Origin of the sequence: Streptomyces beihaiensis (genome assembly GCF_026274175.1) — a bacterium.
In the GTDB taxonomy this organism is placed as follows: Bacteria; Actinomycetota; Actinomycetes; order Streptomycetales; family Streptomycetaceae; genus Streptomyces; species Streptomyces beihaiensis.
Genome location: NZ_JAPHNL010000222.1, coordinates 57,672 through 112,666, shown reverse-complemented (window position 1 = coordinate 112,666; position 54,995 = coordinate 57,672). Strand labels below are relative to the sequence as shown.

The window sequence follows — 54,995 nt, the reverse complement described above, 5'->3', positions numbered from 1 at the left end:
AAGAGCTTGTACGGCTTGTCCTCGACCAGGCCGAGCGCGATCAGCTCCTTGAGCCCCTTGTCGATCTTCGTGAACTGCGAGCCGGACGCGATCGGGATGACCAGCTGGTCGGGCAGCCGCCAGCCCAGCTGCTCGCAGATCTCGTACGCGAGCGTCTTGGAACCCTCGCCGTAGTACGGGCGCAGGTTCACGTTGACGAAGCCCCAGCCCTCGCCCAGCGGGTCGCCGATGAGCTCGGAGCAGAAGCGGTTGACGTCGTCGTAGTTGCCCTCGATGGCGACGAGGTCACCGCCGTAGACACCGGCCATGACGACCTTGCCCTGCTCCAGGTCGTGCGGGATGAACACGCACGAGCGGAAACCGGCACGGGCGGCCGCGGCGCCCACCGCGCCCGCCAGGTTGCCGGTCGAGGAGCAGGACAGGGTGGTGAAGCCGAAGGCGCGCGCGGCCTCGATGGCCTGGGCGACGACGCGGTCCTTGAAGGAGTGGGTCGGGTTGCCGGAGTCGTCCTTGACGAACAGCTTTCCTTCGGCGACACCGAGTGCGCGGGCCAGGTTGTCGGCCTTGACCAGCGGCGTCCAGCCGGGGTTCAGGTTCGGCTTCTCGGCGACGTCGGCCGGGACGGGCAGCAGCGGGGCGTACCGCCAGATGGTGGCGGGACCGGCCTCGATCCGCTTGCGCAGCTCCTCCGGGTCGCCGGACGGCAGGTCGTAGGCGACCTCCAGAGGCCCGAAACACTCGACGCAGGCGAAGATCGGGCCGAGCGGGAACTGTGCGCCGCACTCACGACAGGAGAGGCCCGAGGCGGGACCGAGGTCGACGGCGGCGGAGGTGCCGTTGGCGGTACCGGCGGCGGCTTCGGTGGATACAGTCTGTACAGCCATGAGAGGCGAGGCCCTTTCTCCTCATCTTCCTCACGACGCATCTCGCCGTGAGACGGATTTGGCACCTTCCCTAGCCGGGAGCCTCGCGGTGGACGGTGCGGTGTCCTACGAGACCGGCTGGAGGGTTGCCGGGGCTTCAACGGGCCGTATCCCTCTGCCCCTCTGGATGAGCGGTATTCGGTTGTGTGTCACGCGCCGTGTGTCATGCGGTCAGGCGCGGCGGCGACCCCGACATGCGATGGTCACCGGCGTTGCTCAAGACTGTAACCGAAGGGCCGGACCCTTGAGATAGTCGTCCGAACCGCGAGATGGATCACAGACCCGGAGGGTGCGCAGACCGTGCTGGAAGAAGTCGAGCGCTGGCTGAGCAGGCGCTCCTGGTCCGTGGCCGACCGACCGCTGTCGCGGCTGGTCGCCGCCAAGCACGCGTCCGGCCAGAAGGTGAGCGTGGTGCTGCCCGCGCTCAACGAGGAGGAGACGGTCGGCGCGATCGTCTCGGTGATCCGGCGCGAACTGATGACTCCCGCCGTGCCGCTCGTCGACGAGCTGGTGGTGATCGACTCGGGCTCGGCCGACCGCACCTCCGAGGTGGCCGCGGCCGCCGGGGCGCGCGTGGTGCACCGGGACTCGATCCTGCCGCGCATCCCCGCGCGGCCCGGCAAGGGCGAGGTGCTGTGGCGCTCGCTGCTCGCCACCGGCGGAGACATCGTGTGTTTCGTGGACGCGGATCTCAGGGAGTTCTCGGCGGACTTCGTCTCGGGGATCGTCGGGCCGCTGCTCACCGACCCGGACGTGGCGTTCGTGAAGGCGATGTACGACCGTCCGCTGGGCGAGACGGCGGGGCAGGGCGGCCGGGTGACGGAGCTGATGGCGCGGCCCGTCCTCAATCTGCACTGGCCGCTGCTGGCCGGGTTCGTACAGCCGCTGGGCGGCGAGTACGCGGCCCGCAGGTCACTGCTCGAACGGCTGCCGTTCCCGGTCGGCTACGGCGTGGAGCTCGGGCTGCTCGTGGACGCGCTGCACACGGTGGGCCTGGACGCGCTGGCCCAGGTCGACGTGGGAGTGCGCAAGCACCGGCACCAGGACGGGCAGGCGCTGGGCCGGATGGCGGCGGCGATCTACCGCACGGCCCAGCTGCGGCTCGCGCGCGGGCATCTGGTGCGGCCGCACCTGACGCAGTTCGAGCGCGGCGCGGACGGCTTCGAGCCGCGCACGTACGCGGTGGACACGGAGGAGCGCCCGCCGATGACCGAGATCAGTGAGTACGCGGAGCGTCGCGTGGCGTGAGGCCGTACACGGCCGCGGGGCATGAAGCCGCACCCGGCCGCCGCACACGGCGACCGGGTCCCGCCACGGGGCGCGCCCGCACGTTTGAGCGCTCGCGGGCCGGGCTACGTTCGCCCTATGGCTTCCACGCATGGCACGCACGGTGCTGCTGAGGTTCTCGTCGCGTCCAACCGCGGCCCGGTCTCGTACGTCGCCGCACAGGACGGCGGCCTCGACGCGCGGCGCGGCGGGGGCGGGCTCGTCTCCGCGCTCAGCGTCGTCGAGGACAAGCTGTGGGTGTGCGCGGCGCTGGGCGACGGCGACCGGGAGGCGGTACGGCGCGGGATCACCGAGCCGGGGGTGAGGATGCTGGACATCGACGCCGACGTGCACGCGGACGCGTACAACGGCATCGCCAACTCCGTGCTCTGGTTCGTCCACCACATGCTGTACCAGACGCCGTTCGAGCCGTCCTTCGGCCCGGAGTTCCGGCGGCGCTGGGCGGCGTACGAGACGTACAACAGGGCCTTCGCGCGGGCGCTCGCCGAGGAGGCGGCCGACGGCGCCACGGTCGTCGTGCAGGACTATCACCTGGCGCTGGTGCCGGGCATGCTGCGCGAACTCCGCGCTGACCTGAGGATCGGCCACTTCACGCACACCCCGTGGGCGCCGGTCGACTACTTCCGGATGCTGCCGGACGACATCGCCGAGCAGTTGCTGCGCGGCATGCTCGGCGCGGACCGGCTCGCCTTCCTGACGCGCCGCTGGGCCGACGCGTTCACGGAGTGCTGCACGCGGATCATCGGCGGCACCTCCGGCACCCGGATCGGCGTGCACGGGCTCGGCGCCGACGCGGACTTCCTGCGCGAGCGCGCGCACCGCCCGGACGTGGAGGAGCGGCTCGGGGCGCTGCGCGACCAGGTGGGCGAGGGCCGCAAGGTCGTGGTCCGGGTGGACCGCACCGAACTGTCGAAGAACATCGTGCGCGGACTGCGGGCGTACGAGCTGCTGCTCGAGACCCGGCCCCGGTGGCGCGAGAAGGTCGTGCACGTGGCCTTCGCCTACCCGTCGCGGCAGGACCTCGCCGTCTACCGCGACTACACGGCGGAGGTGGCCCGAGTCGCCGAGTCCATCAACTCCCGTTTCGGCACGCCAGGTTGGACGCCGGTCGTGCTGCACGTCAAGGACGACTTCGCGCGCTCGCTGGCCGCCTACCGGCTCGCGGACGTGGCCCTGGTCAACCCGATCCGCGACGGGATGAACCTCGTGGCCAAGGAGGTCCCGGTGGTCTCGGACCGCGGGTGCGCGCTCGTCCTGTCCCGGGAGGCCGGGGCGTACGAGGAGCTGGCGGACGACGCGCTGGTCGTCAACCCGTACGACGCGACCGGGACGTGCGAGGCGCTGGGCGCCGCGCTGGACATGGCGGAGGACGAGCGGGCGGAGCGTACGAAGCGGCTGGCCGCCGCCGGGACCGCGCTGCCGCCGGGGCGGTGGTTCCTGGAGCAGTTGGAGGCACTGCGCGGCTGAGACCGGGGCCCGTGGCGCTTCGGGCCGCCTTACAGCATTTTGGCCAGATCCCTCAGCAGCGCCACCACGCCCTCCGGCCCCGGCACCACCAGGTCGGCCCGGCCCGCCAGTTCCTCGACCTCCGCGCTGCCGCTGCACACCAGCAGGCCCGGCGTGCCGGCCGCGCGGAGCTTCTCCACCGCCGCGTACGCCGCGAGGTCGCCGAGGTCGTCGCCCGCGTACAGGACGGACTCCGCGCCCACCTCCCGTACGTAGGCGGTGAGCGCCACGCCCTTGTCGACGCCCGGCGGGCGCAGCTCAAGGACCATCCGGCCCGGTTCGACGACCAGGCCGTGGCGCCCGGCGAGCGCGGTGAGCGGCCCGCGCAGCACCTCGAACGCGGTCTGCGGGTCGGGCGCGCGCCGGGTGTGCACGGCGACCGCTCGCCCCTTCTCCTCGATGTACGTGTCGTGGCTGAGGCCCGACTCGGCGAGCACGCGCGGCAGTTCGGCGCGGGCGGCCGCGACGCCGGGGTCGGGGTCGGGCGCCTTGACGGTGCCGGTGGCGGCGTCCCAGCGCTCGGCCCCGTAGTGCCCGAGGACGACGAGGCGGTCGAGGCCCGGCGCCCCGGCGAACCCGCCGTACCGCACCGCGACCGCGGCGGGCCGCCCGGTGATCACGGCGACGGAGGCGACTTTCGGCGCGAGCGCGGCGAGTGCCGGTACGGCTCCCGGGTGCGCGCGGGCCTGCTCGGGGTCGTCGACGATGGGCGCGAGGGTGCCGTCGAAGTCGAGGGCGATGACGCTGCGGGAGGGCCGGGCGACGACAGCCGCCAGCCCTTCTCGCCCGGAACCGGTCCGTGGGACGTCCATACGGACGACCTTAACGAACATCAACGCTCGCGGCGCCGCTCCTCCCGCACCCGGCGCAGCCGGTTGACGGTGACGGGCGCGGCCGCAAGGGCCCGCGCGTCGTCGATCAGCGCGTTCAACACCTGGTAGTAGCGAACGGGCGCGAGGTCCAGCTCCTCCCGGATCGCCCGCTCCTTCACGCCGGGCGAGGCCCAGTTGCGCCCCTCGAACGCGAGCACCGAAAGCTCCCGCTCCCTCAGTTCCGGTCCCGGTTTCGGCTCCCGCTCCCGCCGCTCGTCCATGCCGACCAGGCTACTCGCGCTACTCCGCCGACTCCGCCGCGGACGCCGCGACCTGCAGCCGCCCGAGGACGGCGGCCGGGTTGCCCCTGGAGGACACCGCCGAGCCGATCTGCTGCTTGACGTCGGCGCTGACCGACGCCCAGGACGTCTTGCCGCCGGGGTAGAGCTCCGCGTCGGGCAGGGTCTTGAGGAACGGCCAGAGTTTGGCGTCGCTCCTGGTGGCCGCCATCGTCGCGGACGCGCTGGTGGTGACGGGGAGCAGGTTGTACTCGCGGGAGAAGTCGAGGACGTTCTTCTCGTCGTACACGTAGTTGAGGAAGTCGCCGATCTGCTTGCGGTGGCCGTTCTGCTTGAACGCCATCATCCAGTCCGCGACGCCCATCGTGGACTTGGCGGGCCCGTCGGGTCCTGGCAGCTCCACGGTGCCGTAGTCGACGCCCTTCTTCGCGGCCGTCTTCATGAGGGTGGGGTGGCCGTTGAGCATGCCCACCTCGCCCTTGGCGAACGCGGCGAACGCGGCGGCGCGGTTGAGCTTGCCGGGCGCGGTGGGACCGGTGAGGCCCTTGCCGACGAGGTCGTCCTTGAGGAAGTCGAACGTCTTGATGTTCTGCTTGGAGTCGATGGCGTACGAGCCGACGTCGTCGGTGTAGGAGCCGCCGCCGCTGAGCATCCAGATCATGGTCTCGGCCTGCGCCTCCTCCGGGCCGAGCGGCAGCGCGTAGGGGATCTCGACACCGTCCCGCTTGAGGGCCCTGGCGTCGGCGGCCAGCTGGCTCCAGTTCGTCGGCGGTTCGATGCCGGCGGCCTTGAAGAGCTTCTTGTTGTAGAAGAGCAGGCGCGTGGAGGCGGCGAACGGCATGCCGTACTGGGTCTGGCCGACCTCGCCCGCGTCGGAGAGCTGGGAGAGGAAGTCGGCCTGGGTGGGCACGTTGAGGAGGTCGGAGACCGGGTAGAGCTTGCCCGCGGCGGCGTAGTCGGCGTACGCGCCGATCTGTGCCATGTCGGGGGCGTGCCCGGAGTCGACCATCTTCTTGACCTTGGCGTCGACGCTGGTCCAGGGGTAGACGGTGACGTCGATCTTGATGCCGGGGTGGTCCTTCTCGTACGCGGCGGTCAGTCCGTCCCAGTACTTCTGGGAGGTGTTGGCCGCGGAGTCGCCGTAGTCGGCCGCGACGAGCTTGAGCGTGACATCGTTGCCTTCGCCGCCTCCGCAGGCGGTGAGCGTCGCCGCCATGCCCAGTGCGGCCGCCGCCGCGATCAGTCCGGTGATGTGCCGCTGCACCGCTGTTCCCACCCTTGACGTCATTGCCGTGCTGTTCTTCGTTCGCCGTGTCGTGCTCAGTGACCCGTCAGTATCTCAGGGTCGAACGCGCGGTCTACACCACCCCCGTTCGACGCGGACGACGGAGCCGGTGACAAAAGGGGCCGGATCAGGCCGGTTCACGGCAGTGCCGCGAGTGGACTAGACCTTTCGCGGGTTCACGCGCGACACTGTCCCGCGTGAGACATGTCATCGCCCTGGACGTGGGCGGCACCGGGATGAAGGCCGCCCTGGTCGGGGCGGACGGCACGCTGCTGCATCGGGCGCGCCGGGCGACGGAGCGCGAGCGCGGCGCCGAAGCGGTCGTCGAGGCCGTCCTCGGCTTCGCCGCCGAACTGCGCGCGTACGGGCGGGAGCACCTCGGCGAGAGCGCGGCGGCCGCCGGGGTCGCCGTGCCCGGCGTGGTCGACGAGCGCGAGGGCGTCGCACTGTTCGCCGCCAACCTCGGCTGGCGCGACGTGCCGATGCGGACGCTGCTGAGCGAGCGGCTCGGCGGCATCCCCGTCGCCCTCGGCCACGACGTGCGCACCGGCGGGCTCGGCGAGGGGCGGCTCGGCGCCGGCAAGGACGCCGACCGGTTCCTGTTCCTGCCGCTCGGCACCGGCATCGCGGGCGCCATCGGCATCGACGGGCGCATCGAGCCGGGCGCGCACGGCTCGGCGGGCGAGATCGGTCACGTGGTCGTCAGACCGGGCGGCGTGCCGTGCGGCTGCGGGCAGCGCGGCTGTCTGGAGCGGTACGCGTCCGCCTCCGCCGTCACCCTCGCCTGGCAGGCGGCGAGCGGCGACGAGAAGGCCACGGCGGCGGACTGCGCGCGCGCCGTCGACCTGGGCGACCCGGCGGCCGCCCAGGTGTGGCAGGAGGCCGTGGACGCGCTCGCCGACGGGCTCGTCATGGCGCTCACTCTGCTGGACCCGCGCACCCTGATCATCGGTGGCGGGCTCGCCGAGGCCGGGGAAACCTTGTTCACACCGCTGCGGGCGGCGGTCGCCGAACGCGTCACGTTCCAGTCGCTCCCGTCCATCGTCCCCGCCGCCCTCGGGGACAGCGCCGGATGCCTGGGCGCGGGCCTGCTCGCCTGGGACCTTCTCGCCACGTCCGGTCCCACTCGGACCGACCCCACAGAAACCGCGGAGGTAACCGCCTGATGGCCACAGCAAAGGTGCTCGCCGGTGCCCGGGTGGTACTGCCCACCGGGACCCTCACCGACGGCCGCGTCATCGTCGACGGCACCCGGATCGGCGGCATCGCGCCCGCCGACGCCGAGATCGTCGACGTCTCGGGACACTGGGTGGTCCCCGGCTTCGTCGACATGCACAACCACGGCGGCGGCGGCGCGTCCTTCACCTCCGGCACGGTCGACGAGGTCCTCACGGGCGTGCACACGCACCGCCTGCACGGCACGACGACCGTGGCGGCGTCGCTGGTCACCTCCGACATGGACTTCCTGGTGCGCCGGGCGGGCGTGCTCTCCGAGCTGACCGAGCAGGGCGAGATCGCCGGTATCCACTACGAGGGTCCGTTCATCTCACCGTGCCGCAAGGGCGCCCACGAGGAGGCGCTCCTTCGCGACCCCGACCCGGCGGACGTCCGCAAGCTGATCGACGCGGCCCGCGGCGCCGCCCGCATGGTGACGCTCGCCACCGAACTGCCCGGCGGCCTGGACTCCGTACGGCTGCTCGCCGAGCACGGCGTGATCGCCGCGATCGGCCACACCGACGCCACGTACGAGCAGACGGTGGCGGCCATCGACGCGGGCGCCACGGTCGCCACGCACCTCTACAACGCGATGCCGGGCCTCGGCCACCGCGCGCCCGGCCCGATCGCCGCGCTCCTGGAGGACGAGCGGATCACGGTCGAGCTGATCAACGACGGGACGCACCTGCACCCGGCCGCCCTTGAGCTGGCGTTCCATCACAAGCGCGCGGGCAAGGTCGCGTTCATCACCGACGCGATGGACGCCGCCGGGTTCGGTGACGGCCGCTATCTGCTCGGCCAGCTGGAGGTCGAGGTGAAGGACGGTGTGGCGCGGCTCGTGGAGGGCGGCTCCATCGCCGGGTCGACGCTGACGCTGGACCGGGCGTTCAAGCGCGCCGCCACCATCGACCGGCTGCCCGTCGAGGACGTCGTCCGCGCCATCTCGGCCAACCCGGCGCGGCTGCTCGGCCTCTACGACAAGGTGGGCTCCCTGGAACCCGGCAAGGACGCCGACCTGGTGGTCCTCGACGAGGAGTTCGAGCTCAAGGGCGTCATGCGCAAGGGCGAATGGCTCGTGGAGCCGAAAGCGGGGCGCAAGGCGGAACAGAGGGCGGAACGGAAGACGGCGCCGAAGGCCGACCGGCTGTCCTGAAATCGGTGGTGCGTGCACCGCAGGCCGTACAGGCGGCTCGCCCCGGGACTGGGCGGGCCGCCTCGTCTTTGGCATGATCAGCGCCGCCCGTCCGACGAGCCCGCAGGGGGTGAGGTCCCGTGATCCTCACGGTCACGCTGAACACGGCACTCGACATCACGTACCGCGTGCCGAGGCTGCGCCCGCACGCCTCGCACCGCGTCACCGAGGTCACCGAACGCCCCGGCGGCAAGGGGCTCAACGTGGCGCGGGTGCTCGCCGCGCTCGGCCACGAGGCGACCGTGACGGGCTTCGTGGGCGGCGGGACGGGCCGGGCGCTGCGGGATCGCCTTGCGGCCGTGGACGGCGTCTCGGACGCGCTCGTGCCGGTCTCCGGGCCGACGCGGCGCACCGTCGCCGTCGTCGACGAGTCGACCGGTGACACGACACAGCTCAACGAGCCGGGCCCGCACGTCTCCCCGGCCGAGTGGGCGGCCTTCCAGGAGGCGTACGCCGGGCTGCTCGGCTCGGCGTCCGCGGTGGCGCTGTGCGGGAGCCTGCCGCCGGGCGTGCCGGTGGGGGCGTACGCGACGCTGGTGCGGGCGGCCCGCGCCGCCTCGGTCCCCGTCCTCCTCGACACGAGCGGTGAGCCGCTGCGCCGGGGCGTCGCCGCCCGCCCCGACCTGGTCAAGCCGAACGCCGGGGAGCTGGCCGAACTCACCGGCTCCCACGAGCCGTTGCAGGCGGTGCGGGACACCCGCAGGCGCGGCGCGCACGCCGTCGTGGCCTCGCTGGGCGCGCGGGGCCTGTACGCGCTCACCCCGGACGGCGAGTGGCGCGCCCCGGCCCCGGACCGGCTGGCGGGCAATCCGACAGGCGCGGGCGACTCGGCGGTGGCCGGGCTGTTGTCCGGGCTGCTCGACGGGGAGGACTGGCCGCGGCGCCTGGCCCGTGCGGTCGCGCTGTCGGCGGCGACCGTGGTGGCGCCCGCGGCGGGCGAGTTCGACGCGGGAACGTACGAGAAGCTGCTGGCTCGGGTCTCGGTGGACCGGGTCACTTCCTGACCCGGCCGGGTGCTACTTCCTGACCCAGCCGTCCTTCAGCCAGAGCTGGTCGAGGTTGGCGTTGCACTGGTCACCCTGCTCGCACGAGATCTTGATGGTGTTCGTGCCCTTGTTGAGCTGGATGAAGTTGAACGTCTGCGTCCAGCCCTTCTCCCAGTCGCCCTGCTGGGCGCCCGCCCAGTTCTTCAGCTTCACGGGCGTGCTGGAGGCGATGTCGTTGACGGTCAGCGTGACGCTCTGGTCCTCGCCCGGCACGCCGTACCCGACGAACAGCGTGTACTTGCCGGACTTCGGGATGTCGTTGATCGTCCAGGTGACCGCCGCGCCGACCTGGTTGAAGCCGCCCACGTAGACGCCGCCCGCGGCCTGCGCGCCCTGCACGTCGGACGCGGTGGTCGCGCCGCCGTCGAGCTTGAGGGACTTCGCGTCCGTCTTGGGCAGGTCGACCGGCGCCTGCGCCGTCTGCGACGACGTCTGGCTGGGCGGTGCGCTCTGCGTGGCGCCGGAGGGCTTGTCACTCGCGTCGGCGCCCTTGTCGTCGCCGTTGCCGAGCATGGCCACGCCGATGCCGATGACGACGGCCGCGACCACGGCGACCGCGCCGATCAGCAGTGCCTTGGTGTTGGGGCCGCGTCCGCCGCCACGCTGAGGCGGGACCGGGCCGCCCTGCTGCGGGCCGTAGGAGCCGGGCGGGCCCTGCGGTGCGCCGCCGGGCAGCGTCTCCGGGGCGGAGTAGTAGGCGTCGGGGCCACCGGCCTGCTGCGGGCCGGCCTGCTGCGGGTAGCCCGGCTGGGGGTAGCCCGCCTGCGGATATGCCTGCTGCGGATGGGCCTGCTGCTGGCCGGGCACCTGCTGCCCGTACTGGCGCTCACCGACCGTGCGGACCTGGTTGGCCCTGACCGGGTTGTGGGAGGAGCGGGTCTGGGGGTAGCCGTAGCCACCGCCCCCGCTGGGCGGTGTCGCCCCGGCCGCCTGCCCGTCGGCGTACAGATAGCCGAACGGATCGTCGTCCTCGGGCGTGGTGCTCGCGCCGTTGTTGCCGGGCGCCATCCCTGATCACTCCCTACGCGTCGCTTACCCGGCGAGCGTACCGGGTGCCGGGACCCCCTCGGAGCGGAGCGCACCGCGTCAGGGGCGCCCGCGAGCGCGTCAGGCGCGCTCCGGGCCCGCGCACCCGGCCTCAGCCGGCCCTGCGGGTCTGCTTGGCGCGGGACCGCTTCTCGACGTACATCCGCTGGTCCGCGGATTGCAGCACCTCTTCCGCGGTCATCCCGCAGTGCGCCCAGCCGATGCCGAAGCTGGCTCCGACGCGCACCGCGCGCCCGTCCACGCGGATCGGCGGAATGATGGCATTCCGCAACCTGACCGCAAGGTCCTCGGCGTCCGCGACGCCGAGCCCGTCGGCGAGCACCACGAACTCGTCGCCGCCGAGCCTGGCCACCGTGTCCCCGTCCCGTACGCCGCTGGTGAGCCGCCTGGCGACCTCGATGAGGACGGCGTCGCCCGCGTTGTGCCCGAACCGGTCGTTGATCGACTTGAAGCCGTCGAGGTCGCAGAAGAGCACGGCCAGGCCCTTGGCGCCGTCGTCCGCGCCGGGCGTGACCACGTGCGTGTGGTGATCGAACCCGTCGAAGTCGCTGTACCCGGCGTGGCCGACGTGACCGGTGTGGCCGACGTGACCGGTGTACGTGGTCGGCGCGCCGAAGTCGAGGCCGTGGCCGTGGCCGCTCCCGTGGCCCGCCCCGTGGTGGTCCCCGTAGGCCGCGTCCAGCGACTCGACGGCGCCGACGCCCGGCTCCTGCGGGCGACGGCACAGCCGCGCGGAGAGGCGGGCGCGCAGTTCGGCCGAGTTCGGCAGGCCGGTCAGGGAGTCGTGCGAGGCGCGGTGCGCGAGGTGCAGCTCGCGGCGCTTGCGGTCCTCGATGTCCTCGACGTGGGTGAGCAGGAACCGCGGCCCGTCCGTGGCGTCCGCGACCACGGAGTTGCGCAGGCTGGCCCACACGTACGTGCCGTCGCGCCGCCCGAGCCGCAGTTCGGCGCGGCCCCCCTCGGCGGAGGTGCGCAGCAGGGTGCCGATGTCCTCGGGGTGGACGAGGTCGGAGAACGAGTAGCGCCGCATCGCGGACGCGGGCCGCCCGAGCAGCCGGCACAGCGCGTCGTTGACCCGCAGGATGCGGCCGTGCTGGTCGCCGCCCATCTCGGCGATCGCCATGCCGGACGGCGCGTACTCGAATGCCTGTCGAAACGACTCCTCGCTGGCGCGCAGCGCCTGCTGCTCGCGTTCGAGGCGTACGAGGGCGCGCTGCATGTTGGCGCGCAGCCGGGCGTTGCTGATGGCGATGGCGGCCTGGAAGGCGTACATCTGCAGGGCCTCGCGCCCCCAGGCGCCGGGCCTGCGCCCGTTGCGCGGCCGGTCGACGGATATGACGCCGAGCAGCTCCCCCGCGGCCGTCCCGGTCGCGTACATGGGCGCGAAGAGCCGGTCGGCGGGGTGCCACTCGTCCTCGAACCGGGGCGGCGGACCGTCGGTGAACCACTGCGGTACGTCGTCCTCGTCGAGTATCCAGCCCTCGGTGTACGGGATGAAGCGCAGCTGTCCCCATGCCTCGCCCATGGCGAGGCGCCGGTCCCAGGAGGTGCGGGAGCCGACGCGGCCGGTGATCAGTGACTCGGCGGCGGCGTCACCGGCGAAGGCGGCGACGACGAGGTCTCCGTCGGGGCGCACCAGATTCACGGCCGCCAGCTGGTAGCCGAGCCCCTCGACGACGCCGTCGGCGACGGTCTGCAGGGTGTCGGCCAGGCTCCGGGCCGTGTTCATGTCCGCCATGACCTGGTGCAGCTGACGCAGGGTCGCAAGACGGACGTACGGCTCCGACTCGGTCTCCATGCTCAGCTCTCCCCGAGACCTCGACAGCACTCCAGAATTCTGATCGGCTCTCTACGCGCACGTGCAGCGGCACGTTCATTTCGCAGTGTCGACCGCCACTGAATCACAGCGAGCTGTTCACTCGGTACACAGGGTCAACAAAATATGGCTCCTGTGACTCAAGTCACAAGGTCGCGGGGGGTTTTGGCCGGGTTGCCGGTCGCTGGTCCTAGGACCCGGCTCGGCCCGGGGCCCGATGCGTCGGCCCGAGCCACGCGGTTAGCGTCACTGGCGTGTCGAACGTACTGAAGACCCTCCCCTCCACCGGACCCGCCGCCCCTGCCGCTGCCGCCGCCCCGGCGCCCTCCGCCAGGCATGCTGAGGGGGTGAGCAACGACGAATTCCGCGCAGCCCTGTCCCGCCTCTCCGCGGGTGTCGTCCTGCTGACGGCACGCGAGGCCCCCCTCGCCCCGGACGGTCCGGCGGGCGAGGACGCGGGCATGACGGCGACGGCGTTCATGTCGGTCTCCCTGGACCCGCCGCTGGTCCTGGTGTCGCTGCGCAACGGCTCACGCATGGACGACCTGCTGGACGAGCAGCCCCTGTGGGCGATCTCGATCCTCGCCGAGTCGCAGAGCCACATCGCCGGCCGTTTCGCCATGAAGGGCCGCATCAGCGACCGGCTCCTGTTCGAGGACATCCCGTACGTGCGCGGCGAGCGGACGGACGCCCCGCTGGTCGGCGGCGCGCTGGCCACGCTGGAGTGCCGCACGGAACGACGAGTCCCGGCGGGCGACCACACCCTGGTGATCGGCCGGGTCCTGACGGCGGACCTGCCGAGCGCGGAGGGCGGCCCGCTGATGTACTTCAAGGGCAGGTACCGGACGCTGGGCTAAAGGTGTGTCGCCCTGAGAGACTCGGCGGGCGGCTACCAGTCCCTGGACGACCGCAGCTTCTTCGTCCGGGCGCGCGCCTTCTTCTCCCGCAGCCGCTTCTCGTTGAGACCACGGGGCACCTTCGTGGCCTTACGGGGTTTCGGCGGTGGCGCCGATGCCTGCGCGAGCAGCGCCGCGAGCCGCACCGCCGCGGTCTCCCGGTTGCGCCACTGCGAGCGGTGCTCGGAGGCGCGTACGGAGACCACGCCGTCGACGAGGCGGGAGGCGAGCCGCTCCAGGGCGCGCGCCTTCCACGCCTCGGGCAGAGCCTTCGTGGCGCCCAGGTCGAAGCGCAACTCGACCTGCGAGTCGCTCGTGTTCACGTGCTGCCCGCCCGGCCCCGACGACCGTGAGAAACGCCAGACGAGCTCGGCCTCGGGCAGGACGACCGAACCGCGGATGGGATAGGGACCGGACATGCGTCCATGGTCGCGCGGGAGTACGGGAGACGTCACCCCGTTTTCCACCTCGGTAAAGAAAGTAAAGAAGGTGGGAGGGAACTGGAACCCGGGGCGCCTGTCCCGGCGTTCCTAGGTACGAGTAGCTTCGGCTGCGCCGTACGCAAACGCGACACAACGATGAAAGGGACTCCCCATGGCTGTAAGCCTGTCCAAGGGTGGCAACGTCTCGCTCACCAAGGAGGCTCCGGGCCTGACCGCTGTCACCGTGGGACTCGGCTGGGACGTCCGCACCACCACGGGCACCGACTTCGACCTGGACGCCTCGGCCATCGCGGTCAACGGCCAGGGGAAGGTCTACTCGGACGCCCACTTCGTCTTCTTCAACAACAAGCAGACGCCCGACCAGACGATCGTGCACACCGGCGACAACCGCACGGGCGAGGGCGCGGGCGACGACGAGGCGATCAACGTGAACCTGGCGGCGCTCCCCGCCGACATCGACAAGGTCGTCTTCCCGGTCTCCATCTACGACGCGGAGACCCGCTCGCAGAACTTCGGCCAGGTGCGCAACGCGTACATCCGCATCGTCAACCAGGCCGGCGGCAGCGAGATCGCCCGCTACGACCTGTCGGAGGACGCGGCGACGGAGACGGCGATGGTCTTCGGCGAGCTGTACCGCAACGGGGCGGAGTGGAAGTTCCGCGCCGTGGGCCAGGGCTACGCCTCGGGCCTGGTCGGCATCGCGCAGGACTTCGGCGTCAACGTCTGACGTCTGTCCGGAGCACCCCCGGCCGCCGCGTCGCCGCGCGCGCCGGGGCCTCCGGAGTCGCCGGGTCTCCAGGTCTCCAGGTCTCCAGGTCTCCAGGTCTCCAGGTCTCCAGGGTCACCGCACCATCCGCACCGCGAGCGCGGCGATCAGCGTGCTGGACGCGAGCGCTGTCGCGAGCCCCGTCCGCGGCCCGGTCAGCGCCCGCCCGAGCAACGCACCGCCGCCCGCGAGCAGCAACTGCCAGCTGGCGGACGCGGCGAAGGCGGCGATGACGAAGACGGCGCGTAGGGCGACGCCGTGATCCGGGCCCCCGCCGCCGACGACGAGCGCGGTGAAGTAGATGACGGTCAGGGGGTTGAGGACCGTGATACCGAGCAGCCCGAAGTAGGCCCGGCGCGGCGCGAGTTGCCCGTGCGCCGCACCGCCCTCCACCGCACCGGCGCCCGCCACCCGGCTGGTCGCGCGGCCCGTCGTGCGCGGCGCCCGATGACGGCGCACCGCCTGCCACGCCCCGTGCGCGGCGAGCGCGAGCAGCACCACGGCCGAGACCCAGCGCAGCGGCCCCCGCACCGACCGGACGGCCGGGGCGAGCGCGCCGCCCCGTGGCCCCCGTGACACCATCACCTACGTGCTCGACATCGGTTACGCCCTCTCCCGCCGCTTCCCGGACCCGCCGCAGACGGACTACCGGCGCGCGGACGTGCACGCGCTGCGCCACGACCTGTTCAGCGGCGACGTGTACCTGGCCGACACGAAGGCGGACCGGGAGCTGTCCACAGCCTGGGGATGGGTGCCGGTGCTCGACTTCGCGTGGGCGCTGTGCGACATCGTCGAGCGCCTCGACCGCGACCCGCGCGGCAGCCGCTCGGCGACCACCCAGTACGCGGAGCTGGACTTCACCGAGTCCACCGACCGCATGCTCTTCGAGCGCCGCTTCGGCTGGGTCGACATCGAGGCCGACTGGATGCCGGGCGACGAACCCCCGCTCACTTTCTCCTACGCCGAACTGCGCCGCGAGGCACGGGACTTCCTCCACGACCTCATCGCCGACCTGACCGACATGCACGAGGACCTGGCCGACAACCCGGCGATCTGGGACCTGCAGAGCCGCTTTCCCCGGGTGGACTGACCCGCGGAGGGGCCCGGCGGGGGGACGTGTGCGGGGCCGCAGCGCCGCCAGGCCGCAGCGCCGCAGAGCTCAACCCTCCACCCGCACCCCCATCTGCGCCGCGAACACCGGTGCCAGGTCCAGCAACTGGGCCGTCGAGATGACTGCCCCGCCCAGCCGGTCCACGCCTCGCGCGATCTCCAGGCGCGCCGCGTCACGGAGGTCGACGTCGGTCAGCGTCGCTCCGGTCAGATCCACTCCTCGCAGCACGCACCCGGGGAACTCCACCCGCTCAAGACGCGCGCCCGCGAAGTCCGGCTCGACCAGCACGCACCCGTCGAAGACGACGTCCCGCAGCCGGGCCTTGCGCAGGTTCAGGTAGTCGATCTTGCCGCCGCGGACCACGACCCGCTCCAGCATGCCGCCGTGCAGTTGCACCCCGCCGAGCCGCGCGTCCACCACCTCCACGTCCCGCAGCGTCGCCTCCGCCAGGTCCGTGCCCACGCCCCGCATCCCGGTGAGCACGCAGTCCAGGACCCGGGCGCGGCCCAGCGACGCCTCGTCGACCCGGCACGCCCGGAGTCCGCAGTCCATGAACCGGGCCCCGGTGCCCTCCTGCCCGGTGAGGTCCGCGCCGCTGAACTCAAGGCCGTCGTAGTCCCCGCCCGGCTCCAGCTCACCCCCCGTCCACGGCACCAGCGGCGGCAGCCGCACCTGTGCCCGCCGCGCCTTCTTCACCTTGCCCGGGCCGCCCGCGCCACCACGTTTGTCCGCCATGCCGCCATAGTGCCCGCGACCACTGACAATCCCGGCCCGCGACTCAGGCCGCCATGCCCTCAAGACCCTTCACGTACTCCGGCAGAGCCCCGAAGAACGCGGCCATCGCCCCGTGGTGGTGGTAGTCGCGGGTCTCGACGAGCCGCCCGTCGGAGAGGCGGCCGCGGGCGATGATCACGTTGGGCAGACGGAACGTACGGCCGGTGGCGTGGACGTGGCCCTCGATGGTGAACTCGGCGATCGCGACCTCGGGGTCGTCCGTGCTCCAGACCCTCAGGTCGTGCACGGTGCGGGAGAAACGGTCGAGGGGCGAGCGGTCGAAGAACTCCGCGACCTCGTCAAGCCCCTCCCAGCGGGTGTGCTCGCCGACGCCGAAGGCGTGCGTGACGACGACGTCGTCGGCGTAGATGCGGGTGATCGGGGCGAAGTCGCCGCTCTCGACCATCTCGACGAGCGCGCGCAGCGAGTCGGCCACGGATCGCGGCGCGGAAGCAGACGTGTTTTCGGACATGGGTGTACCCCTTCGGAGAGACGGAACATAGAATCGGAGCCAAACCGGAGTCGCCACTCCCCTTACGGCTCCGGACGATACGGACTGGCCACTCCGGTTGTCAACGGACGGCACGGCCGGACGCCATGGAAGGTGATTGCCCGATGCGCGCGGACGCCCGCAGAAACCGCGAACGGCTGCTCGACGCCGCGGAGAAGGTGTTCGCCGCGCGCGGCCCGGCCGCCGCCACGGAGGAGGTCGCCAAGGAGGCCGGGGTCGGCGTCGGCACGCTCTTCCGGCACTTCCCCACGAAGGAAGCGCTCCTGGAGGCCGTCTTCCAGGCCCGCATGGACGCCGGGGCGGCCCGCATGGAGGAACTGGCGGACGCCGCCGACCCGGGCGCCGCGTTCCGCGAGATGTTCCTGCGGAACGTGGAGGAGTCGCGCAGCAAGATCGCCTACATCAACGCGCTCGCGACGGCGGGCGTCGACGTCGACGGGAGCTTCGAGGACACGAAGAAGCGACTGCGCGCCGCGTTGGGGGTGGTGCTCGAACGCGCCCAGGAGACGGGCGACGTACGGCCCGACGTGACCGCGGCCGACGTGATCGCCCTGATGGTCGGCGCGGCCCGCGCGGCGGAGCACACGGACGCCGACGCGGCGGCCGACGTGGCGACCGAAAGAGACGGTACGGCTCCAGGCACGGCCGCCCGCGCCCACGCGGCGGAGGTCGTCCTGGACGGCCTGACGCGGCGCCGGTGACCGGCCCCCGTCCGGTCGGTCGGCTCACCAGGTGCTGATGTCACCCTCGTCCACGCCGCCGCCCCAGGCCACGGTCCGGCCAGTCGGCGGTGCCACGCCCTGTTCGACCCAGACCTCGAGCGCGCCGAGCACCGTGCGGTAGACGGGCAGCATGGGGCGCAGCCTGCCGGGGAACCGGTCGCAGAAGCCCTCGACGTGCGTGCCGCCCTCGATGCGGTACTGGCGGTGCAGCCCGCCGCGACCGGCCGCCGCGACGAGTTCGGCGTAGCGGTCGGAGTGGATGCCGATGGGCAGCAGCGTGTCGAGGGTGCCGTGGAAGGAGAGCAGCGGTTTCCCGATGGCGCCGGTCAGGGCGACACGGGCCACGGCCTCGTGCACGGCGGCCGGGCGGCGGTCGTAGTCGTAGTCCGCGTCGCTGCCCGGGTAGGCGGGATCGAAGACGGCACGGTACGTGCGCTGGGTGAAGTCCCAGTAGATCCGGTGGTGCGCCTCCCACAGGAACTCCGACCCGGCCGGGAGCCCCGCCGCGACGAGCCGCGCGTGCGCGTCGGCGCATCCGGTGTCCCGGTAGCGGGGGTAGTGCGCGACGAACGCCGGGAGGTGAGTGAACAGGTTCGGCCCCTCGGCCCGCCACAACGGTCCCTCCCAGTCGACGCCCCCGTCGTACAGGTCGGGGTGGCGCTCCAGTTGGAGCCGGGTCGCGTAACCGCCGTTGGAGACGCCGACGACGTAACAGCGCACCGGCTCGGTGCCGTAGTGGCGCCGGACCGTCGCCCGCGCCGCGACCGTCAGCTCGCGCAGCCGCAGCTCCCACTCGGCGAGCGCGTCCCCGGGACGGCTCCCCGCCATGTGGAACTCGGGGCCCGAGTTGCCCTTGTCCGTGGCGGCGTAGGCGTACCCGGCGGCCACCGCCGCGTCGCCGATCAGCCGGTCGGTGGCGTACTGGCGGCGCACGCCGGGGGCTGCGGTGACGAGCAGCTTGCCGTTCCAGCGGTGCGGCAGACGCAGCACGAACTGGGCGTCGTGGTGCCAGCCGTGGTGCGCGTTGAGCGTCGTGGGCGAGGGAAAGCAGCCGTCGATCTGCACGCCGGGCACGGGCGGATGCGCCGCCCCCGCCGAGGCGTGCAGCCCCTCCCAGTCGGCGGGGACGGTGTGACCGCTCGCGAGGGTGCCGGTGGTCGTGAGGTCGTCCAGCGCCGCCGACCGCTGCCGCTCGGCACCGGGCACGCGCGTGGCGCGACGGATGTCGCGGGCGGGGGCACCGGAGCCACTGCCGCAGCCGGGGTCGCACTCAGCGCCGGAGGCGGTGTCGGCGCCGGAGCGGGAGCCGGGGCCACACCCGGCACCGGAGCCGGAGCCGCCGCCGGGGTCGCCCTCGGGGCCGGTACCGGAGCCGCCGCCGCTGCCGGGGTCGCATTCGGGGCCGCAGCCACAGCCGCAGCCGGGGCCACACCCGGCACCACAGCCACAGCCACTGCCGCTGCCGGGGTCGCACTCCGTGCCGGAGGCGGTGTCGGGGTCGGTGTCTGGCATCGCGGGGTCCTTCCGAACGAGACGCCCGGCGACCGTACCCACCACGCGCGGAACCGGCCATGTCCCGGTCCCACACGCACCGGCCCACCACCGTGGGAGCCCGCACCATGGCAGTCAACCCGCGCCTCTCACGCCTCCTCGGCCCCAGCGACACCCCGAAGGCCCGGCAAAGCCCCGACCAGACCTGACGGTGGCTCATTTCAGCGGTCCGGCATGGCTGACTCCCACACCGTACGAGCCCGCGATGCGTCGCCCCCACACATGTCGCCACCCGTTCCGGCGGCCCTACGGTCCCCAAAACCCCGCCCGTCACCCTCAGGAGCCGACCATGACGTCCCGATCCGTACGGATACACCGGCAGTTGGCCACCCTCGCGGCCTGCGCGCTGCTCGCCGTCGGCTGCAGCAAGGCCGGAACCGCCGGCACGGCGAGCGACGGCTCCGGGGCCGGAGCCGGGGCCCCGGTGAAGGTGGGGCTCGTCTACTCCAAGACCGGCCCCCTCGCCGCGTACGGCAAGCAGTACGCCCAGGGCTTCCGGGCGGGCCTCGACTACGCGACCAAGGGCACCGGCGAGGTCGACGGGCACCGCGTGGAACTCTCCGTGCGGGACGACGCGGGCGATCCCGCGAAGGCCGTCTCCGAGGCCAAGGAACTCATCGGCAAGGGCTGCACGATCCTGGCCGGTTCGACGTCGTCCGGCGTCGCCCTTCAGGTGGCGCCGGTCGCCGCCCAGAACAAGGTGTTGTTCATCAGCGGCCCCGCCGCGGCCGACAAGATCACCGGCCTGAACAAGTACACCTTCCGCTCCGGCCGCCAGTCCTACCAGGACATCCGTACCGCCGCCGCGTTCCTCGGCAAGGACGGCAAGAGCGTCAAGGGCGGCAAGGTCACCGTGCTCGCCCAGGACAGCGCCTTCGGGCAGGCGAACGTGGCGGCGGTCAAGGAGGTCCTGGGCAAGGAGGGCGCCACCGTCAAGGCGGTGCTCGCCCCGCCGAGCGCGACCGACCTCACGCCGTTCGCCCGGCAGGCCAAGTCCTCCCGGCCCGACCTGCTGTTCGTCGCGTGGGCCGGGGACACGGCCTCGTCCCTGTGGACCTCGCTCACCCAGCAGGACGTGTTCGCCTCCACCAAGGTCGTCACCGGCCTCGACCTGGCCGCCTCGTACCCGCTGTTCGGGCCCGCGGCGACGAAGATCTCCTTCCTGAGCCACTACTTCGACGGGGCCGCGGGTACCGCCGTCGAGCGCGCCATGTCCGACGCCGTGACGAAGGCCGGCGCCAAGCCGGACATCTTCACCCCGGACGGCTTCACCGCCGCGCAGATGATCGTGCACGCCGTGCGGGCCACCAAGGGTTCGGCGGGCGACACCTCCGCTCTCGTCAAGTCCCTCGAGGGCTGGAGCTTCGACGGGGTCAAGGGCCGCCTCACCGTGCGCGCCGAGGACCACGCGCTGCTCCAGCCGATGTTCCAGGCGAAGCTCACCGGCGCCGCCGCGGGCACCGGCACGCCGAAGCCCTCCGTCGTACGGACCCTCCCCGCCGACCAGGTGGCCCCGCCGGTCGCCCCGATGGCGGGCTGACCGATGACGGCAGCAGCGGCGACAACGGCGGCCGCCACCCCCGTCCTCCGCCTCGACGACCTCGGCTGGTCGGTCCGGGGCGTACCGATCGTGCACGGCGTGTCGTGCGGCGTGCGCGAGGGCGAGTTCGTCGCCTTCATCGGCCCCAACGGGGCGGGGAAGACCTCCCTGTTCAACCTGATCTCCGGCATCCGTCCGGCCACCACCGGCACCGTCACGCTCGACGGCACCGACCTCACCCGCGCCGGCGTCCACGCGCGCGCCCGGCGCGGGCTCGGCCGCACCTTCCAGACGTCGTCGCTGTGGCCGGGGATGACCGTGGCCGAGCACGTGCGCCTCGCCGCCCAGGCCGCGGCCGGGCCCCGCGCCTCCTACCGGCTCTGGCGCCGCGCCGCGCCCTACCGCCAGGAGGTCGCCGACGTCCTGGAGCGCACCGAACTGGCCCACCGCGCCGACACGCCGGCCGCCGCGCTCTCCCACGGCGAGAAACGCAAGCTGGAGCTGGCCGTGCTGCTCGTCGGCGATCCCCGGATCATCCTGCTCGACGAGCCGATGGCCGGGGTCAGCGCCGAGGAGGTCCCGGCGCTGACCGCGCTCGTCCGCTCGGTCCACCGCGACCTGGGCCGCACCGTCCTGATGGTCGAGCACCACATGGACGTCCTGCTCGGCCTCGCCGACCGCGTCGCGGTGATGCACCACGGCACGCTCCTGGCCCTGGACACACCGGACGCGGTGATGGCCGACCCGACCGTCCAAGATGCCTACCTGGGAGAGGAGTTGTGACCGCCATGGGCGCACCGCACGATCCCCTGCTCACCGTCCGCGGCCTGCGCGTCGTCATCGACGGCCTGCACATCCTCCACGGCGTGGACCTCGACGTGGCGCCGTCCGGCGTGACCGCGCTGCTCGGCCGCAACGGCGCGGGCAAGACCACGACGGTCAAGGCCGTGCTCGGGCTCGTCCCGCGCACCGGCGGCATCCGGCTCGCGGGCGAGGACCTGACCCGTCTTCCCACCCACCTCGTCGTGCGGCGCGGCATCGGTTACGTGCCCGAGGACCGGGGCGTCTTCGGCGGCCTCACCGTCGCCGAGAACCTGCGCCTCGCGGAACGGGACGCCGAGCCCGCCTACCCCCTCGTACACGAGATCTTCCCCGAACTGAAGCGCCGCGAGCGGCAGGTGGCGGGCACGCTCTCCGGCGGCCAGCAGCAGATGGTGGCCATCGCCCGGACCCTGCTCAACGCCAACCGCCTGATCATCGCCGACGAGCCGACCAAGGGCCTGGCCCCCCGGATCGTCACGGAGGTCGCCGACGCACTGGAACGCGTCGCATCCCGCGTCCCCGTCCTGCTGGTCGAGCAGAACCTCGCTCTCGTCCGGCGCACGGCCGCGACCTGCGCCGTACTGGCCGACGGCCACACCGTCCACCAGGGCGCCACGGCCGAGCTGCTCGCCGACGAGGAGGCGGCGCGGCGGCTGCTGGGCGTGGGCAGCAGCCGCCGGCCGTCCCCCGGACCATCCCCGGGTGCCGCACCGGCACCACCGACCGGTACGGAGGTCAACCGCTGATGGACACCGTCATCCTGCTGCTGTGCACCGGCCTCGGCCTCGGCGCGCTGTACTTCCTCGTCGCCTCCGGCCTGTCACTGATCTTCGGCCTGATGGACGTGCTCAACTTCGCCCACGGCGCGCTGCTCTCGGTCGGCGCCTACGCCGCCTGGTGGGCGACCGCACAGGCGGGCATGGACTTCTACGCGGCGGTGGCGTTCGGCACGGCCGTCGGCACCCTCGCCGCCGTCCTCCTCGAACTCGCGCTGATCCGGCCGCTGTACAGCCGCCCGCGCGACCAGATCCTGGCCACCGTCGGCGTCGGCCTCGCCGTGCCCGCCCTGCTGATGGGCGTCTGGGGCGCCGACGCCCGCCCGTTCCCGCAGCCGTCCGGGCTCTCCGGCACGGTGCGCGTGCTCGGCGCGGTCGTCCCGGTCAACCGTTTCGTGCTGATGGCCGCGGCCCTGCTGGTCCTGCTCGCGCTGCGCCTGTTCCTGGCCCGTACCCGCTACGGGCTGATCGTGCGGGCCGGCGTCGAGGACCGGGCGATGGTCACGGCCCTCGGCATCGACGTACGCAGGGCCTTCACGCTCGTCTTCGCGATCGGCGGCGCCGCGGCGGCGCTCGGCGGCGCGCTCGCCGGGCTCTATTTCGGCTCGGTCGCCCCGGGCCAGGGCACCGGCCTGCTGATCTTCGCGTTCGTCGTGGTCGTCATGGGCGGCATGGGCTCGGTCACGGGGGCGGCCGTCGCCTCGGCCGGGGTCGGCCTGGTCCAGCAGTTCGCCAACTACTACACCGCCGCCGGGCTCGGCGACCTCTCGGTCGTCGTGCTGCTGGCCGTACTGCTCCTCGTACGGCCCGGCGGACTGACCGGGAGGCTCGCGTGACGTTCCTCGGACACCGGGCGACAACCGCGCGGGAACGGCGCGGGTGGCGGGACCGGCGGCGCTGGTGGCCGCCGGCCCTGCTCGCCGTCCTCCTCCTCGCCCCGTTCAGCGCCCTGCCCGTCCCCGGCCTGCTCAGCGGCCCCCTCGGCAGCCCCGGCAGCCTGCAACTGCTCGCTCTGTGCCTGCTCTACGGGGGCCTCGCCACCGGCTACGACCTGCTGCTCGGCCGCACCGGACTGCTCTCCTTCGGCCACGCGCTGTACTTCGCCACCGGCCTGTACGTCACGGACCTGGCCATGCTGGAGTGGCGGCTGCCGTTCGCGGCCGCGGCGGCGGTGGGCGTCGGCTGCGCGCTGCTGCTCGCCGTGGTCCTCGGCGCGGTCGGCCTGCGGGTGTCCGGGATCGGGTTCTCGATGGTGACGCTGGCCTTCGCACAGGCCGGATCGATCCTCGTGACCCGCGACCCCGGCGGCCTCACCGGCGGCGAGGAGGGCCGCGCGGTCCCGGCCGACCTGCTGCCGGACGGTGTCGTCGGCATCCAGAACACGGCCACCTTGTACTGGATCGCCCTCGCGTACCTGGTACTCACCCTCGCCGTGGTCCACTGGACGGTCTCCTCGCCCATCGGACGGGTGTGGGCGGGCATCCGGGAGAACGAGCGCCGCGTGGAGGTGCTCGGCCTGCGCCCGTACGGGTTCAAGCTGGTCGCCTTCGTGGTGGCGGGCGGCCTGGCCGGTGCGGGCGGGGTGGTCTACCTGCTGCTCACCGGCGGGGCGACGCCCCAGGCCGCCTCGTCCGACGCGACGCTGGCGCTGCTCGTGATGGTAATCCTGGGCGGCTCCGGCAGCCGCTGGGGCCCGCTGCTCGGCGGCGTCCTGTACACGTGGGCGGACCACCGCCTGGGCGACCTGGCCAACTCGGGCACGGTCGCCGGACTCCCGGCGGTGCTGCGGGTCCCGCTCTCCCAGCCTCTCTTCCTCCTCGGCACGCTCTTCGTCGCCGTGGTCCTCCTGCTGCCGGGCGGTCTCGCGGCGCTGCCCGCGCGCGTCCGGGCGAGACGCTCGGCCCGCGGCCCGCGGCCCGCGGGTCTTGGCACGGCTCCGGAGGGCAGCGCGGTCTGAGGAACGGCCCGGCTCCGACGGCCCCGGCAGCGTGCGCGACGGCTGCCGGGGCCCGGCCGTATCCGGGTGGCGCGGGCCGAACTCCCCCTGCGGCGGGCCCATATGGCAGCCCCACATGACGTGGACACGCACGATGGATTTCCCACCCATTAACCCCGTGTCGCCACAGCCTCATGATGCACGTCACAGCCCGAGCCCACCCCACGGGCGCCCCGCACACCCCCCTTCCCTCAGGAGCCGCACATGGCACGCACGGACCACCACACCCCGCCGCCCGGCCGCCTCCGCCGCCTGCTGTCGGCCGCGGCCGGAGCGATCGCACTGGCCGCGAGCCTGCTCACGGTCGCCGCGCAGCCCGCGGCCGCCGCCACCCTCACCCAGGTGACGAGCTTCGGCTCGAACCCGGGCAACCTCGCGATGTACGAGTACGCGCCCGACAACCTGCCCACGGGCCGCCCCCTGGTCGTCGCCCTGCACGGCTGCACGCAGAGCGCGGCCGGCTACCACAGCCACTCGGGCTGGGCGCGGTTCGCCGACCAGTGGGGCTTCGCCGTGGTCTACCCACAGACCGACTCCTCGAACAACTCGGCGTCCTGCTTCCGCTGGTGGGACACGGCTCAGGACACCCGCGGCCACGGCGAGGCACTCTCCGTCAAGCAGATGGTCGACAAGGCGGTGTCCCAGTACGGCAGCGACACGACCCGCATCTACGTGACCGGTCTCTCGGCGGGCGGCGGCCAGGCGGCCAACCTGCTGGCCGACTACCCGGACGTGTTCGCGGGCGGCGCGATCGACTCCGGCCTGCCCGCCCAGTGCGCCACGTCCTCCTCGGGCACCAACGCCTGCCAGTACAACACCTCGGGCCTGGGCCTGACTCCGCGGCAGTGGGGCGACAAGGTCCGCGACTCCGACCCCGGCTACAACGGCCCGTGGCCGCGCGTGGCGATCTGGCAGGGCACGGCCGACTACACCGTCTCACCGGTCAACGGCGACGAACTGCGCGACCAGTGGACCGACGTCTGGGGCATCGGCCAGACCGCCTCCGGCACGAAGAGCCTGACCGGCGGCACCACGGAGAGCTACTACGACGCCCCCGACGGCACCCCGGCCGTCGAGCTGTACTCCATTTCCGGCATGGGCCACGGCCTGGCGGTCGACCCGGGATCAGGTTCCACACAGTGCGGCTCGACGGGCGCCTACTACCTCGGCTACATCTGCTCGACGTACTACACGGCCACGTTCTGGGGCCTGGACGGCAGCGGCGGAGGCGGCGGAGGCGGCGGCACCTCGCCCCTCCCCGCGCCCACGAACCTGACGGTCACGGGCACCACGGACACGTCCGCCGCCCTCAGCTGGTCGGCGGTGTCGGGCGCGGCCTCGTACGACCTCTACCGCGACGGCACCAAGGTCGGCTCCACCACCTCCACCGGCTACACGGACACCGGCCTGACGAGCGGCACCTCGTACACCTACAAGGTGGCGGCCGTCGACTCGGCGGGCGCGGAGGGCACCCTCTCCCCGGCGGTGACGGCGACGACCACGGGCTACGTCGCCCAGTGCTACACCGCCAACAACTACCAACAGGTCGTGGACGGCCGCGCCCACACGAGCGGCGGCTACACCTACGCCAACGGCTCCGACCAGAACATGGGGCTGTACAACACGTACGTCACCCACACCCTGAAGGAGACTTCCGCCGGCTACTACGTCATCGCCGACAGCGGCTGCTGACCGCCGCGCGGGACCGGCGACGGCCGAGTGAGGTCGGCGGTGCCCCGGCGAAGGGGTTAGCACCGGGGCACCGCCTGTCGCCAAGATCATTCGTGAGGACGGAGCACCAACTCGACGATCAGCCCCCACAGCACCTTCACAGCCGCTGCGACGGCGAACTTCGAAGCCAGCTCCCTACGCCACTCCTTCTTGTTCTCGGCCACCTCTCCACCTCCCGAATCAGATACAGCTCCTTCGCGGACGACGGGCGAACCCGTCCGGATCAAGTGCAGGGGATGCCCTCGATCCGCCTGTGAGGGGCGACGCCCGGCCTCGGACCAACCCCTTGGACCCGAGGCCGGGCGTTTCCCCTAATTCCGCGCCTGGAGCTGTAATTCAGGCGATGGAACCTCCAACGGTAGCGTGGAACAAGCCGGTTGGACATCCTGTACGCGAAGTCCGCTGGTTCCGGGGCGACATCGGCGGCGCACGCCGGTCCTGTCGTGTCAGGCCGAACCCAGGGCGCTGAGCGCCCCGTCCGTCAGCCGGTACACACTCCACTCGTCCTGCGGGCGCGCGCCCAGTGAGCGGTAGAAGTCGATGGACGGCTGGTTCCAGTTCAGGACGGACCATTCGAGGCGCTCGTAGCCGCGCTCCACGCAGATGCGGGCCAGGCTCGTCAAAAGTGCCTTGCCGTGGCCCGCGCCGCGCGCCTCGGGGCGTACGTACAGGTCCTCCAGGTAGATGCCGTGCACGCCGCGCCACGTGGAGAAGTTGAGGAACCACAGGGCGAAGCCCACGGGTTCACCGGTCGCATCGTCCTGCGCGATGTGCGCGTACGCCGCCGGGTGCGCGCCGAACAGGGCCTCGTGGAGCCGGCCCCGCGTCGCGCGTGCCTCGTGCGACGCCTTCTCGTACTCGGCGAGTTCGCGGATCATGGCGTGGATGACGGGGATGTCGGCGGGGGTCGCGGGGCGAATCATGGGGGCAGGGTAGTCGCCGGGGCGAGGCGGGAGTCGGGGCGAGGTAGTCGCCGGGGCAAGGCGGGCGCCAGGACAGGGCGGGCGCCGCTCCGTGTCCGCGATCCTCGGCAATGCCCCCGGCGCCCCGGCGAGCATCCGCGCCGCGACGTCCGACAGGCGCCGCACGCCGGGCGGCGCGGGCTCCGCCGTCAGCCGGGCCAGCAGGCCGCCGATCACGAGCACCGCCTCCCGGGTGTCCGGCACCGTGCTCAGCATCCGGCCCGCGTCGAGCCGTTCGAGCAGCATCGTGCCCGTCGCCTCGTCGTGGTCGAGCAGGCGCACCGCTCCCCGGCCACCCCACCGGCGCAGCGCGACCGGCTCGCCCTCGGTCTCCTCGTCACGGTGCTGGAACTTCGCCACGGCCCGCACCCCGTCGCGGCGCCGCACCACCGGCAGCACCAGCGCCGCCATGCCGTGCATCGGGGGACCGTCGACGTCCAGTTCCCAGCGGTCGGCGAACTCCGCCACCCGTCCCGGCAGCGCCGCTACGAACGCGCGTCCGGGCTCGCCCGCGTACGCGTACTGGGACTCGATCAGCCCCGCCGGAATGTCGATCACGGCCCCGACCCTACCGACGTGCCTCAATCGAGCATGCGTCATTTTCTCCACCGCGTGCGTACGTCCGTCGCGACGTCCGTGGGGGCACCTGTGTGGGGGTACGTCCGCAGCGCGCCCGGCACGTATCTGTGGCTCGCCGCGCTCTTCGTGACGACCGTCGCCGTGCACCACATGGACCCGCGCTTCGAGGAGCAGTTCCTGCGCCAGCGCTCCACCAACCTGCACGAGCTGTCGCGCAACCCGGTCCGGGTGCTCGTCTCCTCCGCGTTCTGGATCGACGGCAGCACCTGGTGGCCGTACGCCCTGCTCTACACCGTCTTCCACGCGCAGGCCGAACGCTGGCTCGGCACCCTGCGCTGGTTCACCGTCGCCGCCGCCTCGCACGTCCTGGCCACGCTCATCAGCCAGGGCGCCCTGCTGTGGGCGATCCAGCACGGGCACGCGCCCGCGTCCGCCGTCAACACCCTCGACGTGGGGGTCAGTTACGCCCTCGCGGGTGTCGTGGCCGTGCTGACGTACCGGATCGCGACGCCCTGGCGGTACGCGTACCTCGCCGTCGTCCTCGCCCTGTACGCCGCCCCGCTCGTCACCGGCCGCACCTTCACCGACCTCGGCCACTTCACCTCGGTCCTCATCGGCCTCGCCTGCTACCCGCTCGTACGCGGCCGGGGAAAGCCCTGGGACCCCCTGCACCGCACCTCGGTCTCCGCGGGCGGGCGGGGTGGGATTCAATGATCCGGTGGATTACCAAGGGCTTCTGTACGACGTGCGGGACAGCGCCCGCCGGGCGCCCGCCCGGGGGCGGGCCGCCGACTACATCCCCGCGCTCGCCGCGGCCGACCCGGACGCCTTCGGCATGGCGCTGGCGACCGTGGACGGGCAGGTGTTCGGGGTCGGCGACTGGGAGCGGCCGTTCTCCATCCAGTCCGTCTCGAAGCTCTTCACCCTCGCGCTCGCCCTCGCCGAGGGCGGGGACGAGCTGTGGCGCGGGGTGGGCCGGGAGCCGTCCGGCAACCCGTTCAACTCGCTGGTGCAGCTGGAGTCCGAGCACGGCATCCCGCGCAACCCGTTCATCAACGCGGGCGCCGTAGTCGTCACCGACCGGCTCCTCGAACTGACCGGCGACGCGGCGGGCGCCGTACGGGACTTCCTGCGCGCCGAGTCCGGAAACCCGGACGTGGCGACCGACGCCGCCGTGGCCGCCTCCGAGGCCGACCACGGCCACCGCAACGCGGCGCTCGCCCACTTCATCGCCGGTTACGGCAACCTGCGCAACCCCGTCGACGACGTCCTCGCCCACTACTACGCCCACTGCGCCATCGCCGCCGGCTGCCGCGACCTCGCCCTGGCGGGCCTCTTCCTGGCCCGGCACGGCACCCGCGCCGACGGCTCCCGCCTGCTCACCCGCAGCGAGGCCAAGCGGATCAACGCCGTGCTGCTGACCTGCGGCACGTACGACGCGGCGGGCGACTTCGCCTACCGCGTCGGGCTGCCCGGCAAGAGCGGCGTGGGCGGCGGCGTCCTCGCGGTGCTGCCGGGGCGCGGCACGGTGTGCGTGTGGAGCCCGGGGCTCGACACCGCGGGCAACTCCGTCCTGGGCGTGGCCGCGCTCGACGCGCTGACCACGCTCACGGGATGGTCGGTCTTCTAGGCCGACGCGGGGCCGGACCCAGATTTGGGCACAGGTCTGAGGCAGGTCCGGGCACAGGTCTGACGCAGGTCCGGGCACAGGTCTGACACAGGTCCGGGCACAGGTTCGGACGCAGGTCCGTACGTGCTCAACGGCCATGACGACCTCGGCACCGTCGGCCCCGCGTCGGCCCCGCGCGGCCCACGCGCCTCGACCGGGCAATTGACGCCCCATATGGTAAGCGCTTACCCTCCGGCCACCTCTCCTCTTTTCATCCATTCGGATCATCCATTCGGACGTCTATGGCAAGGAGGCCATATGAACGCCGCTGGACACCACAGAGGGCACGGCCAGGAGCACAGCCCCTCGCCCCGCCCGTTGAGCAGACGCCGCCTGCTGCAACTGGGCGCCTCCGGAACCGCGTTGGCCGCCGCCGCACCCTGGTTGCTGCCGTCCGCCGAAGCCTGGGCGGCGGACACCTATGACGGCATGCGCGCCACCTGGCTGCGACTGCTCACCGGTTCCGGGTTCGACGCCGCGTCGGCGCCGTTCTCGACCGCGCTCGCCACCCTGGGCTCCGAGGCGAGCACTTACCAGAACTCGATGTCGGCGAGCGGCACCTCCTCGCTCTGGTCCGATCTGCCCATCGGCAGCGTCTCGGCCCACATGACCGCCAGCTACACGCGGCTGAGGACGATGGCGCTCGCCTACGTCCAGCCCGGCACCGGCCTCACCGGCGACTCCACCCTCCGCTCCGACATCGTCACCGGCCTCGACTGGATGTCCGCCAACGCCTACCGGCCCGCGGGCACCACCTACGACAACTGGTGGGACTGGCAGATCGGCTCCCCCGAGGCCCTCCTCGACCTGTGCACGCTGGTGTACTCACAGCTCACCTCCAGCCAGATCGGCACCTGCACCGCGGCGATCGACACCTATGTCCCCGACTCGGCCGTCTCCTCGTACGACGGCACCAGCACCGGCGCCAACCGCGTCGACCTGTGCCGTGTACTCGCCCTGCGCGGTGTGATCGGCAAGGACTCGGCCAAGATCGCCACCGCCAGGACCGCGCTCTCGCCGGTCTTCCCGTACGTCATCACCGGCGACGGCCTGTACGCCGACGGCAGTTTCGTCCAGCACACCTACGTCCCCTACACGGGCGGATACGGCGTGGTGCTGATCGACGGGCTCAGCAAGCTGCTCACCCTGCTCGCCGGGACCACCTGGGCGATCACCGACCCCGCCGTGCAGAACCTGTTCAGCGCCGTCACCGACTCGTACGCGCCGTTCCTGTACAACGGCCTGGTGATGGACGGTGTCTCCGGCCGAGGCATCAGCCGGGGCTACTGGCGCACCACGAACGCCTACCTGGAGAGCGACCAGACCCGCGGCCACGGGCTCGTCGCCGCCGTCCTGCGGCTCGCGGAGAGCGGCGCGCCGTCGTCGGCCCAGGCCGGCACCTGGAAGTCGATGGTCAAGGGCTGGATCCAGCGCGACTACTACCTGTCGTACCTGGACGACGTGTCCCTGGGCATACCGGAACTGGCCCGCGCACAGGCGGTACTCGACGACTCGACGGTCTCCGCCGCGCCCGAGCCCGTGGGCAGCCAGGTCTTCGGCATGGACCGGGCCGTGCACCGCCGCCCCGGCTGGGCCGCGCAGATCAGCATGTGCTCGTCACGGACCACGTTCTACGAGCACGGCAACGGCGAGAACCTCAAGGGCTGGCACCAGAACAGCGGCATGCTCTACTGGTACGGCGACACCTACGGCAACGGCCAGTACTCCGACCACTTCTGGCCGACCGTCGACCCCTACCGCCTGCCCGGCACCACCGTCTCCACCCTCGCCCTCGCCGACGCCGCCGGCGGCGCCTGGGGAGGCTCGCACCCGGACGCCACCTGGGCGGGCGGCGCGACCGACGGCACGTACTCCGCAGTCGGCCAGGACGTGCGCGGCCTGAACTCCACGCTGGCGGGCAAGAAGTCCTGGTTCTGCCTGGACGACTCCATCATGTGCCTCGGCGCCGGCATCACCAGCTCCGACGGGACCACCGTGCAGACCACCGTCGACAACCGCAATCTGGGCGCCAACAACCATCAGGACTTCACCGTCGACGGCACCGTCCAGCCCAGCACCCTCGGCTGGAGCCACACCTTCACCGGGTGCGGGTACATGGCGATCAACGGGATGGGCGCCTGGGTCTTCCCGGGCGGGGCGACGGTCGACGTCAAACGGGAGGCCCGTACCGCCGCCTGGTCGGACATCAACACCAACAGCTCGACCACCCCCTACACCCGCAACTACGTCACCATGTGGTTCGACCACGGAACCGACCCGGCCGACGCCGACTACAGCTACCTTCTGATGCCGGGCGCGACCCCCGCCCAGGCCGCCGCGCGCGCCGCCTCCCCCACCGCCACCGTGCTGTCCAACACCGCCACCGTCCAGGCCGTCACCGACTCCTCGGCCGGCCTGACCATGGCCAACTTCTTCGCCGCGGGGACCGCCGGGCCCATCACCGTCTCCGCGCCCTGCTCGGTACTGGTGAAGGAGAGCGGCGGCACGATGACGGTCGCCGTCGCCGACCCCTCGCGCGCCTCGTCCACCGTCGAGGTCACCGTCGCGCGCTCCGGCTACGCCGCGGTGACCGACACCTCGGGAGTCACCGTGCTGTCCACCTCGGGCGCCGTCAGGCTGCTCGCGGAGGTGGGCGGCACACGGGGCGCCAGCCGGACGGCCACCCTCACCACGTCAGGATCGGCCGTCTCCCGCACCGCGAGCCTACTCCCCGCGACCGCCGCCGCCTACGTGCGCGACGGCTCGTACGCGACGGACAACTACGGCGACCTGGCCACCCTGGTCGTCAAGAACGTCAACTCCAGCGGCAGCGGCTACGACCGGCAGTCCCTGCTGAAGTTCGACGTCTCCGGCCTGACCGGAACCGTCTCCCGAGCGATCCTGTGGGCGTACGGCAACGTCGAGGACTCCGGCGGCGACCAGACCACCGTGCAGGCGTTCGCCCTCACCTCCGACGGCTGGTCGGAGACCGGTGTCACATGGAACACGCGGCCGGCCCTGGGCGCGGCCCTCGGCACCGGCATGGTCTCCACCGCGTACGACTGGGTCGGGCTCGACGTCACCAGCGCCGTCGCCGCCGCGATGCCGTCCGCCGGGGGCGACGGAACCGTCGCGCTCGCCATCTGGGAGCCACTGAACAAGGCCGGCCTGGCGACCATCCTCCATGGCCGCGCGGCCGGCGGCAACACCCCGGTACTGGAGGCGATCACGACCTGATCCCCCGGACAGCCCCTAGGAGATCCCCGCCGCCGCGAGCACCTTCGCGAACGACGCCTCGCCGTACATGTCGCCCTCGCCGCCCGGCTTCTCGCCGTCGACGCGGACGGTCGGCGTGGCCTGCACGCCGTCGTCGCGGAACGACTCCATCGCCGTGTCGACCCACTTCTTGTACGAGGTGTCCTTCACGGCCCTGTCGAACGTGGCGCCCCGCAGCCCGTCCACGGTGTCCGCGATCTTCAGCAGGAACGCGTCCGTGTACACGTCGTCGGTCTCGTCGTCGGGCTGGTTGGCGTAGACGGCGGCGTGGTACTCGGCGAACCTGCCCGCCTCCACGGAGGCGCGCAGCGCGTTCGCGGCCTTCACCGAGCCCGAGCCGCCGAGGTTGTTGTCGAGGAACGAGGCGATCGTGTACTCGATCTTCACCTCGCCCTTGGCGGCCGGGGCGGCCAGCGCCCGCGCCCCGCCCTCCTCGAACTTCTTGCAGAAGGGGCAGCGCGCGTCCTCGTACACCTTCACCGTGTGCGGCGCCTTCGGATCGCCGACGGTGATCACGCCTCCGTCCACGCGCGCGGGCAGCTTCTTGAGCGTGTCCACGTCGGCGGCGGGCCGTGCCTCGGTGGCGACCGTACCGGCCGAAGCGGCGGAGGAGTCCGACGCGCCCGAGGAACCCGCGGAACCCGCGGAACCTGACGAGCAGGCGCTCACGCCGATCCCGAGCGCCACGACGGCCGCGACGGCGCCCACGGCACGTGCCGGTGTCGCGATCCTCATGAGATGAACCTCCCGAAATAGCCGGACCGGGCCAGACCATGCCAAGTTAGGCGGCCGGACCGGCCCGCAAGGGCGCCGAAGGACCCGAACCCCAGGGACGAACGCCCCGCACATCTCCCCATCCGACACTCCGGCCCAGTAACGTCCCCGGCCATGAGCAGCGGTACGAACAGCGGTACGAGCGGCAGCAGCGCGGGCAACAGCACCGGCAGTACGGCCGCAGGCGCAGGCGCAGGCACAGGCGCAGCCACAGGCGCAGGCGCAGCCACAGGCACAGGCACAGGCACAGGCACAGGCACAGGCACAGGCACCGTCAACGGCGGCATATCGTTCTGGTACGCCGACGACGGCATCCCGCCCTCCCGTGAGCCCCTCACCGGCGACGCGAGCGCCGACGTCGTCATCGTCGGCGGCGGCTACACCGGCCTGTGGACGGCCTACTACCTCAAGAGGGCCTCCCCCTTCCTGCGCATCACCGTCCTGGAGCAGAAGTTCTGCGGCTACGGTGCCTCCGGCCGCAACGGCGGCTGGCTCTACAACGGCATCGCGGGCCGCGACCGGTACGCCAAGCTGCACGGCCACGAGGCAGCCGTCCGCCTCCAGCAGGCCATGAACGCGACGGTCACCGAGGTCGTCGACGTGGCCCGCGCCGAGTCGATCGACGCGGACATCCACCACGGCGGCGTACTGGAAGTCGCCTACACTCCGGCCCAGTTGACCCGTCTCAAGGCGTTCCACGAGGCGGAGCTGACGTACGGCGAGAAGGACCGCACCCTGCACGGCGCGCGCGAGACCGCCGAGCGCGTCCGCGTCGCGGGCGTGGTCGGCTCGACGTGGACGCCGCACGGCGCACGACTGCACCCGGTGAAACTGGTCAAGGGTCTGGCGCGGGCCGTCGAGGAACTCGGCGTCACGATCCACGAGTCGACGCCGGTCACGGAGATCAAGCCCAAGCACGCGATCACCCCGTACGGCACGGTCCGCGCCCCCTACGTGCTGCGCTGCACCGAGGGCTTCACGGCCTCCCTCAAGGGCCAGCACCGCACGTGGCTGCCGATGAACTCCTCGATGATCGCGACGGAGCCGCTGACGGCGTCACAGTGGGAGTCGATCGGCTGGGAGGGCCGCGAGACCCTCGGCGACATGGCGCACGCGTACATGTACGCACAGCGCACCGCGGACGACCGCATCGCCCTCGGCGGCCGCGGCCACCCGTACCGCTACGGCTCCCGCACGGACAACGACGGCACTACGCACCCGGGGACCGTGCGTGAGCTGACCGACATCCTGACCCGCTTCTTCCCGCAGCTGGCCGGGGTCCGGATCGCGCACGCCTGGTCGGGCGTGCTCGGCGTCCCCCGCGACTGGTGCGCCACGGTCACCCTGGACCGCTCGACGGGCCTGGGCTGGGCGGGCGGCTACGTCGGCTCCGGCGTCGCCACGGCGAACCTCGCCGCCCGCACCCTGCGCGACCTGGTCCAGCAGGACGCGGGGCAGGCGGGCCCGACCGACCTGACCACGCTCCCCTGGGTCAACCACAAGGTGCGCAAGTGGGAGCCGGAGCCGCTGCGCTGGCTGGGCGTCCACGGCATGTACGCCACGTACCACGCGGCCGACCGCCGCGAACTCCTGACCCACACCGCCGAGTCCTCCCGCCTGGCACGGGTGGCGGACCGGGTGGCGGGGCGGCACTGAGACGGGTGGCGGCGCGGGCAGGCCGGTCGGCACCGGCGCTCTTCACGCCGAACGCCCCGGACCGATCACCGGCCGGGGCGTTCGCGCTGTTCCACCCGAGAGCCCCCTGTCGGATTCGAACCGACGACCTTCGCTTTACAAGAGCGGCGCTCTGACCAGCTGAGCTAAGGAGGCGACCTGAGCAGTTTAACCACACCCGCTGCCGCCGCCGTCGAAAATTTCGCCGAATTCGATATCCACCGGGTACTGACAGACCGCCCACCCCCCGGGTACCGTCCGATCAGTTCACTCGCGTGGACTACACCAGTGCTACTCCCCGCCGCGGCACCAGCCACGGTGGGTCACCACCTTTACTCGGATCGTCCGGCACGTTCCTGCCGGTGAAGGGGGCTTCACAGCCATGGCTTCTGTCACGTTCGACAAGGCGACCCGCATCTACCCGGGGACCGAAAAGCCCGCCGTCGACGGGCTCGACATCGAGATCGAGGACGGCGAGTTCCTCGTCCTCGTCGGCCCGTCCGGCTGCGGAAAGTCGACCTCCCTGCGCATGCTCGCGGGCCTCGAGGACGTCAACGGCGGAGCGATCCGCATCGGGGAGCGCGACGTCACGCACCTGCCGCCCAAGGACCGGGACATCGCCATGGTGTTCCAGAACTACGCGCTGTACCCGCACATGACCGTCGCCGACAACATGGGCTTCGCGCTCAAGATCGCGGGCGTCAACAAGGCGGAGATCCGGGCCAAGGTCGAGGAGGCCGCCAAGATCCTCGACCTCACGGAGTACCTGGACCGCAAGCCGAAGGCCCTGTCCGGCGGTCAGCGCCAGCGTGTCGCCATGGGCCGCGCCATCGTGCGTGAGCCGCAGGTGTTCCTCATGGACGAGCCGCTGTCGAACCTCGACGCCAAACTGCGCGTGTCGACCCGTACGCAGATCGCCGGCCTCCAGCGGCGCCTCGGCATCACCACCGTGTACGTGACCCACGACCAGGTCGAGGCCATGACCATGGGCGACCGTGTGGCGGTCCTCAAGGACGGTCTGCTCCAGCAGGTCGACTCGCCGCGCAACATGTACGACAAGCCGGCCAACCTGTTCGTCGCCGGGTTCATCGGCTCGCCCGCCATGAACCTCGTCGAGGTGCCGATCACCGACGGCGGCGTGAAGTTCGGCAACTCCGTCGTCCCGGTCAACCGCGACGCCCTCAAGGCCGCCCAGGACAAGGGCGACCGCACGGTCACCGTCGGCGTGCGGCCCGAGCACTTCGACATCGTCGAGCAGGGCGGTGAGGCGGCCAAGTCGCTCAACAAGGAGGCGTCCGACGCGCCCGCCGGTCTCGCGGTCAGCGTGAACGTCGTCGAGGAACTCGGCGCCGACGGCTACGTCTACGGCTCCGCGCGCGTCGGCGACGAGGACAAGGACCTGGTCGTCCGCGTCAACGGCCGCCAGGTCCCGGGCAAGGGCGCCAAGCTGCACGTCGTGCCGCGCCCGGGGGAGACCCACGTGTTCGCCACGTCCACGGGCGAGCGGCTCTCCGACTGAGCCGACGAGGCGCCACGAGACGAGACACGACGAGACGAACGCGAACGGGGCCCGCACTCGGTGCGGGCCCCGTTCGCGTTCGGTCACGTTGTCGACAAATACCCCGGCAACCCGGACATTTGCCGGTCCGTCGTCAACCGAACAAAGAAGAAACCTCGATTTCAGTCGCTCGGTCGAGTGACTAAATGTCTCCAAATCATCACCTAGCGCTACTCTCACTCGCGTGACGCACTCCGCTACCTACACCCAGAAGTCGCGCCGTGCCCGGGGCCAGGGCCCCGCCCGCCGCGCCGCCCGTACGCTCGCCTTCGTCCTGCCGGTGATGCTGGTGCTCTCCGGGACCCTCGCGGTCACCCGAGTCAACTGGTCGGGAAGCTCGTCGGACTCCGTCCTCACAGCTTCCTCACAGGACGTCTCCGCGCGCGCCAAGCCTCGCGCCCCCCAGGACGTCCTGCGCGACCGCCTCCTGGCCGAACTGCAGGAGCAGAACCCGGGAGTCGCCCTCACTCATCTCCAGGAGGAGGTCGACCGCAGGCCGTCGCTGGCCAAGCACTGCCGGTCCATCGCGAAGGCCCTCGGCCGCGCCGCCGTGCGTGTCTACGGCCCGGTGCGCGCCCAGTCGTACGCCCGGCCCGTCTGCGACACGTCCTTCGCCTCCGGCGTGGCGGGCTTCCACGCCTGAGCCAACCTGCATCCCGCTTCCCGCTTCCCGCTTCCCGCTCCCGGCTCCCGGCTCCCGGCTCCCGGCTCCCGGCTCCCGGTTTCGGACTCCTGGTTTCCGAATCCTGGTTTCGGACTCCTGGTTTCCGGCTTCTGGTTTTCCGCCGTCGGACAAGCCGGTTGCGGCTCCACGGGCCGTGCGCACGTACAGTTCCGGTCATGACGACCGCTGAACCGGCCGCGCACGGCCCGCACGCCTACCCGCACCCACCGCACCGCCCCGTCGTCCAGGCCGTCGTCCTGGCGGGGGGCCAGGGCTCGCGGCTGCGCCCGTACACCGACGACCGGCCCAAGCCGATGGTGGAGATCCCCGGCACCGGCACGCCGATCATCGGCCACCAGTTGGCCTGGCTCGCCGAGGAGGGCGTGACGGACGCCGTCGTCTCCTGCGGCCACCTCGCCGAGGTGCTCCAGAAGTGGCTGGCGGCGGCCGAACTGCCGCTGCGCGTCACCACCGTCGTGGAGAAGGAGCCGCTGGGCCGTGGCGGCGGCCTGAAGTTCGCCGCCGCCCACCTGCCCCACCCCGACCAGCCCTGGTACGCCACGAACGGCGACATCTGGACCCGGTTCTCGCTGCGCGAGATGGCCGAGTTCCACACCGAGCGCGAGGCGACGGCGACCCTGGCCCTCGCGCGGCCGCGCATCCCGTGGGGCGCCGTGGAGACCGACGCGTTCGGCCACATCACCGACTTCGTCGAGGCGCCGCCGTCCCCCTACCTGATCAACGCGGGCGTGTACGTCTTCTCCGCCGAGTTCGCCTCGCTGCTCCCCGACGTCGGGGACCACGAGCGCACCACGTTCCCGCGCCTGGCCCGCGCCAAGCGGCTCGCGGGCTTCCCGCTCCCCCAGGGCGCCTACTGGCGGGCCATCGACACCGCCAAGGACCTCACGGAGGCCGCGAAGGAGCTTGCCGCGACGGGCCGTTGAGACCGGCCGACCACTCACCCCGCTCCGCGTACGCCGACGGGCCCCGCACCTGGTGTGTGCGGGGCCCGTCGGCGTAGGACGTGGAGAGGACTACGAAGACGGAGACGACGGAGACGACAGCGAAGAGGGAGAAGACGGAGAAGACGGCGAACGGCGCCGTCAGCCGCCCAGCAGGCCGCCCACGAGGCCCTTCGTGTCGCCGCCGCCGCTCGTCGAACCGCCGGACCCGCCCGTCGTCGACGTCCCGGCGCTCGACGTGCCGCCGCTCGACGTCGGGCCGGCGCTGCTGCTCGACGGCGGCCGCTGCGGCGAGGACTGCTGCGGCGCGCCCGTGGTGGCGCCCTGCGTCGTGGTCGGCGTCGTCGTACCGGGGCCGCTGGTGCTGCCGCCCGCCGTCCGGCGCGCGGCGCTCGGCGTGTCGGACGGGCTCGCCGTGGTGCCCTGCGTCGGCGTCCGCGCGGCCGACGGGGACGAGGAGGCGTGCCGGTGGTGGTGTCCGGGCTCGGAGGGCAGCGGGGAGCCGGGCAGTTCGTTGCGCGGCGCCTCGCCGGGACCTGGCACGGTGACCCGGTCGGCGTCGCGCACGGCGCCGCCGAGCAGCGAGCCGATCAGCAGGGTGCAGCCGATCACGAGGGTCGCCAGGACCGTGCCGCGGCGCAGCACGTAACGGCGCAGTTCCCACAGCGTGGCGCGCGGGCCGAGCCGCCGCCAGGCGCCGCTCGCGAACCGGCCGTCGAACGAGTAGACCGGCGCACCGGCGATGATCAGCGGTGACCACGCGGCCAGATAGATGATGTCCGGCGCGTCGTACGCGGGCACGGTCTTCCAGCTGACGGTGACGAGCAGCGCCGCCGACAGCAGCGCCCCGACCGACGCGGCGAGCCGCTGCCACAGGCCGAGCACCGTCAGCACGCCGACGACGACCTGGAGGAACGCGATGGCCAGGCCCGCGCCGACCGGGTGCTGCAACGCCCAGTCGCGCAGCGGCTCGGCCAGCTGCCACGGGTGGAGCGAGTTCAGCCACTTGACCATGGAGCCGCGCTCGCCGCCGTCGAAGTAGACGGGGTCGCAGAGCTTGCCCATGCCCGCGTAGATGGAGATGAAGCCGAGGAAGACGCGGAGCGGGAGCAGCACCACGCCGAGGTTCATCCGGCGGTCCGGGAAGTAGGCGTGCCGGACCGGGCCGTAGCGGCGGGCCGCGGGCGTCTGGGGCCCGGCGTCCGTGCCGTCCTCGTCGTCGCCGTCGTCGCCGTCCGCGTCGCCCACGTACTGGACGCGGTCGAGCTCGCTGGTCTCCTCGAAGGCGCTGCCGGCCTGCCGCATGTGCGGCAGGATCCGGGCACCCTCGGTCCGGGCGCCCTCGGTCCGGGCGCCGTCGGCCCGTGACTCGTCGGCGTACAGGCCGAGTTCGTCGCCGAGGTCGCCGTCGCCGACACGCGGCAGGACCTGCGTGGCACCGGCGGACTGGTCGGCGTCGGCATCGCCCACTCGGCGCGCGGTCTGCAACAGCCCGCTGGCGGCGAGGTCGCCGCCGCTCATGACGACGGGGCGCCGCCGCGCGCCCGGCGTACCGGCGGCGGTGATGACGGGGATGCGCGTCGTCGACGCGTCGGCCCTGGACGGGCCCAGGGCGTTCACATGCCGTGTGATACGCGGGAGTTGGGTCCGCTGCACCGCGGGGAGCCGCACGCGGAAACTCGCGTGCGCGACGATGACCTGCGCCGGGTCGCACGGAACCTTCACCATGCTCAGCGCGGGTGCGTCGTCGAATCCCGACGAGCGGTCCCCCGAGGGTGTGCGGGGCGTTCTGGTGTCCACACTCATCTAACCGAGTGATGTGTGTTTAGGACACTGCCTTGACCCCACCGAAATGTCCGGACCGCGTCAAGGCCGTTCAGGGGGCCGGGACCGGCCGGGCGGAACCGCTCGGCACCGGGCGGAACCCTCAGCCGCGCCGCCGCGCCGCCTCGTAGAGGACGACACCCGCCGCCACACCGGCGTTCAGCGACTCGGCGCCGCCGGGCATCGGAATCCGTACCCGGAAGTCGCACGTCTCGCCGACGAGCCGCGACAGGCCCTTGCCCTCGCTGCCCACGACGATCACCACGGGCCCCTCAAGGGCCTCCAGGTCGCCGACGGCGTGCTCGCCGTCCGCCGCGAGCCCGACGACCGCGATGCCCGCCTTCTTGTACGCCTCCAGGGCCCGGGTCAGATTCGTGGCCCGCGCGACCGGAGTACGGGCCGCGGTCCCGGCCGACGTCTTCCACGCCCCGGCCGTCATCCCGGCCGCGCGCCGCTCCGGCACGACCACGCCGTGCCCGCCGAACGCCGTCACCGAACGGACGACCGCGCCCAGGTTGCGCGGGTCGGTCACCCCGTCGAGCGCGACGATCAGCGGGTCCTCGCCCGCGTCGTACGCGGCGGCGGCGAGGTCCTCCGGGTGCGCGTACTCGTACGGCGGGACCTGGAGGACGAGCCCCTGGTGGTTGAGGCCGTTGGTCATCCGGTCGAGCTCGGGGCGTGGCGCCTCCATGAGGTGGATGCCGCCGCGCTCACCGGCGAGCTGCAACGCCTCGCGGACCCGCTCGTCGTTGTCGATGAACTGCTGGACGTAGAGCGTCGTCGCGGGCACGCCCTCGCGCAGCGCCTCGACGACCGGGTTGCGCCCGACGACCATCTCGGAGGCGGCCTTGCCGCGCGGCCCGCCGCTGGGACGGCCCTGGGTGCGGCGCGCCTTGGCCTGCGCGGCCCGCTGCTTGCTGTGGCCCTTGCGCATCTCGGCGGGCGGCGTGGGGCCCTTGCCCTCAAGGCCGCGGCGCCGCTTGCCACCGCTGCCGACCTGCGCGCCCTTCTTGCCGGACATGCGACGGTTGCTGTTGGCGGCCATGACCTACCTGTCTCTTACGGGTGTGGATGTGTCGGGTATGGATGTGTACGTACGTGTCATGCAGTGTGCCGCCCGGACGGCCGGGCGGCACCTCTGGGGTCGGCTCAGTGGGAGCCGAGGCTCCAGCGCGGTCCCTGCGGGCTGTCCTCGATGACGAGTCCCGACTGGGCGAGCTGGTCGCGCAGGGCGTCAGCCGTGGCCCAGTCCTTGCGGGCGCGGGCGGACTCGCGCTGCTCCAGGACGAGTCGTACGAGGTGGTCGACGACGCCGTGCAGGCTCTGCGCCTCCCCGGCCTCGCCGCCCGCGCCGTCGCCGGACCACTGCTCGTCGTACGGGTCGAGGCCGAGCACGCCGAGCATGGCCCGCACCTCGGCCAGGCGCGCGACGGCGGCCTCCTTGTCGTCGGCGGCCAGCGCGCTGTTGCCCTGCCGGACCGTGGTGTGCACGACGGCGAGCGCGCCGGGCACGCCCAGGTCGTCGTCCATGGCCTCGGCGAAGGCGCTGGGCACGTCGGCGGCCGGCTCCACGCTCGTACCGGCCAGCTCGGTGGCGCGCTTGAGGAAGCCCTCGATGCGGCCGAACGCCGCCTCGGCCTCGCGCAGCGCCTCCTCGCTGTACTCGATGGTGGAGCGGTAGTGCGGGGTGCCCAGGTAGTAGCGGAGCACGATGGGCCGCCAGTGCTTGACCATCTCGCTCACGAGCACGCTGTTGCCGAGCGACTTGGACATCTTCTCGCCCGACATGGTGACCCATGAGTTGTGCAGCCAGTAGCGGGCGAACTCGTCGCCGAACGCCTTGGACTGGGCGATCTCGTTCTCGTGGTGCGGGAAGATCAGGTCGATGCCGCCGCCGTGGATGTCGAAGGCGCGGCCCAGGTACTTGTGGGCCATCGCCGAGCACTCCAGGTGCCAGCCGGGGCGCCCCCGGCCCCACGGCGTCTCCCAGCTCGGCTCGCCCGGCTTGACCGCCTTCCACAGGGCGAAGTCGCGCGGGTCGCGCTTGCCCGTCTCACCGTCGCCGGAGGGCTGGCGCAGGTCGTCCAGGTCCTGGTTGGACAGCTCCAGGTAGCCGGGGAAGGAGCGGACGTCGAAGTAGACGTTCCCGTCCGCCTCGTAGGCGTGGCCGCGCTCGATGAGAGCGCGCATCATCTCGACCATCTCGGTGACATGGCCGGTGGCGCGCGGTTCGCAGGTGGGCGGGAGGCAGCCGAGCGCGGTGTACGCGGCGTCGAAGGCCCGCTCGTTCTCGTACCCGATCGACCACCAGGGCCGGTTCTGCTCGGCGGCCTTGGCGATGATCTTGTCGTCGATGTCCGTCACGTTCCGGACGAACGTCACGTCGTAGCCGCGGTGGGTGAACCAGCGGCGCAGGATGTCGAAGTTGAGCCCCGAGCGGATGTGCCCGATGTGCGGTGCGGCCTGCACGGTGGCGCCACACAGGTAGATCGAGACGCAGCCCGGTGTGAGGGGGGCGAAGTCGCGGATCTGCCGGGCGCTGGTGTCGTACAGGCGAATAGTCACCCCTCCAGGGTAGTGGGCCCGGAGGGGTGCCAGTGCCGTATTGGCGAGTGACCGTGAAGGGTGTCCGTGACCGATCGCCCGTGGCCGGACGCCCGTGGCCGGGTGCCCGCGACCGGGTGCCGTGCCGGTGCCGGTCGCCCGGATCTCAGATGCTTCCGACGACCTTGCGCGGACGGACCCGTACGACGACGCGCGGCGCGTCCTCGGCCGCCCGCGCGTTGAACTCCGCGTACTTCTTCCCCGTGTACTTCAGGGACAGCTCGTCGATGAGTTCCGGGCCGCCCTCCGTGGTGATCTCGGCCGTCCCGCGGATCTCGGCGTACGAGTACGGGTTGTCGGCGGGCTGCACGAGCACGGTCACGCGCGGGTCGCGCCGCAGGTTCTGTTCCTTGCGGCGGCCGACGGTCGTGGAGAACAGGACGTCTTCGCCGTCGCGCGTCACCCACACCGGTGAGACCTGGGGGCTCCCGTCGGGCTGGATGGTGGCGACCGCGATGAAGACCTTGCTGTCGAGCAGCGCCTTCAGCTCGTCGGACAACTGGGCGGACATGGCCTCACTCCTCGGAATCGACTACGCGTGGACGCGTACCCGATCCTGCGCCACGACCAACGCCGTCGCCACCGCCATCAGTCCTTCGCCGCGGCCGGGGAACCCGAGCCCGTCCGTGGTGGCGCCGGAAACGGTGACCGGGGCCCCGGCCGCCTCGGAGAGCACCTTCTGGGCCTCGTCGCGGCGCTTGCCGATCTTGGGGCGGGGGCCGACGACCTGGACGGCCACGTTGCCGATGACGAAACCGGCGGCGCGCACGATCCGGGCGGCCTCGGCGAGCAGCGTCAGGCCCGAGGCACCGGACCACTCGGGGCGTCCGGTGCCGAAGTGCTGCCCCAGGTCGCCGAGGCCCGCGGCGGAGAAGAGGGCGTTGCAGGCGGCGTGCGCGACGACGTCGGCGTCGGAGTGACCGGCGAGGCCGGGGCCCTCGCCCTCCCACCGGAGACCGGCGCACCACAGCTCCCGCCCTTCCTCGAAGGCGTGGATGTCGGTGCCGATGCCGACCCGCGGCAGCGGCAGCGGAGTCCCCTGCGGTTCAGAACCCATCGTTGGCCCTCCTGCGGGCGAGTACGGCCTCGGCGAGGACGAGGTCGAGCGGGCGGGTCACCTTGAAAGCCTCTTCGTGGCCGGGCACGAGGACGACCTGGAGGCCGAGGCGCTCGACCATGCTCGCGTCGTCCGTGACGTCGTCGGTGACCGTGTCGTGGGCGCGTACGAGAGTGGCGCGGTCGAAGCCCTGCGGGGTCTGCACCGCGCGCAGCCGGGCCCGCGGCGGGGTGGCGACGACGGGCTCGGGCCCGCCGTCGGTGCGCGGCTCGACCTCCTTGACCGTGTCGGCGAGCGGCAGCGCGGGCACGACGGCCGGGGCGCCGTCCCGTACGGTCTCGATCACCGCGTCGACCGTGTCGACGGGGACGAGGGGGCGGGCGGCGTCGTGGACCAGGACGATGTCGATGCCGTCATCGGCCTGCACCGCCTGCACCGCGTCGAGGCCGCGCTTGACGGACTCCTGACGGGTGTCACCGCCGGGCACGACCAGGAGGTCGGTGCGGTCGGGCAGCGCGTGGTCGGCGAGGAGCCCTTTCACCTCGGCCTCGCCGTCGGGCGGTGCGACGACCACGACGAGCGAGACGTGGCGGGAGGCCGCCATGGCGCGCACGGCGTGGACGAGCATCGGCGTGCCGTTCAGCGCGCGAAGTGCTTTGGGGGCGCCAGGACCGAGGCGTACGCCCCTTCCGGCGGCCGGGATCACGGCTGCGGTGCGGGCCCCGTCGCCTGCGGGACGTGTTTCGTCAGACATCGTTCCGTTCAGCGTTCCCTTCGAGGTTCCGCTCAAGGTTCCGTTCAGGTTTGTACGCTCGGGCGAGGTGGGTATGGCCACAGGGTGCCGGGCGCGTCACCCATCTTGACCGAACCCTTTCCGTGACACGGTCGAGTCAGCTGCCCGGGCCCGGCACTCCAGCAAGATCGGCAGGATCGGTACCAGGCGGATCGGGTACAGGAGGATCTTCCGGGTACGAACATGCCGCAGCGCCCGGCGACACACTGGGCGTCAGCGGGCACTACGGCATTGTGTCCTATGCGCGTGGGAGTCCACAGGGGTCCATGAGGAATCCATGGCCGAATCCGTGGGGAGTCCGTGCGCGACTTCGAGGCGCTCAAGGCGCTCGAAGCGCTTGATTCAGGACGCGAGGACCTCGTCGAGCAGAGCCTCGGCCTTGTCCTCGTTCGTGTTCTCCGCGAGCGCCAGCTCGCTCACCAGGATCTGGCGAGCCTTGGCCAGCATGCGCTTCTCACCCGCGGACAGTCCGCGCTCGCGCTCCCGACGCCACAGGTCACGGACGACTTCCGCGACCTTGATGACATCACCGGAGGCAAGCTTCTCCAGATTTGCCTTGTAACGGCGCGACCAGTTGGTGGGCTCCTCGGCGTACGTCGCGCGCAGCACCTCGAAGACCCGGTCGAGCCCGTCCTGACCGACCACATCACGCACGCCGACGAACTCCGCATTGTCCGCTGGCACACGCACTGTCAGGTCGCCCTGGGCGACCTTCAGCACCAAGTAGGTCTTGTCCACGCCTTTGATCTGACGAGTTTCGATGGCCTCGATCAGCGCGGCCCCGTGATGGGGATAGACCACGGTGTCGCCAACCTTGAACGTCATGTGACAGGTACCCCTTCCGTGGCTATCCAGGGTAACACGGAAGCGGCGGGTTCTGAATGGCGTTTTCGCAGGTCAGAGCATATCTCGGGGCTTGACAACAGCAACAGGAACGTGCTGCGGAGGGGCGACGGAGGGTCGAATTCGCAGGTCGGAGCCGCTCTTCAACGGAGCCGAAACGTGTACGTCACGAGCGAGGGAAGGGGCGCCCGAGGGGTGAAACGTACCGGTTTGCGTGCTTCGAAGCGATGAACTTCCGCTGCTCCGTTCGGGGTCTTGAAGACCCGTTCGAGCCGAATCAGGAATTGATCACCGTGATTCTCGCTCGTGATCACCATGCCCGTCGACCAAGTTTCCGGATCTCCCGTTCCCGTCTCCTCGTTCCCGTTCCCGTCTCCTCGTTCCCGTTCCCGTCTCCCTGTTCTCGTCACCTCCCCGTTCTCGTCACCGCGTTCCCGTCACCGCGTTCCCGTCACCGCGTTCCCGTCTCCACGTTCCCGTCACGACGTTCTCCTCTTCCTCCCCTTTCTCCTCTCTTCTCCTCCGGATTCGGTGAATGGTGAATGACGAATGTCGGGCGCGTACACGTCAGAGAGCACAGGCCGGGAGGCCAGGGCGGGGAGCCCGGCTCCCGCCGGGCGGGAACAAGGCGACGGCCGGGCGACGGGCGGACGGTGCGGGGAGGCGGGGGCACGGCGGGTGGAGGCGAGCCAAAAGGCGGGTCGGGTGCGAAGGCGCAGGGGCGGCTCGGTAACCTAAGGCCGCTGACCATCCCTTAGGGCGGCTTTACAAGCCACCCTGCTCCGCCAACGTTCAAGGAGTTGCCGCCGCCGTGAGCAGCAGCCTTCGACGCGGCGCCCTCGCCGCCGCCGCCATCGCGTCCATTGCCTCGCTCGCCGCGTGCGGCGCCGGCAACAACGCGCAGACGCTCCAGGTGAAGCCGGACAACGCCGCGACCTCGTTCGGCGACATCAAGATCCAGAACGCCACCGTCATCACGCAGCCGGACCGTACGTCCAAGGGCCCGGCCGTCGTGATCGCGACCCTGTTCAACAACGGCGACAGCGCCCAGACCCTCGACGCGATCAAGGTCGACGGCGTCAACAAGACGGCGAAGCTGACCGACGCCAAGGGCGGCTCGACCATCAAGGTCCCGGCCCACGGTTCGGTCGTCATCGGCGGCAAGGGCAACGCCGTCGCCGAGCTGCCCAACAGCCGGACCGCCGTGCTCGACGGGAACGCCCAGCGGATCACGTTCACGTTCAGCAAGACCGGTGACGTGAAGCTGCGCGCCTTCGTGGTGCCCGCGGAGAGCTACTTCGCCAAGTGGGGCCCGAGCAAGGTTCCGGCCGCACCGACGGCGACGCCGTCCGCGACCTCGTCCGCCTCCGCCTCCTCCTCGGCGTCCGCGTCGGCCTCGGCCTCGGCCTCCGCGTCGAAGCCCGGCAAGGTCTCGGGCTCGCCGGCGCGGTAGCCCGGACGCACGGCCCGCACGACGCACGCGTACGCCACGTACGCCACGTACGACACGTACGCCACGTACGACGGGCACCACGGGCACGACACGTACGACAGACACGGCTGAGGGCGGCTCCCGAACAGGAGCCGCCCTCAGCCGTGCGTGCGTCAGGCCCGTCGGGCCGGGCGGCCTACGGCTCGAACTTGTACCCGAGCCCGCGCACCGTGACCAGGTACCGCGGAGCGCCCGGGTCCGGTTCGATCTTGGCGCGGAGCCGCTTGACGTGGACGTCGAGGGTCTTCGTGTCGCCCACGTAGTCCGCGCCCCACACCCGGTCGATGAGCTGCATACGGGTCAGTACGCGCCCGGCGTTGCGCAGCAGCATCTCCAGGAGGTCGAACTCCTTGAGCGGGAGGTCGACCTTCGACCCGGAGACGGTGACGACGTGACGGTCGACGTCCATGCGGACGGGACCGGCCTCCAGCGCCTGCGGGGTGACCTCCTCCGGCTCGCCGCGCCGCCGCAGGACGGCCCGGATGCGGGCGACCAGCTCGCGCGACGAGAAGGGCTTGGTCACGTAGTCGTCGGCTCCTATTTCGAGCCCCACGACCTTGTCGATCTCGCTGTCCTTGGCGGTCACCATGATGACCGGGACGTTCGAGCGGCCGCGCAGCTGACGGCAGACCTCCGTGCCGGGCAGGCCGGGCAGCATCAGGTCGAGCAGGACGAGGTCGGCGCCGTTGCGCTCGAACTCGTCGAGGCCGTCGGGCCCCGTGGCCGCTATGGCCACCTCGAAGCCTTCCTTGCGGAGCATGTAGGACAGGGCGTCGGAGAAGGACTCCTCGTCCTCTACGACGAGCACTCGGGTCACGGAAGGACCTCCGGGGCGGCAGGAACGGTGGGAACGTCAGGAACGGATGCGTATGCGGTTGTACCGGCTGAGTCCGCCGACTCGGCCGAATCGGCGGATTCAGCCGACTCGATCGGCTCGGTCGGCTCAGCCGGCTCTGTGCGGTCGCCGGGACCGTGTGCGTCGTCTTCGTCGCGTACGTCACCGGAGCCGGTGCTGGTGGCCTGGGTCGCGGCGCCGTCGGAGGGGCCGCGGGTGCCGCCCGCCTCGGGCAGCCGCAGGGTGAAGGTGGAGCCCTGGCCCTCCGAGCTCCACACGGTGACCTCGCCGCCGTGCGACGCGGCCACGTGCTTGACGATGGCCAGGCCGAGGCCGGTGCCGCCGGTGGCGCGGGAGCGGGCGGGGTCGACACGGTAGAAGCGCTCGAAGATGCGCTCCTTGTCCTTGTCGGAGATGCCGATGCCCTGGTCGGTGACGGCTATCTCGACGAGGTCGCCGCCGGGCGCGTTGACCCGGCGCGCGGCTATGCCCACGCGCGTGCGCGCGGGTGAGTAGTTGACCGCGTTCTCGACCAGGTTGCCGAGAGCGGCGGCGAGCTGACCGCGGTTGCCCCACACGCTCAGGTCGGCCGTGCCCCCGGCCGCCATGGTGATCTGCTTCGTCGCGGCGGGCTGGCGGCAGCGGTCGATGGCCTCGGCGACGAGCTCGTCGACACGGACCGGCTCGGCGTCCTCCAGCGGGTCGTCGTTCTGCACCCGGGAGAGGTCGATGAGTTCCTGGACGAGGCTGGTCAGGCGGGTCGCCTCGTTCTGCATCCGCCCGGCGAACCGCTGCACGGCCTCGGGGTCGTCGCTGGCGTCCATGACGGCCTCGGAGAGCAGCGACAGCGCCCCGACCGGGGTCTTCAGCTCGTGGCTCACATTGGCGACGAAGTCCCGGCGCACCGCCTCGATGCGCCGGGCCTCGGTGAGGTCCTCGACGAGGAGCAGCACGAGCCGGGAGCCGAGCGGCGCGACGCGCGCGGAGACGGCGAGCGCGTCACCGCGCCCGGTCCCGCGCCGCGGCAGATCGAGCTCGACCTGCCGTATCTCCCCGTCGCGCCTCGTATCGCGGGCCATCTGCAGCATCGGCTCGACCGCGAGCTTCCCGCCGCGTACGAGACCGAGCGCGTACGCGGCCGAGCTGGCCTTGACGACGCTGTCCGCCTCGTCGAGGACGACGGCGGAGGAGCGCAGCACGGACAGGACCGTGTCCACACCGGGCGGCAGGACGGGGTCGGTGTGCAGGGAGGTGCGGGTGGGGCGGTTCTGGTCGCGTTCGCTCCAGCGGAACGCCAGCATCGCGATGACGCCGGTGCACACTCCGGCGATCGCTGCCGCTGCGGCGACCGCCGCGTTCACGTCCATGCATTCAGGTTATGCGCGCTCTCGGCGTCCTCCACAGCCGTCCGAGTGGCAGCTCGAACACTCGTCGCCCAGAGTTCACCTTGGGTACGGAGCTGATTCACTTGTGATGTCGGATTCCGACGCGTACAGGGCCGAACGTGGGACCGTGGGGCTGCCCCGCCCCACGGACAGAGAGGGAACGTCGTATGCGTGACGCGTACCACGAGGAACTTGACTCGATCGGCGACGGCCTGGTCGAGATGGCCCGCCTGGTCGGGTCGGCGATCGGGCGCGCCACCACGGCCATGCTCGACGCGGACCTGAAGCTGGCGGAGAACGTGATCGCCGCCGACCAGCGGGTGGACGATCTCCAGCACGACCTGGAGGCCAAGGCCATAGCCCTGCTGGCGCGCCAGCAGCCGGTGGCCACGGATCTGCGGATCGTGGTCACGTCGCTGCGGATGTCCGCCGACCTGGAGCGCTCCGGCGACCTCGCCCAGCACGTGGCGAAGCTGGCCCGGCTGCGCTTCCCGGACCGGGCGGTGCCGCACGACCTGCACGCCACGATCCTGGAGATGGGCCAGCTGGCGCAGCGCCTGATGGCGAAGGCGGCGGAGGTCATCATCACCAAGGACGTCGACCTGGCGATGCAGCTGGAGCAGGACGACGACGAGATGGACCTGCTGCACCGCACGCTCTTCCAGCACCTGATGGACGAGAAGTGGAAGCACGGCATCGAGACAGCGGTCGACGTGACGCTGCTCGGCCGCTACTACGAGCGCTTCGCGGACCACGCGGTGTCGGTCGCGAAGCGGGTCGTCTACCTGGTGACGGGCGAGCACGCGGACGAGGTGCAGCAGCCGACAGCCGTCGAGGGCGGCGTCTGACCGGCCCGGTCCGCACGCACCTCCTGTGCGGCCGTACGCGGAGGGGCCCCGCACACACGTAGATGTGTGCGGGGCCCCTCTCGTACGTCGCCGTCGATACGGCGGCGCCGATACGGCGGCGTCGGCGCGGCAGCGTCGGTATGCCGCCGTCGGTAGGTCGCCGTCGGTATGTCGTCGTCGGCGCGGCGCCGTCGGTCTGGGTCAGCCGCAGCAGCCGCCGCACTGGCAGGGCGCGCCCTGCTGGCAGCCGCAGCCGCAGCCGGAGCCGCAGCCACAGGCGCCGAGCAGCACGAGCTCCGGCACCGGGCGGCTCACTTCGACGGACTCTTCGGGGGTCAGATCGGGCTTCGGGGAGTCGGCGGCCATGATTTCCTTCCCTCCTCACGGCCCTCCGCGGTGGAGCGCCTCCCCCATTGCATGCCCATCCAGGTGGGCGCATCAACGGCGCACACGGGCGCGTAAGTTGGTCGCGCCCATCGGCCGTGCGTGACTACTGTGCCGCCCGTGACAGACGTGATCGTCCTCAACGGCGGATCAAGCTCCGGCAAGACCTCGCTCGCCCGAGCGCTCCAGCGGCTCCTGCTGCCCACGCCATGGCTGACGCTGAGCATCGACGACCTGATCGCGGCGCTGCCCGCGTCGGGCGGCGGCGTCGACATCGGCCCGAACGGCGAGGTGACCGTCACAGCGGCGTTCCACACGCTGGAGCGGGCGTGGAGCGTGGGGGTGGCGGCGATGGCGTCGGCCGGGGCACCGGTGATCGTGGACGACGTCTTCCTCGGCGGCTCGGACTCCCAAAACCGCTGGCGCAGCGCGCTGGACGGCCTGGACGTGCTGTGGGTGGGTGTGCGCTGCGCGCCAAAGGTGGCGGTGTCCCGTGAGGCTGCCCGCGGCGACCGGGTGGCGGGCATGGCGGCGCGCCAGGCGGAGCTCGTGCACGAGGGAGTGACGTACGACTTGGTCGTGGACACGACGGTCGGCCCGGCGGAGGAGTGCGCGCGGAGGATCGTGGCGCACATGGGCTGACGGGCCGGCTGCACAGGTGATCCCCAGGCGATCCCCAGGCGATGCCCAAGTGACGCCCTGAGTACGTGTACTCATGCCCCCACGCACCGCTCGGAGCACGATGGCGGCGGACCGGTGACGAACGGTGGAGGGCGGCGAAGAGACATGGGCAGATTCCTGGGCGCCACGGCGGCCGTCGTGGCAGCGGCCACGGCATTGGTACTGGCGTACCTGGCCGGTGCGCCGCCCGCCCTGGTCGTCACCGCCGGGGCGGGAGCCCTCAGCCTGCTCTGGCTGCTGCTCCTGCTCACCCTCCCCTGGAACCTGTACTTCCGCGCGCACGCCGTACGGGCCGAGATCGCCGTGAGCCGCGACAAGGGCCTGAAGGTGCCGGAGGTCCGTGACGAGGAGGCGGCTCGCATCGCCCGCGCGATGCTCCGCACGGCGATCGCGGGCCACATCCTCACGGCGGCGGTCATCCTCGCCGTCACCTGGGCGACGGGTGCCCTCACCGGCTACTGGTTCGCCGGCTTCTTCGTCCTCAGCACCTTCTTCCGCCCGGCGAACGCGTACTTCGCCCAACTCCGCCGACGCCTGGGCACGCTGCTGAAGGACGTCACCTTCCCGAGGGACGACGTCGCGGAACTGCGCGCCCGCGTGGACCACTTCGAGTCCACGGCCCGGGTCCTGGAGGAGCGCACCGAGGATCACTACCGAACCCTGGCGGAGCTCCGCCGCTCCCTCGAAGCCCTTTCCCTCACCACCTACGAACACGCCGACGAGACGAGCCGCAAGTTCACCGCCCTCTCCCGGGAGTTCGAGTCGGCGGTGTCCCACCTGACGGACAACCAGGAACTCATCGCAGGCATCAGGGCGTTCCTCCGCCTCCTGCACACGCCGGAGACGCCGGACACGCCGGGCGCCCCGGCCACGTGAGGACCGGCGGGAGCAGGCGCTCGCGCCTCAAGGGGTCGCGCGGGCGGCGCAGACGCGCTCGGGAGCGCCTCACCTGGACCGGCGCCTGACCGAACGGGCCCGCCCCAGGGAAACGCAAGAAAGGCAAGAAAGGCAAGAAACGCAAGAAGCCCCCCGCCCGACGCGAAAGCGCGGACAGGGGGCTGACTCACTGCTCGAAAGCTACGGCCCGAAACTACGGCCCGAAACTACAGCTCGAAACCGACCGCTCGATCGAAGCCGACCGCTCGATCGAAGCCGACCGCTCGATCGAAACCGACTGCTCGATCGAAACCGACTGCTCGAAACGGACTACTTGAACCGCTACTTCTTGGCCTTGCCCTGGTTCTTCACGGCCTCGATCGCCGCCGCGGCCGCCTCCGGGTCGAGGTACGTGCCGCCCGGCTTGACCGGCTTGAAGTCGGCGTCCAGCTCGTAGGAGAGCGGGATGCCGGTCGGGATGTTGAGGCCCGCGATGTCGGCGTCGGAGATGCCGTCCAGGTGCTTGACCAGGGCACGCAGCGAGTTGCCGTGGGCCGCGATCAGGACGGTGCGGCCAGCCTTGAGGTCCGGGACGATGCCGTCGTACCAGTACGGCAGCATGCGCTTGACGACGTCCTTGAGGCACTCCGTCTGCGGGCGCAGCTCCGGCGGGAGGTCCGCGTAGCGCGCGTCGTCGAACTGGGAGAACTCGGCGTCGCGGTCGAGCGCCGGGGGCGGGGTGTCGTAGGAGCGGCGCCACAGCATGAACTGCTCCTCGCCGAACTCGGCCAGGGTCTGCGCCTTGTCCTTGCCCTGCAGGGCGCCGTAGTGGCGCTCGTTCAGGCGCCACGTGCGGTGGACGGGGATCCAGTGACGGTCGGCGGCCTCCAGCGCCAGCTGCGCGGTGCGGATCGCGCGCTTCTGGAGCGAGGTGTGGACCACGTCGGGCAGCAGACCGGCGTCCGTGAGCAGCTCACCGCCGCGGACTGCCTCCTTCTCGCCCTTCTCGTTGAGGTTGACGTCCACCCAGCCGGTGAACAGGTTCTTGGCGTTCCATTCGCTCTCGCCGTGGCGGAGGAGGATCAGCTTGTACGGTGCGTCGGCCATGCGCCCGAGCCTAATCGACCCGTCCGGCCCCCGCCGATTGACGGTGGCCGTTAATTCAGTGGCATGGGCACCGACCCGGATCGTAAGGTACGGCCACCGCTTGCGCCGCTTACATTTCCCCGGGGGAACGCACCTATGTCAGTCGCCTCGCTCAGACGTGCCGCCAAGGAGTCCGTCTCAGGGTTGCCGCGAGAATTCTGGTGGCTGTGGACGAGCACGCTCGTCAACCGACTCGGGGCGTTCGTCCTCACCTTCCTCGCCCTCTACCTGACCACGCAGCGCGGCTTCTCCGCCGCGTATGCCGGTCTCGTCGCCTCGCTCATCGGACTCGGCGGGGTCATCGCCTCGCTCCTGGGCGGGGTCCTCGCGGACCGGCTCGGCCGCCGCCCCACGCTCCTGGGCGCACAACTCGCGACGTCCGCGACGGTCGCGTCACTGGCCTTCGTACGCGACCCGGCCGCCATCGCCGTCACTGGCTTCGTCCTCGGGCTCGCCTCGAACGCGTCGCGGCCCGCGATCCAGGCGATGATGGCGGACATCGTCCGCCCCGAGGACCGGGTGCGCGCGTTCTCCTTGAACTACTGGGCGATCAACCTGGGGTTCGCGGTCTCGTCCGCGTACGCGGGCTTCCTCGTCGCCCGGAGCTACACGCTCGGCTTCCTCGTCGAGGCGGGCATGACGCTCGCCTGCGCGTGCCTGGTCTTCGTGAAGGTGAAGGAGTCGCGGCCCGGGGCCGTGACGCCCGTCACGGGCGCGCCCGCGCCCACCGTCACCCTCGCCACGGTCCTGCGCGACGGCCGGTTCATGCTCATGGTCGGCCTGTCCTTCCTGGTCGCCGTCGTCTTCACGCAGAGCTCGGTCGGCCTGCCGATCGTGATGGGCGCCGACGGTCTTTCCAGCTCGGACGTCGGACTGGTGGCGGCCGTGAACGGCGTCGTCATCGTCGCCCTGCAGATCCCGCTGACCCGGTTCATCGAGCGCCGCGACCCGGGCCGCCTGCTCACCGTCTCCTCGCTGCTCATCGGCTACGGCTTCGCGCTGACCGCGTTCGCCGGGTCCGTGGGCGCGTACGCGATGACGGTCGTGGTGTGGACGCTCGGCGAGATGGTCAACGCCCCGACCCAGTCCGGCCTCGTCGCCCGCCTCGCCCCCGCCGAGGGCCGCGGCCGCTATCAGGGCGTGTACAGCACCTCCTGGTCGGCCGCCACCCTCGTCGCCCCGCTCGCGGGCGGCTGGGTCATCGACGCGGCGGGCGCCGGGTGGCTGTGGGCGGGGTGCGCGCTGCTGGGGACGGTGACGGCGGGCGGGTACTGGGGGCTGATGCGGGGGCTTGAGGGGCGCGGGGCGTCTGAAGCGGCCGGGGCGTCTGGAACGGTCGGAGCGGCCGAGGTGGCCGGGGCGGCCGAGGTGCGGGCGGTGGCTCCGCTCGGCGAGCGGCGGGAGGCGGCCCACTGACACGGGGCGCTCAGACAGTCGAGAGCCCCACCGGAACACATCCGGTGGGGCTCTCGACTCATCGACCCGATCGAATCACTGCGCGGATCCGGGGAAGGTGTAGATCCTGGAGGCGCTTCTCAGCGCCGTGCAGTCCTCCCCCAGGATTTCGACCTTGGCCGCGTGCGGGGGATCCAAGAGATCGATCCTCCGGCCTGGGAACCAAATCCCTTCGACGTGCGCACGGGCAGCTGCGTGTGCGGATTCCTCATTCGCATCGCCGCTCACAGAGTCACCCGGCCGAACCGAGCCGCCCACACAGCGGACGATGCAGACAATACGCTCCGCCGAGGACTCGACGATCTGCTCGATCTGCAACGAACCACTAGCTTCCATAGTTCTTTGCCTCCTCGACGAACTGACTTATCTGTTCAGGCGTCAGCTTGGGCGTGAATTCAAGCGTGGGATTCAGGTCATCGATCCCGATATCCCGAGGGATCCCTATCCCCATCCGCCCGAGGATGGCTCTCGCATGAGATACCGGTATCTCAATGCTTGCACGGCCCGCAAATTCAGTGGGCGGCATATCCAACTGAACTTCCGCTTCCCTTGCGATATACCCGGGCAGGGATTCGACGCCGGCGACA

Annotated in this window: 53 protein-coding genes, 1 tRNA gene, 1 pseudogene and 1 riboswitch (2 of these 56 cut by a window edge); of the genes and pseudogenes, 27 read left to right on the top strand and 28 right to left on the bottom strand. The window is 71.8% G+C overall.

The features are described 5' to 3' along the window. Positions 1-884, bottom strand: partial view of a threonine synthase gene (gene thrC, locus OFY01_RS17960; protein ID WP_266601112.1) — the 5' portion only. It extends 433 nt beyond the left edge of the window; only the first 884 of its 1,317 coding nucleotides appear in the window; its start codon is at positions 882-884; its stop codon lies off the left edge, out of view. Positions 885-902: 18 nt separating this feature from the next. After that, positions 903-1,057: riboswitch (SAM riboswitch) on the bottom strand. A gap of 166 nt (positions 1,058-1,223) precedes the next feature. Between thrC and OFY01_RS17955 the strand changes: the two genes are divergently transcribed. Then, on the top strand, positions 1,224-2,171 hold the full coding sequence (locus OFY01_RS17955) for a glucosyl-3-phosphoglycerate synthase (protein ID WP_266601110.1): 948 nt from the start codon (positions 1,224-1,226) through the stop codon (positions 2,169-2,171). Positions 2,172-2,288: 117 nt separating this feature from the next. Continuing rightward, positions 2,289-3,677 carry an alpha,alpha-trehalose-phosphate synthase (UDP-forming) gene (locus OFY01_RS17950; protein ID WP_266601108.1) on the top strand — a complete coding sequence of 463 codons (1,389 nt, stop codon included), beginning with the start codon at positions 2,289-2,291 and terminating at the stop codon, positions 3,675-3,677. Positions 3,678-3,706: 29 nt separating this feature from the next. On the opposite strand, the gene otsB is transcribed toward OFY01_RS17950, so the two are convergent. From otsB to OFY01_RS17935, 3 genes are read right to left on the bottom strand one after another with little or no spacing between them, the layout of a single operon-like run. Continuing rightward, positions 3,707-4,528 (bottom strand): trehalose-phosphatase, encoded by an 822-nt coding sequence (gene otsB / locus OFY01_RS17945; RefSeq protein WP_266601106.1) that lies wholly within the window; start codon positions 4,526-4,528, stop codon positions 3,707-3,709. A 20-nt stretch (positions 4,529-4,548) separates the two neighbouring features. Then, positions 4,549-4,809, bottom strand: a complete 261-nt coding sequence (locus OFY01_RS17940; RefSeq protein WP_266601104.1) for a DUF3263 domain-containing protein — start codon at positions 4,807-4,809, stop codon at positions 4,549-4,551. 19 nt (positions 4,810-4,828) lie between these two features. Beyond that, entirely contained in the window at positions 4,829-6,091 is a 1,263-nt protein-coding gene (locus tag OFY01_RS17935) for an ABC transporter substrate-binding protein (RefSeq protein WP_456115287.1), read from the bottom strand. A gap of 218 nt (positions 6,092-6,309) precedes the next feature. Between OFY01_RS17935 and OFY01_RS17930 the strand changes: the two genes are divergently transcribed. The 3 genes from OFY01_RS17930 (at position 6,310) to OFY01_RS17920 (ending at position 9,523) form a co-directional block, all read left to right on the top strand. After that, on the top strand, positions 6,310-7,278 hold the full coding sequence (locus tag OFY01_RS17930) for an ROK family protein (protein ID WP_266601100.1): 969 nt from the start codon (positions 6,310-6,312) through the stop codon (positions 7,276-7,278). Beyond that, on the top strand, positions 7,278-8,480 hold the full coding sequence (gene nagA, locus OFY01_RS17925; RefSeq protein ID WP_266601098.1) for an N-acetylglucosamine-6-phosphate deacetylase: 1,203 nt from the start codon (positions 7,278-7,280) through the stop codon (positions 8,478-8,480). Before OFY01_RS17930 ends, nagA begins: the two co-directional genes overlap by 1 nt. Positions 8,481-8,599: 119 nt before the next feature. Then, complete coding sequence (locus OFY01_RS17920) at positions 8,600-9,523, top strand: 1-phosphofructokinase family hexose kinase (protein ID WP_266601096.1); 924 nt, start codon at positions 8,600-8,602, stop codon at positions 9,521-9,523. Between the two features lie 12 nt (positions 9,524-9,535). Here the strand turns inward: OFY01_RS17920 and OFY01_RS17915 are convergent, their stop codons facing one another. Further along, positions 9,536-10,573 (bottom strand): carbohydrate-binding protein, encoded by a 1,038-nt coding sequence (locus tag OFY01_RS17915; protein WP_266601094.1) that lies wholly within the window; start codon positions 10,571-10,573, stop codon positions 9,536-9,538. 130 nt (positions 10,574-10,703) lie between these two features. Then, on the bottom strand, positions 10,704-12,410 hold the full coding sequence (gene cdgB / locus OFY01_RS17910) for a diguanylate cyclase CdgB (RefSeq protein WP_266601092.1): 1,707 nt from the start codon (positions 12,408-12,410) through the stop codon (positions 10,704-10,706). 284 nt (positions 12,411-12,694) lie between these two features. On the opposite strand from cdgB, the gene OFY01_RS17905 reads away from it, so the two are divergent. Beyond that, positions 12,695-13,285 carry a flavin reductase family protein gene (locus tag OFY01_RS17905; protein ID WP_407700369.1) on the top strand — a complete coding sequence of 197 codons (591 nt, stop codon included), beginning with the start codon at positions 12,695-12,697 and terminating at the stop codon, positions 13,283-13,285. A 32-nt stretch (positions 13,286-13,317) separates the two neighbouring features. Here OFY01_RS17905 and arfB read toward each other — a convergent pair whose 3' ends face one another. Next, positions 13,318-13,743, bottom strand: coding sequence for an alternative ribosome rescue aminoacyl-tRNA hydrolase ArfB (arfB, locus tag OFY01_RS17900; protein ID WP_266601088.1), 426 nt, complete (start codon positions 13,741-13,743; stop codon positions 13,318-13,320). A 175-nt stretch (positions 13,744-13,918) separates the two neighbouring features. Here arfB and OFY01_RS17895 point away from each other — a divergent pair, with 175 nt between their 5' ends. Then, the gene (locus OFY01_RS17895; protein WP_266601086.1) at positions 13,919-14,494 is read left to right on the top strand and encodes a TerD family protein; all 576 of its coding nucleotides are present in this window, start codon (positions 13,919-13,921) and stop codon (positions 14,492-14,494) included. A gap of 114 nt (positions 14,495-14,608) precedes the next feature. Here the strand turns inward: OFY01_RS17895 and OFY01_RS17890 are convergent, their stop codons facing one another. Next, positions 14,609-15,115, bottom strand: coding sequence for a hypothetical protein (locus tag OFY01_RS17890; protein WP_323135525.1), 507 nt, complete (start codon positions 15,113-15,115; stop codon positions 14,609-14,611). Between the two features lie 7 nt (positions 15,116-15,122). Between OFY01_RS17890 and OFY01_RS17885 the strand changes: the two genes are divergently transcribed. Then, positions 15,123-15,623 (top strand): hypothetical protein, encoded by a 501-nt coding sequence (locus OFY01_RS17885; protein WP_266601084.1) that lies wholly within the window; start codon positions 15,123-15,125, stop codon positions 15,621-15,623. 69 nt (positions 15,624-15,692) lie between these two features. Here OFY01_RS17885 and OFY01_RS17880 read toward each other — a convergent pair whose 3' ends face one another. Together OFY01_RS17880 and OFY01_RS17875 are read right to left on the bottom strand one after the other, a co-directional pair. Further along, positions 15,693-16,379 (bottom strand): pentapeptide repeat-containing protein, encoded by a 687-nt coding sequence (locus tag OFY01_RS17880; RefSeq protein WP_266601082.1) that lies wholly within the window; start codon positions 16,377-16,379, stop codon positions 15,693-15,695. A 43-nt stretch (positions 16,380-16,422) separates the two neighbouring features. Beyond that, positions 16,423-16,890 carry a nuclear transport factor 2 family protein gene (locus tag OFY01_RS17875; RefSeq protein ID WP_266601080.1) on the bottom strand — a complete coding sequence of 156 codons (468 nt, stop codon included), beginning with the start codon at positions 16,888-16,890 and terminating at the stop codon, positions 16,423-16,425. A gap of 143 nt (positions 16,891-17,033) precedes the next feature. On the opposite strand from OFY01_RS17875, the gene OFY01_RS17870 reads away from it, so the two are divergent. Continuing rightward, the gene (locus tag OFY01_RS17870) at positions 17,034-17,630 is read left to right on the top strand and encodes a TetR/AcrR family transcriptional regulator (protein ID WP_266601078.1); all 597 of its coding nucleotides are present in this window, start codon (positions 17,034-17,036) and stop codon (positions 17,628-17,630) included. Between the two features lie 24 nt (positions 17,631-17,654). Here the strand turns inward: OFY01_RS17870 and OFY01_RS17865 are convergent, their stop codons facing one another. After that, positions 17,655-19,163, bottom strand: a complete 1,509-nt coding sequence (locus tag OFY01_RS17865) for an alpha/beta hydrolase (protein ID WP_266601076.1) — start codon at positions 19,161-19,163, stop codon at positions 17,655-17,657. Between the two features lie 328 nt (positions 19,164-19,491). Here OFY01_RS17865 and OFY01_RS17860 point away from each other — a divergent pair, with 328 nt between their 5' ends. The 6 genes from OFY01_RS17860 to OFY01_RS17835 all read left to right on the top strand — a co-directional run bounded on the left by OFY01_RS17860 (position 19,492) and on the right by OFY01_RS17835 (position 26,028). Continuing rightward, positions 19,492-20,742 carry a substrate-binding domain-containing protein gene (locus OFY01_RS17860; protein WP_266601074.1) on the top strand — a complete coding sequence of 417 codons (1,251 nt, stop codon included), beginning with the start codon at positions 19,492-19,494 and terminating at the stop codon, positions 20,740-20,742. Between the two features lie 3 nt (positions 20,743-20,745). Then, a complete protein-coding gene (locus OFY01_RS17855) occupies positions 20,746-21,525 on the top strand; it encodes an ABC transporter ATP-binding protein (protein ID WP_266601072.1) in 780 nt (259 codons plus the stop codon). Between the two features lie 5 nt (positions 21,526-21,530). Next, a complete protein-coding gene (locus tag OFY01_RS17850; protein ID WP_266601070.1) occupies positions 21,531-22,310 on the top strand; it encodes an ABC transporter ATP-binding protein in 780 nt (259 codons plus the stop codon). After that, positions 22,310-23,176: a branched-chain amino acid ABC transporter permease gene (locus OFY01_RS17845; RefSeq protein ID WP_266601068.1), complete on the top strand. Its 867-nt coding sequence runs from the start codon at positions 22,310-22,312 to the stop codon at positions 23,174-23,176. Before OFY01_RS17850 ends, OFY01_RS17845 begins: the two co-directional genes overlap by 1 nt. Continuing rightward, complete coding sequence (locus OFY01_RS17840; RefSeq protein ID WP_266601066.1) at positions 23,173-24,297, top strand: branched-chain amino acid ABC transporter permease; 1,125 nt, start codon at positions 23,173-23,175, stop codon at positions 24,295-24,297. Before OFY01_RS17845 ends, OFY01_RS17840 begins: the two co-directional genes overlap by 4 nt. Before the next feature lie 243 nt (positions 24,298-24,540). Next, complete coding sequence (locus OFY01_RS17835) at positions 24,541-26,028, top strand: extracellular catalytic domain type 1 short-chain-length polyhydroxyalkanoate depolymerase (protein WP_266601064.1); 1,488 nt, start codon at positions 24,541-24,543, stop codon at positions 26,026-26,028. Positions 26,029-26,513: 485 nt separating this feature from the next. Here OFY01_RS17835 and OFY01_RS17830 read toward each other — a convergent pair whose 3' ends face one another. Together OFY01_RS17830 and OFY01_RS17825 are read right to left on the bottom strand one after the other, a co-directional pair. Beyond that, on the bottom strand, positions 26,514-26,990 hold the full coding sequence (locus OFY01_RS17830) for a GNAT family N-acetyltransferase (protein WP_266601130.1): 477 nt from the start codon (positions 26,988-26,990) through the stop codon (positions 26,514-26,516). A 138-nt stretch (positions 26,991-27,128) separates the two neighbouring features. After that, a pseudogene (locus OFY01_RS17825) lies at positions 27,129-27,629 on the bottom strand (aminoglycoside phosphotransferase family protein); the annotation flags it as partial. Between OFY01_RS17825 and OFY01_RS17820 the strand changes: the two are divergent. From OFY01_RS17820 to OFY01_RS17810, 3 genes are all read left to right on the top strand, one after another. Next, positions 27,621-28,322 (top strand): rhomboid-like protein, encoded by a 702-nt coding sequence (locus tag OFY01_RS17820; protein WP_266601062.1) that lies wholly within the window; start codon positions 27,621-27,623, stop codon positions 28,320-28,322. The pseudogene OFY01_RS17825 and the gene OFY01_RS17820 overlap by 9 nt on opposite strands. A 4-nt stretch (positions 28,323-28,326) precedes the next feature. Further along, positions 28,327-29,238: a glutaminase gene (locus tag OFY01_RS17815; protein ID WP_266601060.1), complete on the top strand. Its 912-nt coding sequence runs from the start codon at positions 28,327-28,329 to the stop codon at positions 29,236-29,238. Between the two features lie 297 nt (positions 29,239-29,535). Then, positions 29,536-32,514, top strand: a complete 2,979-nt coding sequence (locus tag OFY01_RS17810; protein ID WP_266601058.1) for a polysaccharide lyase family 8 super-sandwich domain-containing protein — start codon at positions 29,536-29,538, stop codon at positions 32,512-32,514. A 15-nt stretch (positions 32,515-32,529) separates the two neighbouring features. Here OFY01_RS17810 and OFY01_RS17805 read toward each other — a convergent pair whose 3' ends face one another. Then, entirely contained in the window at positions 32,530-33,288 is a 759-nt protein-coding gene (locus tag OFY01_RS17805) for a DsbA family protein (RefSeq protein WP_266601056.1), read from the bottom strand. 153 nt (positions 33,289-33,441) lie between these two features. On the opposite strand from OFY01_RS17805, the gene OFY01_RS17800 reads away from it, so the two are divergent. Next, on the top strand, positions 33,442-34,983 hold the full coding sequence (locus tag OFY01_RS17800) for an NAD(P)/FAD-dependent oxidoreductase (RefSeq protein ID WP_266601054.1): 1,542 nt from the start codon (positions 33,442-33,444) through the stop codon (positions 34,981-34,983). 100 nt (positions 34,984-35,083) lie between these two features. On the opposite strand, the gene OFY01_RS17795 is transcribed toward OFY01_RS17800, so the two are convergent. After that, positions 35,084-35,157 (bottom strand) — tRNA-Thr (locus tag OFY01_RS17795). Positions 35,158-35,383: 226 nt separating this feature from the next. Here OFY01_RS17795 and OFY01_RS17790 point away from each other — a divergent pair. From OFY01_RS17790 to OFY01_RS17780, 3 genes are all read left to right on the top strand, one after another. Then, positions 35,384-36,520 carry an ABC transporter ATP-binding protein gene (locus OFY01_RS17790; protein ID WP_266601052.1) on the top strand — a complete coding sequence of 379 codons (1,137 nt, stop codon included), beginning with the start codon at positions 35,384-35,386 and terminating at the stop codon, positions 36,518-36,520. Positions 36,521-36,743: 223 nt separating this feature from the next. Further along, positions 36,744-37,202 carry a hypothetical protein gene (locus tag OFY01_RS17785; protein WP_266601050.1) on the top strand — a complete coding sequence of 153 codons (459 nt, stop codon included), beginning with the start codon at positions 36,744-36,746 and terminating at the stop codon, positions 37,200-37,202. A gap of 197 nt (positions 37,203-37,399) precedes the next feature. Continuing rightward, positions 37,400-38,167 carry a nucleotidyltransferase family protein gene (locus OFY01_RS17780; RefSeq protein WP_266601049.1) on the top strand — a complete coding sequence of 256 codons (768 nt, stop codon included), beginning with the start codon at positions 37,400-37,402 and terminating at the stop codon, positions 38,165-38,167. Positions 38,168-38,326: 159 nt separating this feature from the next. Here the strand turns inward: OFY01_RS17780 and OFY01_RS17775 are convergent, their stop codons facing one another. The 7 genes from OFY01_RS17775 to OFY01_RS17745 all read right to left on the bottom strand — a co-directional run bounded on the left by OFY01_RS17775 (position 38,327) and on the right by OFY01_RS17745 (position 45,288). Further along, on the bottom strand, positions 38,327-39,985 hold the full coding sequence (locus tag OFY01_RS17775; RefSeq protein ID WP_266601128.1) for a DoxX family membrane protein: 1,659 nt from the start codon (positions 39,983-39,985) through the stop codon (positions 38,327-38,329). A gap of 127 nt (positions 39,986-40,112) precedes the next feature. Then, the gene (gene rlmB, locus OFY01_RS17770; RefSeq protein WP_266601047.1) at positions 40,113-41,054 is read right to left on the bottom strand and encodes a 23S rRNA (guanosine(2251)-2'-O)-methyltransferase RlmB; all 942 of its coding nucleotides are present in this window, start codon (positions 41,052-41,054) and stop codon (positions 40,113-40,115) included. 104 nt (positions 41,055-41,158) lie between these two features. Next, a complete protein-coding gene (cysS, locus tag OFY01_RS17765) occupies positions 41,159-42,574 on the bottom strand; it encodes a cysteine--tRNA ligase (protein ID WP_266601045.1) in 1,416 nt (471 codons plus the stop codon). 145 nt (positions 42,575-42,719) lie between these two features. Further along, entirely contained in the window at positions 42,720-43,124 is a 405-nt protein-coding gene (locus tag OFY01_RS17760; RefSeq protein WP_266601043.1) for a PPOX class F420-dependent oxidoreductase, read from the bottom strand. A 21-nt stretch (positions 43,125-43,145) separates the two neighbouring features. Continuing rightward, positions 43,146-43,670: a 2-C-methyl-D-erythritol 2,4-cyclodiphosphate synthase gene (gene ispF / locus OFY01_RS17755; RefSeq protein ID WP_266601041.1), complete on the bottom strand. Its 525-nt coding sequence runs from the start codon at positions 43,668-43,670 to the stop codon at positions 43,146-43,148. After that, entirely contained in the window at positions 43,660-44,424 is a 765-nt protein-coding gene (gene ispD, locus OFY01_RS17750; RefSeq protein WP_266601039.1) for a 2-C-methyl-D-erythritol 4-phosphate cytidylyltransferase, read from the bottom strand. Before ispD ends, ispF begins: the two co-directional genes overlap by 11 nt. 381 nt (positions 44,425-44,805) lie before the next feature. After that, on the bottom strand, positions 44,806-45,288 hold the full coding sequence (locus tag OFY01_RS17745; RefSeq protein WP_266601037.1) for a CarD family transcriptional regulator: 483 nt from the start codon (positions 45,286-45,288) through the stop codon (positions 44,806-44,808). A gap of 829 nt (positions 45,289-46,117) precedes the next feature. On the opposite strand from OFY01_RS17745, the gene OFY01_RS17740 reads away from it, so the two are divergent. After that, positions 46,118-46,759 carry a copper chaperone PCu(A)C gene (locus tag OFY01_RS17740; RefSeq protein ID WP_266601035.1) on the top strand — a complete coding sequence of 214 codons (642 nt, stop codon included), beginning with the start codon at positions 46,118-46,120 and terminating at the stop codon, positions 46,757-46,759. A gap of 175 nt (positions 46,760-46,934) precedes the next feature. Here the strand turns inward: OFY01_RS17740 and OFY01_RS17735 are convergent, their stop codons facing one another. Then, positions 46,935-47,615, bottom strand: coding sequence for a response regulator transcription factor (locus tag OFY01_RS17735; RefSeq protein ID WP_111665435.1), 681 nt, complete (start codon positions 47,613-47,615; stop codon positions 46,935-46,937). Continuing rightward, entirely contained in the window at positions 47,612-49,000 is a 1,389-nt protein-coding gene (locus OFY01_RS17730) for a sensor histidine kinase (protein ID WP_266601030.1), read from the bottom strand. Before OFY01_RS17730 ends, OFY01_RS17735 begins: the two co-directional genes overlap by 4 nt. A 185-nt stretch (positions 49,001-49,185) precedes the next feature. Here OFY01_RS17730 and phoU point away from each other — a divergent pair, with 185 nt between their 5' ends. Continuing rightward, entirely contained in the window at positions 49,186-49,866 is a 681-nt protein-coding gene (gene phoU / locus OFY01_RS17725) for a phosphate signaling complex protein PhoU (RefSeq protein WP_266601028.1), read from the top strand. Positions 49,867-50,067: 201 nt separating this feature from the next. On the opposite strand, the gene OFY01_RS17720 is transcribed toward phoU, so the two are convergent. Beyond that, entirely contained in the window at positions 50,068-50,232 is a 165-nt protein-coding gene (locus OFY01_RS17720) for a hypothetical protein (protein WP_266601026.1), read from the bottom strand. 147 nt (positions 50,233-50,379) lie between these two features. Between OFY01_RS17720 and OFY01_RS17715 the strand changes: the two genes are divergently transcribed. Then, entirely contained in the window at positions 50,380-50,892 is a 513-nt protein-coding gene (locus tag OFY01_RS17715) for a chloramphenicol phosphotransferase CPT family protein (protein ID WP_407700368.1), read from the top strand. Positions 50,893-51,036: 144 nt separating this feature from the next. Further along, positions 51,037-51,807 carry a hypothetical protein gene (locus OFY01_RS17710; protein ID WP_266601022.1) on the top strand — a complete coding sequence of 257 codons (771 nt, stop codon included), beginning with the start codon at positions 51,037-51,039 and terminating at the stop codon, positions 51,805-51,807. Between the two features lie 342 nt (positions 51,808-52,149). Here OFY01_RS17710 and OFY01_RS17705 read toward each other — a convergent pair whose 3' ends face one another. Continuing rightward, entirely contained in the window at positions 52,150-52,914 is a 765-nt protein-coding gene (locus OFY01_RS17705; protein ID WP_266601020.1) for a phosphoglyceromutase, read from the bottom strand. Positions 52,915-53,049: 135 nt separating this feature from the next. Here OFY01_RS17705 and OFY01_RS17700 point away from each other — a divergent pair, with 135 nt between their 5' ends. Further along, the gene (locus OFY01_RS17700) at positions 53,050-54,369 is read left to right on the top strand and encodes an MDR family MFS transporter (protein WP_266601018.1); all 1,320 of its coding nucleotides are present in this window, start codon (positions 53,050-53,052) and stop codon (positions 54,367-54,369) included. A 75-nt stretch (positions 54,370-54,444) separates the two neighbouring features. Here OFY01_RS17700 and OFY01_RS17695 read toward each other — a convergent pair whose 3' ends face one another. Together OFY01_RS17695 and OFY01_RS17690 are read right to left on the bottom strand one after the other, a co-directional pair. Continuing rightward, positions 54,445-54,744 (bottom strand): hypothetical protein, encoded by a 300-nt coding sequence (locus OFY01_RS17695; protein WP_266601016.1) that lies wholly within the window; start codon positions 54,742-54,744, stop codon positions 54,445-54,447. After that, positions 54,734-54,995: the final stretch of a ricin-type beta-trefoil lectin domain protein gene (locus OFY01_RS17690; RefSeq protein ID WP_266601014.1), read on the bottom strand. 8,444 nt of this gene lie beyond the right edge of the window; only the last 262 of its 8,706 coding nucleotides appear in the window; its start codon lies off the right edge, out of view; its stop codon occupies positions 54,734-54,736. Before OFY01_RS17690 ends, OFY01_RS17695 begins: the two co-directional genes overlap by 11 nt.

What these genes read in the sequence shown, in the direction of transcription:
- OFY01_RS17705 (WP_266601020.1), bottom strand. Translation starts at nt 52,914, where the DNA reads ATGGCCGACGCACCGTACAAGCTGATCCTCCTCCGCCACGGCGAGAGC.
- OFY01_RS17805 (WP_266601056.1), bottom strand. Translation starts at nt 33,288, where the DNA reads ATGAGGATCGCGACACCGGCACGTGCCGTGGGCGCCGTCGCGGCCGTC.
- OFY01_RS17830 (WP_266601130.1), bottom strand. Translation starts at nt 26,990, where the DNA reads ATGATTCGCCCCGCGACCCCCGCCGACATCCCCGTCATCCACGCCATG.
- OFY01_RS17870 (WP_266601078.1), top strand. Translation starts at nt 17,034, where the DNA reads ATGCGCGCGGACGCCCGCAGAAACCGCGAACGGCTGCTCGACGCCGCG.
- OFY01_RS17940 (WP_266601104.1), bottom strand. Translation starts at nt 4,809, where the DNA reads ATGGACGAGCGGCGGGAGCGGGAGCCGAAACCGGGACCGGAACTGAGG.
- OFY01_RS17875 (WP_266601080.1), bottom strand. Translation starts at nt 16,890, where the DNA reads ATGTCCGAAAACACGTCTGCTTCCGCGCCGCGATCCGTGGCCGACTCG.
- OFY01_RS17880 (WP_266601082.1), bottom strand. Translation starts at nt 16,379, where the DNA reads ATGGCGGACAAACGTGGTGGCGCGGGCGGCCCGGGCAAGGTGAAGAAG.
- otsB (WP_266601106.1), bottom strand. Translation starts at nt 4,528, where the DNA reads ATGGACGTCCCACGGACCGGTTCCGGGCGAGAAGGGCTGGCGGCTGTC.
- OFY01_RS17855 (WP_266601072.1), top strand. Translation starts at nt 20,746, where the DNA reads ATGACGGCAGCAGCGGCGACAACGGCGGCCGCCACCCCCGTCCTCCGC.
- nagA (WP_266601098.1), top strand. Translation starts at nt 7,278, where the DNA reads ATGGCCACAGCAAAGGTGCTCGCCGGTGCCCGGGTGGTACTGCCCACC.
- OFY01_RS17790 (WP_266601052.1), top strand. Translation starts at nt 35,384, where the DNA reads ATGGCTTCTGTCACGTTCGACAAGGCGACCCGCATCTACCCGGGGACC.
- cdgB (WP_266601092.1), bottom strand. Translation starts at nt 12,410, where the DNA reads ATGGAGACCGAGTCGGAGCCGTACGTCCGTCTTGCGACCCTGCGTCAG.
- OFY01_RS17710 (WP_266601022.1), top strand. Translation starts at nt 51,037, where the DNA reads ATGGGCAGATTCCTGGGCGCCACGGCGGCCGTCGTGGCAGCGGCCACG.
- OFY01_RS17860 (WP_266601074.1), top strand. Translation starts at nt 19,492, where the DNA reads ATGACGTCCCGATCCGTACGGATACACCGGCAGTTGGCCACCCTCGCG.
- OFY01_RS17810 (WP_266601058.1), top strand. Translation starts at nt 29,536, where the DNA reads ATGAACGCCGCTGGACACCACAGAGGGCACGGCCAGGAGCACAGCCCC.
- OFY01_RS17720 (WP_266601026.1), bottom strand. Translation starts at nt 50,232, where the DNA reads ATGGCCGCCGACTCCCCGAAGCCCGATCTGACCCCCGAAGAGTCCGTC.
- OFY01_RS17820 (WP_266601062.1), top strand. Translation starts at nt 27,621, where the DNA reads ATGCGTCATTTTCTCCACCGCGTGCGTACGTCCGTCGCGACGTCCGTG.
- OFY01_RS17695 (WP_266601016.1), bottom strand. Translation starts at nt 54,744, where the DNA reads ATGGAAGCTAGTGGTTCGTTGCAGATCGAGCAGATCGTCGAGTCCTCG.
- OFY01_RS17760 (WP_266601043.1), bottom strand. Translation starts at nt 43,124, where the DNA reads ATGTCCGCCCAGTTGTCCGACGAGCTGAAGGCGCTGCTCGACAGCAAG.
- OFY01_RS17780 (WP_266601049.1), top strand. Translation starts at nt 37,400, where the DNA reads ATGACGACCGCTGAACCGGCCGCGCACGGCCCGCACGCCTACCCGCAC.
- OFY01_RS17845 (WP_266601068.1), top strand. Translation starts at nt 22,310, where the DNA reads ATGGACACCGTCATCCTGCTGCTGTGCACCGGCCTCGGCCTCGGCGCG.
- OFY01_RS17950 (WP_266601108.1), top strand. Translation starts at nt 2,289, where the DNA reads ATGGCTTCCACGCATGGCACGCACGGTGCTGCTGAGGTTCTCGTCGCG.
- OFY01_RS17915 (WP_266601094.1), bottom strand. Translation starts at nt 10,573, where the DNA reads ATGGCGCCCGGCAACAACGGCGCGAGCACCACGCCCGAGGACGACGAT.
- OFY01_RS17835 (WP_266601064.1), top strand. Translation starts at nt 24,541, where the DNA reads ATGGCACGCACGGACCACCACACCCCGCCGCCCGGCCGCCTCCGCCGC.
- OFY01_RS17865 (WP_266601076.1), bottom strand. Translation starts at nt 19,163, where the DNA reads ATGCCAGACACCGACCCCGACACCGCCTCCGGCACGGAGTGCGACCCC.
- OFY01_RS17895 (WP_266601086.1), top strand. Translation starts at nt 13,919, where the DNA reads ATGGCTGTAAGCCTGTCCAAGGGTGGCAACGTCTCGCTCACCAAGGAG.
- ispD (WP_266601039.1), bottom strand. Translation starts at nt 44,424, where the DNA reads ATGTCTGACGAAACACGTCCCGCAGGCGACGGGGCCCGCACCGCAGCC.
- OFY01_RS17890 (WP_323135525.1), bottom strand. Translation starts at nt 15,115, where the DNA reads ATGGTGTCACGGGGGCCACGGGGCGGCGCGCTCGCCCCGGCCGTCCGG.
- OFY01_RS17700 (WP_266601018.1), top strand. Translation starts at nt 53,050, where the DNA reads ATGTCAGTCGCCTCGCTCAGACGTGCCGCCAAGGAGTCCGTCTCAGGG.
- rlmB (WP_266601047.1), bottom strand. Translation starts at nt 41,054, where the DNA reads ATGGCCGCCAACAGCAACCGTCGCATGTCCGGCAAGAAGGGCGCGCAG.
- OFY01_RS17850 (WP_266601070.1), top strand. Translation starts at nt 21,531, where the DNA reads ATGGGCGCACCGCACGATCCCCTGCTCACCGTCCGCGGCCTGCGCGTC.
- OFY01_RS17730 (WP_266601030.1), bottom strand. Translation starts at nt 49,000, where the DNA reads ATGGACGTGAACGCGGCGGTCGCCGCAGCGGCAGCGATCGCCGGAGTG.
- OFY01_RS17800 (WP_266601054.1), top strand. Translation starts at nt 33,442, where the DNA reads ATGAGCAGCGGTACGAACAGCGGTACGAGCGGCAGCAGCGCGGGCAAC.
- phoU (WP_266601028.1), top strand. Translation starts at nt 49,186, where the DNA reads ATGCGTGACGCGTACCACGAGGAACTTGACTCGATCGGCGACGGCCTG.
- ispF (WP_266601041.1), bottom strand. Translation starts at nt 43,670, where the DNA reads ATGGGTTCTGAACCGCAGGGGACTCCGCTGCCGCTGCCGCGGGTCGGC.
- arfB (WP_266601088.1), bottom strand. Translation starts at nt 13,743, where the DNA reads ATGTCCGGTCCCTATCCCATCCGCGGTTCGGTCGTCCTGCCCGAGGCC.
- OFY01_RS17745 (WP_266601037.1), bottom strand. Translation starts at nt 45,288, where the DNA reads ATGACGTTCAAGGTTGGCGACACCGTGGTCTATCCCCATCACGGGGCC.